General features: G+C 65.1%; 47 protein-coding genes and 1 pseudogene (2 of these 48 running past the window's edge). 27 read left to right on the top strand and 21 right to left on the bottom strand.

The window, feature by feature from the left end:
• The 6 genes in view from tssJ to AC57B5_RS06920 are tightly spaced (at most 42 nt apart) and all read right to left on the bottom strand, a layout consistent with a single transcriptional unit that may run on beyond the window.
• Positions 1-49 carry the start of a type VI secretion system lipoprotein TssJ gene (gene tssJ / locus AC57B5_RS06945; protein ID WP_012205668.1) on the bottom strand. It extends 551 nt beyond the left edge of the window, so only the first 49 of its 600 coding nucleotides appear in the window; its start codon is at positions 47-49; the stop codon falls past the left edge of the window.
• Positions 50-68: 19 nt separating this feature from the next.
• Positions 69-857, bottom strand: coding sequence for a PP2C family protein-serine/threonine phosphatase (locus tag AC57B5_RS06940; RefSeq protein WP_013802366.1), 789 nt, complete (start codon positions 855-857; stop codon positions 69-71).
• Complete coding sequence (tagH, locus tag AC57B5_RS06935; RefSeq protein WP_496399105.1) at positions 854-2,950, bottom strand: type VI secretion system-associated FHA domain protein TagH; 2,097 nt, start codon at positions 2,948-2,950, stop codon at positions 854-856. Before tagH ends, AC57B5_RS06940 begins: the two co-directional genes overlap by 4 nt.
• Positions 2,951-2,992: 42 nt before the next feature.
• The gene (locus AC57B5_RS06930; protein ID WP_224986306.1) at positions 2,993-3,481 is read right to left on the bottom strand and encodes a TssQ family T6SS-associated lipoprotein; all 489 of its coding nucleotides are present in this window, start codon (positions 3,479-3,481) and stop codon (positions 2,993-2,995) included.
• Positions 3,482-3,489: 8 nt separating this feature from the next.
• Positions 3,490-4,278, bottom strand: coding sequence for a PEGA domain-containing protein (locus tag AC57B5_RS06925; RefSeq protein ID WP_063326055.1), 789 nt, complete (start codon positions 4,276-4,278; stop codon positions 3,490-3,492).
• Between the two features lie 9 nt (positions 4,279-4,287).
• Positions 4,288-6,372, bottom strand: coding sequence for a serine/threonine protein kinase (locus tag AC57B5_RS06920; RefSeq protein ID WP_496399104.1), 2,085 nt, complete (start codon positions 6,370-6,372; stop codon positions 4,288-4,290).
• Between the two features lie 615 nt (positions 6,373-6,987).
• Between AC57B5_RS06920 and AC57B5_RS06915 the strand changes: the two genes are divergently transcribed.
• The 4 genes from AC57B5_RS06915 (at position 6,988) to AC57B5_RS06900 (ending at position 11,905) form a co-directional block, all read left to right on the top strand.
• Positions 6,988-7,470, top strand: coding sequence for an Hcp family type VI secretion system effector (locus tag AC57B5_RS06915; protein WP_013802370.1), 483 nt, complete (start codon positions 6,988-6,990; stop codon positions 7,468-7,470).
• An 814-nt stretch (positions 7,471-8,284) separates the two neighbouring features.
• On the top strand, positions 8,285-9,022 hold the full coding sequence (locus AC57B5_RS06910) for a GntR family transcriptional regulator (protein WP_013802371.1): 738 nt from the start codon (positions 8,285-8,287) through the stop codon (positions 9,020-9,022).
• A 223-nt stretch (positions 9,023-9,245) separates the two neighbouring features.
• A complete protein-coding gene (gene fliD / locus AC57B5_RS06905; protein WP_496399103.1) occupies positions 9,246-10,076 on the top strand; it encodes a flagellar filament capping protein FliD in 831 nt (276 codons plus the stop codon).
• Between the two features lie 41 nt (positions 10,077-10,117).
• Positions 10,118-11,905 (top strand): methyl-accepting chemotaxis protein, encoded by a 1,788-nt coding sequence (locus AC57B5_RS06900; protein ID WP_496399102.1) that lies wholly within the window; start codon positions 10,118-10,120, stop codon positions 11,903-11,905.
• 46 nt (positions 11,906-11,951) lie between these two features.
• Here the strand turns inward: AC57B5_RS06900 and AC57B5_RS06895 are convergent, their stop codons facing one another.
• A complete protein-coding gene (locus AC57B5_RS06895; protein ID WP_496399101.1) occupies positions 11,952-12,359 on the bottom strand; it encodes a hypothetical protein in 408 nt (135 codons plus the stop codon).
• Positions 12,360-12,465: 106 nt separating this feature from the next.
• Positions 12,466-12,855, bottom strand: a complete 390-nt coding sequence (locus AC57B5_RS06890) for a hypothetical protein (protein ID WP_013802375.1) — start codon at positions 12,853-12,855, stop codon at positions 12,466-12,468.
• Positions 12,856-13,072: 217 nt separating this feature from the next.
• Between AC57B5_RS06890 and AC57B5_RS06885 the strand changes: the two genes are divergently transcribed.
• The 4 genes from AC57B5_RS06885 to AC57B5_RS06870 are packed head-to-tail and all read left to right on the top strand — an operon-like array spanning position 13,073 to position 19,281.
• Positions 13,073-16,609: a response regulator gene (locus AC57B5_RS06885; RefSeq protein ID WP_496399100.1), complete on the top strand. Its 3,537-nt coding sequence runs from the start codon at positions 13,073-13,075 to the stop codon at positions 16,607-16,609.
• A 39-nt stretch (positions 16,610-16,648) separates the two neighbouring features.
• Positions 16,649-17,488, top strand: a complete 840-nt coding sequence (locus tag AC57B5_RS06880) for a CheR family methyltransferase (protein WP_012205655.1) — start codon at positions 16,649-16,651, stop codon at positions 17,486-17,488.
• Positions 17,488-18,102, top strand: a complete 615-nt coding sequence (locus AC57B5_RS06875) for a chemotaxis protein CheB (RefSeq protein ID WP_034393833.1) — start codon at positions 17,488-17,490, stop codon at positions 18,100-18,102. The genes AC57B5_RS06880 and AC57B5_RS06875 overlap by 1 nt, the downstream gene beginning before the upstream one ends.
• 48 nt (positions 18,103-18,150) lie before the next feature.
• The gene (locus tag AC57B5_RS06870) at positions 18,151-19,281 is read left to right on the top strand and encodes a hybrid sensor histidine kinase/response regulator (RefSeq protein WP_175403284.1); all 1,131 of its coding nucleotides are present in this window, start codon (positions 18,151-18,153) and stop codon (positions 19,279-19,281) included.
• A gap of 35 nt (positions 19,282-19,316) precedes the next feature.
• On the opposite strand, the gene AC57B5_RS06865 is transcribed toward AC57B5_RS06870, so the two are convergent.
• From AC57B5_RS06865 to AC57B5_RS06850, 4 genes are all read right to left on the bottom strand, one after another.
• A complete protein-coding gene (locus AC57B5_RS06865; protein ID WP_012205652.1) occupies positions 19,317-19,685 on the bottom strand; it encodes a response regulator in 369 nt (122 codons plus the stop codon).
• Positions 19,686-19,869: 184 nt separating this feature from the next.
• Positions 19,870-20,685, bottom strand: coding sequence for a metallophosphoesterase family protein (locus tag AC57B5_RS06860; protein WP_065346981.1), 816 nt, complete (start codon positions 20,683-20,685; stop codon positions 19,870-19,872).
• A gap of 22 nt (positions 20,686-20,707) precedes the next feature.
• Positions 20,708-21,715 carry a diacylglycerol/lipid kinase family protein gene (locus AC57B5_RS06855; protein ID WP_065346982.1) on the bottom strand — a complete coding sequence of 336 codons (1,008 nt, stop codon included), beginning with the start codon at positions 21,713-21,715 and terminating at the stop codon, positions 20,708-20,710.
• A 157-nt stretch (positions 21,716-21,872) separates the two neighbouring features.
• The gene (locus AC57B5_RS06850) at positions 21,873-24,506 is read right to left on the bottom strand and encodes a bifunctional diguanylate cyclase/phosphodiesterase (RefSeq protein WP_065346983.1); all 2,634 of its coding nucleotides are present in this window, start codon (positions 24,504-24,506) and stop codon (positions 21,873-21,875) included.
• A 441-nt stretch (positions 24,507-24,947) separates the two neighbouring features.
• On the opposite strand from AC57B5_RS06850, the gene AC57B5_RS06845 reads away from it, so the two are divergent.
• The 12 genes from AC57B5_RS06845 (at position 24,948) to AC57B5_RS06790 (ending at position 42,598) form a co-directional block, all read left to right on the top strand.
• The gene (locus AC57B5_RS06845; protein ID WP_254662087.1) at positions 24,948-25,430 is read left to right on the top strand and encodes a YjfI family protein; all 483 of its coding nucleotides are present in this window, start codon (positions 24,948-24,950) and stop codon (positions 25,428-25,430) included.
• 41 nt (positions 25,431-25,471) lie between these two features.
• Entirely contained in the window at positions 25,472-26,182 is a 711-nt protein-coding gene (locus AC57B5_RS06840; RefSeq protein ID WP_065346985.1) for a PspA/IM30 family protein, read from the top strand.
• Between the two features lie 74 nt (positions 26,183-26,256).
• Positions 26,257-26,925 (top strand): hypothetical protein, encoded by a 669-nt coding sequence (locus AC57B5_RS06835; RefSeq protein WP_013802385.1) that lies wholly within the window; start codon positions 26,257-26,259, stop codon positions 26,923-26,925.
• Between the two features lie 98 nt (positions 26,926-27,023).
• A complete protein-coding gene (locus AC57B5_RS06830; RefSeq protein ID WP_012205645.1) occupies positions 27,024-29,099 on the top strand; it encodes a hypothetical protein in 2,076 nt (691 codons plus the stop codon).
• Positions 29,100-29,299: 200 nt separating this feature from the next.
• Positions 29,300-34,825: a DNA repair ATPase gene (locus tag AC57B5_RS06825; protein WP_496399099.1), complete on the top strand. Its 5,526-nt coding sequence runs from the start codon at positions 29,300-29,302 to the stop codon at positions 34,823-34,825.
• Positions 34,826-35,070: 245 nt separating this feature from the next.
• Positions 35,071-35,715 (top strand): aldehyde dehydrogenase iron-sulfur subunit PaoA, encoded by a 645-nt coding sequence (gene paoA / locus AC57B5_RS06820; RefSeq protein WP_016453395.1) that lies wholly within the window; start codon positions 35,071-35,073, stop codon positions 35,713-35,715.
• Positions 35,712-36,662 (top strand): FAD binding domain-containing protein, encoded by a 951-nt coding sequence (locus AC57B5_RS06815; protein WP_486641902.1) that lies wholly within the window; start codon positions 35,712-35,714, stop codon positions 36,660-36,662. The genes paoA and AC57B5_RS06815 overlap by 4 nt, the downstream gene beginning before the upstream one ends.
• A gap of 4 nt (positions 36,663-36,666) precedes the next feature.
• Positions 36,667-38,919 carry an aldehyde oxidoreductase molybdenum-binding subunit PaoC gene (paoC, locus tag AC57B5_RS06810; protein WP_496399098.1) on the top strand — a complete coding sequence of 751 codons (2,253 nt, stop codon included), beginning with the start codon at positions 36,667-36,669 and terminating at the stop codon, positions 38,917-38,919.
• Between the two features lie 290 nt (positions 38,920-39,209).
• Entirely contained in the window at positions 39,210-40,550 is a 1,341-nt protein-coding gene (locus AC57B5_RS06805) for an MFS transporter (protein WP_496399097.1), read from the top strand.
• Between the two features lie 52 nt (positions 40,551-40,602).
• Entirely contained in the window at positions 40,603-41,010 is a 408-nt protein-coding gene (gene ligA / locus AC57B5_RS06800) for a protocatechuate 4,5-dioxygenase subunit alpha (protein ID WP_496399096.1), read from the top strand.
• Complete coding sequence (locus AC57B5_RS06795; protein ID WP_496399095.1) at positions 41,010-41,882, top strand: class III extradiol dioxygenase subunit beta; 873 nt, start codon at positions 41,010-41,012, stop codon at positions 41,880-41,882. Before ligA ends, AC57B5_RS06795 begins: the two co-directional genes overlap by 1 nt.
• The gene (locus AC57B5_RS06790; protein ID WP_496399094.1) at positions 41,879-42,598 is read left to right on the top strand and encodes an alpha/beta fold hydrolase; all 720 of its coding nucleotides are present in this window, start codon (positions 41,879-41,881) and stop codon (positions 42,596-42,598) included. The genes AC57B5_RS06795 and AC57B5_RS06790 overlap by 4 nt, the downstream gene beginning before the upstream one ends.
• 18 nt (positions 42,599-42,616) lie before the next feature.
• Here AC57B5_RS06790 and AC57B5_RS06785 read toward each other — a convergent pair whose 3' ends face one another.
• Complete coding sequence (locus AC57B5_RS06785) at positions 42,617-43,897, bottom strand: LysR family transcriptional regulator (protein WP_279213032.1); 1,281 nt, start codon at positions 43,895-43,897, stop codon at positions 42,617-42,619.
• 168 nt (positions 43,898-44,065) lie between these two features.
• Between AC57B5_RS06785 and AC57B5_RS06780 the strand changes: the two genes are divergently transcribed.
• A complete protein-coding gene (locus AC57B5_RS06780) occupies positions 44,066-44,518 on the top strand; it encodes a nuclear transport factor 2 family protein (protein ID WP_373833191.1) in 453 nt (150 codons plus the stop codon).
• A gap of 116 nt (positions 44,519-44,634) precedes the next feature.
• A complete protein-coding gene (locus AC57B5_RS06775; RefSeq protein WP_496399093.1) occupies positions 44,635-45,813 on the top strand; it encodes a porin in 1,179 nt (392 codons plus the stop codon).
• A 100-nt stretch (positions 45,814-45,913) separates the two neighbouring features.
• Here AC57B5_RS06775 and AC57B5_RS06770 read toward each other — a convergent pair whose 3' ends face one another.
• From AC57B5_RS06770 to AC57B5_RS06735, 8 genes and pseudogenes are all read right to left on the bottom strand, one after another.
• Positions 45,914-46,660: an anti-sigma factor gene (locus AC57B5_RS06770; RefSeq protein WP_496399092.1), complete on the bottom strand. Its 747-nt coding sequence runs from the start codon at positions 46,658-46,660 to the stop codon at positions 45,914-45,916.
• The gene (locus tag AC57B5_RS06765; protein WP_202758716.1) at positions 46,657-47,235 is read right to left on the bottom strand and encodes a sigma-70 family RNA polymerase sigma factor; all 579 of its coding nucleotides are present in this window, start codon (positions 47,233-47,235) and stop codon (positions 46,657-46,659) included. The genes AC57B5_RS06770 and AC57B5_RS06765 overlap by 4 nt, the downstream gene beginning before the upstream one ends.
• A 65-nt stretch (positions 47,236-47,300) precedes the next feature.
• A complete protein-coding gene (locus AC57B5_RS06760) occupies positions 47,301-47,873 on the bottom strand; it encodes a DUF3455 domain-containing protein (protein ID WP_034393786.1) in 573 nt (190 codons plus the stop codon).
• A gap of 215 nt (positions 47,874-48,088) precedes the next feature.
• Positions 48,089-48,388 (bottom strand): annotated as a pseudogene (locus AC57B5_RS06755) (Dyp-type peroxidase); the annotation flags it as partial.
• A gap of 62 nt (positions 48,389-48,450) precedes the next feature.
• A complete protein-coding gene (locus tag AC57B5_RS06750) occupies positions 48,451-49,500 on the bottom strand; it encodes a tripartite tricarboxylate transporter substrate binding protein (protein WP_496399091.1) in 1,050 nt (349 codons plus the stop codon).
• A 12-nt stretch (positions 49,501-49,512) separates the two neighbouring features.
• Positions 49,513-50,931 (bottom strand): sensor histidine kinase, encoded by a 1,419-nt coding sequence (locus tag AC57B5_RS06745; RefSeq protein WP_496399090.1) that lies wholly within the window; start codon positions 50,929-50,931, stop codon positions 49,513-49,515.
• Positions 50,909-51,592, bottom strand: a complete 684-nt coding sequence (locus AC57B5_RS06740; protein ID WP_496399089.1) for a response regulator — start codon at positions 51,590-51,592, stop codon at positions 50,909-50,911. Before AC57B5_RS06740 ends, AC57B5_RS06745 begins: the two co-directional genes overlap by 23 nt.
• 36 nt (positions 51,593-51,628) lie before the next feature.
• Entirely contained in the window at positions 51,629-52,636 is a 1,008-nt protein-coding gene (locus AC57B5_RS06735) for a Bug family tripartite tricarboxylate transporter substrate binding protein (RefSeq protein ID WP_071955944.1), read from the bottom strand.
• A gap of 298 nt (positions 52,637-52,934) precedes the next feature.
• Here AC57B5_RS06735 and AC57B5_RS06730 point away from each other — a divergent pair, with 298 nt between their 5' ends.
• From AC57B5_RS06730 to AC57B5_RS06710, 5 genes are all read left to right on the top strand, one after another.
• Positions 52,935-54,032 carry an MBL fold metallo-hydrolase gene (locus AC57B5_RS06730; protein ID WP_496399088.1) on the top strand — a complete coding sequence of 366 codons (1,098 nt, stop codon included), beginning with the start codon at positions 52,935-52,937 and terminating at the stop codon, positions 54,030-54,032.
• Between the two features lie 150 nt (positions 54,033-54,182).
• Complete coding sequence (locus AC57B5_RS06725) at positions 54,183-55,064, top strand: ParA family protein (RefSeq protein ID WP_496399087.1); 882 nt, start codon at positions 54,183-54,185, stop codon at positions 55,062-55,064.
• Between the two features lie 25 nt (positions 55,065-55,089).
• Positions 55,090-56,820 (top strand): hypothetical protein, encoded by a 1,731-nt coding sequence (locus tag AC57B5_RS06720; protein WP_496399086.1) that lies wholly within the window; start codon positions 55,090-55,092, stop codon positions 56,818-56,820.
• A 15-nt stretch (positions 56,821-56,835) separates the two neighbouring features.
• On the top strand, positions 56,836-57,456 hold the full coding sequence (locus AC57B5_RS06715) for an STY4526/YPO1902 family pathogenicity island replication protein (RefSeq protein WP_496399085.1): 621 nt from the start codon (positions 56,836-56,838) through the stop codon (positions 57,454-57,456).
• Positions 57,457-57,462: 6 nt separating this feature from the next.
• Positions 57,463-57,671, top strand: partial view of a hypothetical protein gene (locus tag AC57B5_RS06710; protein ID WP_496399084.1) — the start only. 220 nt of this gene lie beyond the right edge of the window; the window shows 209 of its 429 coding nt (coding positions 1-209); it begins with the start codon at positions 57,463-57,465; the stop codon falls past the right edge of the window.

The raw sequence follows: 57,671 nt of genomic DNA, 5'->3' as shown, positions 1-57,671 counted from the left end.
GCGCCTGCCGGCGCCCCTGCGATCCCTGCGGTTCCTGTGATCTCCACATGGCTTCTCCTGTCTCGATGTCAGTCATTGGTTTCACGCGGGCAGATCCACACCGTCAGCGCGCTGAGGTTGTCCTGGTGCGGATTGCCGCTGGATACGACGCGGCCGACCATGCGCTGTATCCATTCGTCGGGGCGTTGGCTGGCGGCCAGCAACTGCTCCATTTCCGACTCGTGCATGCCTTCCCACAGGCCGTCCGAGCACAGCAGGAAGACATCGCCGGCCTCCAGGGCCACGGCGTCGGCGCGGATGCTGGGCGGCACCTGGCCCTCGGCGCCAATGGCGCCGGCCAGCACGTTGCGGTTGGGCAGGCGGCGCGGGTCGTTCTCCTCGTACAGGCCGGCGTGCAGCAGCTGCTGCACCAGGCTGTGGTCTTCGGTGCGCAGGTGCATGCGGCCCGCGCGGAACCAGTACAGGCGCGAGTCGCCCCAGTGCGCCCACAGGGCCCGGCCCTGCTCGGGATCGATGCACAGCACCACCACGGTGGCGCTCATGTGCATGCGAGAGACCGAGGTGGACTGCTGGCCGCTGACGCGGTGCTCCGCCTGGGAAATCAGGGAGGCCAGGCTGGCGGGGGCGAACAGCGGGTTCTGCCGGAAGCCATCCACCACGGCCTGCACGGTGAGCTGGGCGGCGAGTTCGCCATGCCCATGCCCGCCTGCGCCATCGGCCAGCGTGCAGCACAGGCCGCCGGCGCCCAGGTCCATCAGGCCCATGGCGTCTTCGTTGCTGGAGCGCCTGCCGCTGTGGGATGCGCTGGCCACCTGGATGCTGTAGCGGTGGCCGTCTCCGTCGAGGTAGGCGATCACGGCTGGCCTTTCACGGACTGCTCGGCGTTTTCGTAGGCCTCGACGAAGGTGCGGCCCGAGAAGGCCATCAGGTCGTCCTCGGCATGGCGGCGCAGCACGTCGAAGTTGTGCTTGTAGTCGTCCCACAGCGCGGCCTTGCGGCCATTGGTCAACAGCTTGTCCAGCAGGCCGGGATTGGTTTCTGTGCGGCGCTCCAGCTCGGTCGGATCGAACCGGGTCAGGGCCTCGGCATAGGCGGCGCGGATGCCGGCCATCAGGGCCAGCTGGTGCACATGCAGGTCCTGGAAGGCGTCCTGCATGGCAGGCAGCGGCTTCATGAAGCCCGGGAAGGTCTGGTGGACCATCTGCATGAGCACGCCCTCGGAATTGGGCAGGAACTTGAGCGGGTTGTTGGCCCCCGTGGCAATGATGGTCACGCCGGCGCGGAACTCGCGCTTGATCTCGGAGCGCGCGGCCAGCAGGTCGATGGTTCCCTGCACGGCAATGCGCAGGGCTTCGCCGAAAGTGCGCATGAATTCCGGTGTGACCTCGAAATGGGTCTTGGCCGGGTTGAGGCCTGCGCCCTCCATGAAGGCTGCGGCCAGTGCCTGCAGATCGGCGCTGGCGGCCGGCTGGGGCTGCACGGGAATATCGACGGGCGCGGCGGTGGAGGGCAGGGCGCCGATGGGGATGGCGGCGTCGCCCTGGCCGAGGATGCTGGAGGCCGCGGGGATATTGACGTTGATGCCTGCGTCAAGGGGGGGAGCCGAGGCAGCGGCAACGGCAGCCCTGGCGACGGGCGCAACATGGGCAAGACCGGACTTGAAGAGGTCCAGATCCAGTCCATTGGTGGGCAGCAGACCGTCCAGCGCGGCCGGCTCGGCGGGGATCTGGGGCACGGGCGCCGGGGCAGGCGCGGCAACCGGGATGTCCTGTGCCTGAGTCTGTACCTTCGTCTGTACCTGTGCCCGTGCCTCCACCTGTATAGGCAGCTGCTCCTGCACTGCAGGAATCACGGTATCGATCACAGGCGGGAGTGCGGGCTGGGCCGGTGCTGCCGCCTCCTGCGGTAGCGCCGGCTCTGCGGGCTGTGCATGCGATTGCATGCGCGGCAGATTGAAGGCCTGGCCCAGTTCGGAGCCCCGGCCCGAGGCCTGCTGCAGCGGCTGCGCATCGGGGGGCATGCCGCCCTGGTCGAACAGCGCAAGCGGGTCGAGCTTTTGGGATTGCTCGAAGCACGAAGGCAGGCCTGTATGAGAGGCATCATGCAAGGCCTCGGTGCTCAGGCCCTTAAGCGGCAGGGTGTGGACCATGCCGTCATGGCGCTGCTGTATCAGCTCGCCCGTGCCTTGCGATGGCAGGCCGGCCCAGCCTTCCTCCTGCTGCCGAGCCTGCTGGGGCGGCGGAGCAAAGGGGTCGAAATCGTTGGGGATCAGCAGGGGGCGATGCTGCGGCTTGGCGGGCTGCGGCATGGCCAGTGCAGCCTGCTCGGGCGGGATGGCGCTCTCGATCGAAGGCACGGCAGGGGTCTGGATGGCATCCAGGCTCAGTGCCGTCAGGCCTTCCCAGGGATCGGCGATGCCGGGGGCGGCGGCAGGCAATACGTCTGCCAGCGGCGCTGCCTCTGCCAGCGGCGTTGCTTCCGGCAGCGGGGGCTGGGCGGCGACGGGAGGCGGGACGATCTGGGGCTGCGGGGCGGTTGTGGCGGGTGGGGCCGCTGCCTGTGTTGCTTGCGCGGCTTGTGTGGCTTGCGCGTTTTGCATTGCAGCCGAAGGCGGTGCCTCGAAAGGCGTGCCCGGCGCCACGGCGGCCAGGGTGTAGGCGCCGATACGGATGCGCGCGCCCAGGGGCAGGCCCACTTCCTGGCCCGAACGCACGGGCTGCTCTGCCACCCAGATGGGATCACGCTCGCTCAGGTTCGCAACAAAGGCTCCCTCGGAATCCAGCCTGACCATGGCGTGCACGCGCGCGACGGAAGCGTCCGGGTCCGAGATGATGAGCTTGTTCTGGCCACTGCGTCCGATCGTGCCGCCGGCCATGCCGAATACGGCATGCCAGTGGCGATCGACCGGAACGCCATCGTGGTCCACGACCCTGAGTTCGATTTTGTCCATGGAGTCTTAGGCTAGGCAGTTTTCAGGAAGCGTCGGGATGCCTCAGGAGGCTTTGCGCGCGGGCGCAGGGCGCTTGTTGCGCAGCGCGGCACGGGCGTTGTTGAACTCCCGGCCCCAGATGGGATGGCCCTTTTCGGCCTCGGTCAGCTGGAAGGTGGGGTCCAGGGCCAGGGCCATGTCGAAGTGCTGGCGGCAGGGCTTGCGGCGGCCTTCCACGCAGTGGCTGAAGGCGATGTACTTCAGCGCCTTGACCTGGCTGCTCATGGGCAGTTCCTGCGCGGTGGACAGGGGCGTCAGCGCCGTGATGGCGTCCTCATAGCGGCCGTCCACATAGAGCTGGATGGCTTCGACCAGCTCCTGCTCCTTGATCACCACGGGGTCCACGGGCTTGACGGGCTCCGGAGGCTGGACCACGGTCGGGGCCGGCTCGGGCTCCACGGGCTTGGGCGCGGTTTCACACGCGGCCAGGCCGAAGGCAACGGCCAGGGCAAGGGTCAGGCGCTGGATGGAGTGAGGAATATTCAGGGTCATGGACATGGTCAGCGGGCATCAAAGTCATGGGAAAGGGTCACCGACTGGCCGTCGGTGATGCGGATCACCTGCCGATAGCTCTCGAAGCCGGGATTGCGCAGCTCCACCGTGTGGGAGCCTGGCGCCAGCTTGAGCAGCACGACGGGAGGGGTGACGCCGGACGGCTTGCCGTTGATCAGCACGTTGGCCCAGGGGCTGACCCTCAGGCGCAGGTTGTGATCTGTCCGTGGCGTCTCAGACCGTGCGGCCAGCGCGGCGGAGCGCGCTGGAGCAAGGCCGGGTGTCAGGGCGGTGATCGAGGTGATCACGCGGCTGTTCAGTGCAAAGCCACCGGCGGTGGGTGCCGCAGGCGCCGTGCGCAGCCGCTGCGCGGAAGGGCAGCGCTGGATCCAGCGGTCCTGGGCGCGGCTGTAGGCGTCCCGCCACGGCGTACCCGTGGTTTCGTAGGCTTGCAGTGCAAAGCCCGGGTGTGCGGAGAACGCGGAGTCGAAGGCCGCCTCGCAGCGCGCCCATTCCTTGTGCGTGCAATAGGTGTAGGCCAGGTACTTGTGGGCGGAGGCCCGCTCCATGGGATCGGCCAGCCCGCCAAACAGCGCAGCTTGCAGCGCACGCTCGGCCTGGGCCAGGTCGCGCGCCTCGAACAGCGCAATGCCCTGCGCCAGCTGCGGGCGTCCTGCCGAGCCGGTTTGGGCCGGCGCTGCCTCTTCGCATGCCGCCTGGGAATGCGCCAGGCAGGGCAGGCCGAGCACTGCAGTGCACAGCATCCATCGCCAGCGGTGGTTCATCAGTCGAGCCATGGGCCGCGCTCATTCGAAAAGATGGTTCACGGTCACCGACTCGCCCTTGGTGACCGTGATGGTCTTGGTCACCGTGGAGGCCGCACCCGGGTTGCTGATGTCGATGCGGTACTCGCCCTCTGGAAGCTCCATCTGGGTCAGCGGCGGGCTGGTCCGTGCCGGGGCGCGGTTCACGGAGACATAGCCCCAGGGCACGACCCGGAACACCACCTTGCCCGTGGCCGCTGCGGGCTTGACGGGGCGGGCTTCGGTCTTGGGCGGCTCGGTGGGCAACGGCTCGGACCCGGTGGCCACCGTGACGGGGACGACGGGCGGGCTTTGCTCGGGCTGCGAGGGGGCAATCTCGGGCAACGCGGCCTGCTGCTCGGGCGCGGTCATCGGCTGCACCTGCTCCGTGGAGGCCAGCGAGGCCTCGTTGAGCAATTGCTTGAGCAGCGCCTGGGCCTCGGTGCGGTGCTGTCCTTCGGGGAAGCTGTCCAGGTAGTCCTGCAGGCGGGCCAGGCTGGACTGGCTTTGCGCCTGCTGCCAGGCCAGGCTGTCGCGTGCTGCCAGGGTCTTGGCGCGTGCCTGGTCCTGGGAATGGTCGTACCACAGCACGCCGCCGCCCGCGATGGCAGCCAGCACCAGGGCGCCGATGGCCAACGGTACGGCCATGCTGCTGCGCCTGGCCTTGGGCGCAGCCTGGGCCCCCGCAGCTGGAGGCCGGGCAGCCGCAGGCTTGGCCTGGACGGCCGGCGCTGCGGCGGGCTGCTCGGGAACGGGTGCCGGTGCTGAAGCCGGAGCCTGAACCGTAGCCTGAGGCGCCGGCATGCCTGGCAGTGCCTGGTCGATGTCGATGAACGGCCCGTTGCCCAGGCCCATCGGGTCGGCTGCAGAGGCCTGGGGCGCAGATGGGGATGCCATCTGAGGCGTGGCCATGGCGGCAGGTGTGCTGGGGGCCGGCGATGCCGGGGCCACGGGTGGAACCGTTGCAACAGGCGGCACGGGCAGCACAGGTGCCACAGGTGCCACCGGCATGACCGTCGCCACGGGCGCAACCTGCGGGGTGGGTGCGGGAACGTAGGTTTCCGTGATCGGCAGGAACCGGGGTGCCTGCGCGGATGCCGACTCACTGGCCATGGCGGCCTGAACGGCCGCAGGCGTCGTGATCGGGATGTAGATGGGGCTGGGGCTGGGCTCCACAGGCGCAGGCGCCGCCCGGTTTTCGGCAGACAGGCCCAGCAGGCTGCGCAGTTCGGCAATCGACTGGGGCCGGTCCTGCGGGCGCACGGCCAGGGCTTTTTGCATGCCCTGCAGGAAGGCGTCGGAGTAGCCGGGAACCTGCTCGGAAGTCAGCGGCTGCATGGGGTCCGTGACCATGCGCGCCACCGAGGTGGCAGGAGTGCGGCCGGTGGCGGCCTGGTGAATGAGGGCGCCGACCTGGTAGATGTCCGTCCACGCGCCCTGGGGCATGGCGCCGTCGTCCACGTACTGCTCGATGGGCGCAAAACCGGGCTTGAGCACCATGGTCAGCGCCTGGGTCATGTCGCCGATGATGCGGCGCGCGGCGCCGAAATCCAGCAGCACGGGGCTGCCATCGCGCTGCACGAAGATGTTGTCCGGCGCGATATCGCGGTGGAAGCAGTCCTGTGCATGCAGGACCTCGAGCACATCGAGCAACGGAGCCAGCAGGGTGCTGAGCTGGGCCTGGTCGATGCGGCCCGACGATGCCTGCAGCACGCGGCCCAGCGTCTGGCCCTCGTAGTGGCGCATCACCATGTAGGCCGTGCCGCCGGCTTCGAAGAATCGGTAGACATGCACCAGGGTGGGGTGCGAGAAGCGCGCCAGCAGGCGGGCCTCGTTGATGAAGCTGCGCAGCCCGGCGTCAAACGCGCCACGGTGCTGCGAGCGCACATGCACCTGATGGGAGCTTTGCCGCCCGGCCAGGGCCGAAGGCATGTACTCCTTGATCGCGACCTCGCGGTCCAGCGAGAGGTCACGGGCCTTGTAGACGATGCCGAAACCGCCTTCGCCGATGACATCGAGCACGCGGTATTCGCCAATCTGGACACCTGCCGGAAGGCAGTTGGTCGAACATGCTGCTTCGCTATCCATGCAATCCCACCCAAGATGTTGTTTCACACCCTGGCGGGCGATGTCTGTCGCGCAGCCAGGGTGCCGAACCTGTTCGAGGCCATTGGACAAGGAGAAAGCCGGCATCACACCGGCAATCTGTCTCTGTAAACCGTTGGTTTTCCTCAATCAGCCTATTGTCTGAAGCCAGGGGCCAAAGACGAGCGTCATGGATTCGTCATGAATACAAGATCGTATTTCAATCGGACTCCGAATGCGGCGTGAGTGTAGCTTGAGTTCCGCAAAAAGCCATGACACGAATCGAATGGATATGAGGTGGATACATTTTTTTTCAGATGTATCCGCCGTAACAATTCAGTCTGCTCAATTGTTTGTATTTTGCCGGCCTTATCCACTATCATCGCGGCTCCAACAAAGGAGGGCGGTTCACGACAGTGAGGATTGCAGGCGATTGTCAATACATTCCTTGACCATCCAGGGTATGCGCCGCACTGATCTGAATCACGTGTTAAGTGAATCGGTTTCGTGCGCTCTACCCGAGAGTGGTTTCCCCTTTGTTCGCGTGTGAACTATCCGATGCAATCAGGCTATTGGGTTGCATGCGAACGTTTAATCCATTAGTTCGAGAGGTGTGCAATGTCCGTTGATATGTTCATGAAGGTCGAGGGCGCCAGTGGCGAGTCCCAGGATTCCAACCACAAGGGCTGGACCGACATCGACTCCTTCACCTGGGGTGCTACCCAGCCCAACACCATGTCCAGCGGCGGCGGCGCCGGCGCCGGCAAGGTGAGCTTCCATGACCTGAACGTCATCGCCAAGGTGGACAAGTGCTACCCCGCCGTGCTCAAGCACTGCGCCACGGGCAAGCACCTGGGCCAGGTCGACATCTCGCTGTGCAAGGCCGGCGGCTCGCAGATCGAGTTCACCAAGATCACCCTGACCGACGTCATGGTGACGAACGTGACCGTCAGCGGCGCCAACTCCTCTGACACCGTGACCGTGAACTACTCGTTCCAGGCTGCCAAGGTCAAGACCCAGTACTGGGAACAGACCAACCAGGGCGGCAAGGGCGCCGAGAGCCAGATGGGCTTCAACATCAAGGAAAACCGCGAAGCCTGAGCTTCCTCCCGCAGCTGTGCTGCTGCGGCAACCCGCGTCGGACGCGTCTGGCGCGGGTGTTGCCGTGGACGTGCGGGAATATGGCCTCCATCTATCGATGGAGGCTTTTCAGTATGGAAAGCCGAAATCAGGCTGTTGGGGGAATATCGGAGAGACGTGCCTTGAGGTCGCGTGGGTAACCGCGTGCCTGGCTGGTTTTTGTGTCATTTTTTTGACCTGGGCCAGCTTTCCATTCCTGTCAAAAGCTGAATGTCGTTAGGCTTGTCAATCTTTGACAAACACAAAAACCCATGGCCACGGGCATGGAGAATCGACTTGCTCGCTGCACTATCAATGTGCAGAAAATTTCTGATAAAAATGGATTGCCGTGGATATGCGCAGGATTACCGCGCGTGGGTTCCTGTGTCTATTGCTCAGGCACATTGAATGCCTGGTGCCGGGGCCTGCGAACCGTTGTGGTGCGTTTGGCCCGTACTACGGCGAGTGGCGGAGCATACACGAACATCGGACGTTGTCGAGAATATTTTTGCCGGTCCAATTATTAAAACGCAATTCGTTTCTTTAATAAATTCCACTGCCAACTTGTGTACAAGAAAGAGTACTAAATGCGTGAATGGACCATTGCCCATTGCCGGCGTGCAAATCCGTCAGAGAGATTGCAGCAGCAATCGGCGTATACCCTGTCACCGGCCGCAAATCTGCACGGTGCCGAAGGCATGGCTTCGCACTTTTCCACCGCCTTGAGCCGGGTCCTGGCTGGCCTTGGCTGTCGCCAACGGCAGGGGCGGTGTTCTCCAACCGGCATGGCAGTCGCATGAGCATCGCGGTTGCCTCCCCGCCCGTGTGCGAGACGCGCCAGGGGCCTGCAAGCAGCGCGCACTCGCTGGCCGCGCAGATCTATGCTTGCCTGAAGAACGACATCTTCGACTTCCGCCTGCTGCCCGGCGACCGCTTCAGCGAGGGCGAAATCGCCACGCGCATGCAGGTCAGCCGCACGCCCGTGCGCCAGGCGCTGTTCTGGTTGCAGCGCGATGGCTATGTCGATGTGCATTTCAAGAGCGGGTGGCAGATCAAGGCCTTCGACTTCAAGTACTTCGAGGATCTCTATGAGGTGCGAACCCTGATGGAGACCAGCGCCGTGGCCAGCCTGGTGGGCGAATCGCTGAAGTCATTGCAGCCGTTGCGCGAAGTCTGGTGCGTGCCCGAGGAGCAGCGCGAGACCGACCCCGCCGTGGTGGCCTCGCTGGACGAGGCCTTCCATACCGGCCTGGTGGCCGCGACCGGCAACCAGGAGATGGCGCGCATCCACCTGGACATCACCGAGCGCATCCGCATCATCCGGCGCCTGGATGTCATCAAACTGCCGCGGGTCTCGGCTACCTATGACGACCATGCCGCCATCCTCGCGGCCATCGAGGCTGGCGATGCGGCGCGGGCCCAGTCCTGCCTGAGGGAGCACATCGCCGACAGCCGGGCCGAGGTCAAGCGCATCACGTTCTACATGCTGCAAACGGCGCGCGAGCGCTATGGCGCCCTGACGCAGATGGCCTGAGGGCCGCAATGTGTTGCTGGAGGGCCTCTTCGGAGGCCCTTTTTCATGGTCGGGCCGCTGCGGGAAGGCGGCGGACATCCGTTCCGGCGCAGCAAAGCCTGCAAGTCGTGGGCAAGGGGCCTGCTTTTCCCCGCATCGCTGCGGCGGCGTCCCGGTAGTCTTCCTGCCAAACCGTGGACGGGCCTCGCGCCCGCGCCATCTGCCAACTCACAGGGAAGAGAACATGAGCATCAGAACCGACAACCTGAACGTGCAAAGCCTGCTGGCCCGCGCCCAATCCAAGCTCAACAGCAGCACGACGCAGGCGGCTTCGGATTCGGCCGGCAAGAAGAGCGCTGAGGAGACCAGCGCCACCAAGACGGACAGCACCAAGACGGAGACCACCGAAGCGGAGAAGGTCCGCAAGCTGGCACCGTCGCTGACCAAGGCGCACGAGCGCATTGCGGCCCAGGCCCAGGCGGGATCGACCTCGCTGTCGGCGTTGGGGCAGTTCAAATCATCCCTGGTGGACCTGGCCTCGGCGGGCAAGGATGTGGCCGCGCTCTCGGCCACCAGCACCACCCAGTCGGTGCAAGGCGCGCTGGAAAAGCTGGTGGCGCGCTACAACTCCAGCGTCGCCAAGGGCAGCGTGAGCGCGGCGGCCGGTTCTTCCACCGATGTGGGTGCCACCCGTGCCCTGCGCGAGCTGCGCTCGGCCATCATGAGTGTCACGGGCAGCGCGACCGCGCCCAGCCTGGGCAAGCTCGGCATCGTCCAGCGCCAGGACGGCACGCTGGCGGTGGATGCCAAGGCCCTGGAAAAGTCCATGGCCGCCGATGCCGCCGGCGTGACCTCGGCCCTGGCCGGCATTGGCAAGGCGGTGGAGAGCAGCGCCAACTCTGCGCTGTCCACGGGCAGCCGCCTCAGCTCGTCCATGGCCAGTCTGGGTGACCGGGTCAAGACACTGCAGCAGCAGCAAAGTGCGGTGGTTGCCACGGCCGAGAAGCTGGGCGATTCCCTGGTCGGTTCGGCCAACTGGAACCGCATGGTGCTGGACGCCTACCTCAAGAACTGATTTCAGCACCATCCCCGCCCTGCATCCTGCTCCCGGAAAACATGAAAAACCTACGCATCGGCCTCCGTCTCGGAGGCGGCTTCACCATTCTTTTGCTGATCATGCTGTTGATCAGTGTCACCAGCATCGTCAGCATGGGGCACATGGCCCGCTCGACCACGGAAATCACCGAGGTGGCCCTGGCCAAGGAGCGGATGATCAGCGACTGGTTCCGCAACATCCACTCGGGCTCGCGCCGGACCACGGCCATTGCCAAGAGCAGCGATCCTTCGCTGGCCACCTTCTTTGCGGAAGACGCGGCCGAGTCCTCGCGCCAGTCGGGCAAGCTGCAGGACCGCATCGAGCCGCTGCTGCAGACGCAGGAAGAAAAGGACATCTGGGTCGAGATCAAGAAGGCGCGCGCCGGCTACCTGGCGGGTCGCGACGTGGTGACCAAGGCCAAGGCCGAAGGCCGTGCAGAAGATGCCGAGCGCCTGTTCACCCAGGAGTACCAGCCCGCCACGCAGCGCTATATAGAGATCGTGCAGCGCCTGCTGGACATGCAGCGCGCCGCCATAGACAGCTCCGCCGGTGAAGTGCAGGTGCGCTTTTCTGCCAGCCGCGCCACCATCATCGCCGTGGTGTCCCTGGCGGTGGTGCTGGGCGCGCTGGCCGCATGGTGGATCACGCGCGGCATCACCGTGCCGCTGGCCGAAGCCCTGCGCGTGGCGCGCACCGTGGCCAACAACGACCTGACCAGCCGCATCACCGTTGATTCGCGCGACGAAACCGGCCAGTTGCTGCAGGCGCTGCGCCAGATGAACGACAACCTGGCCCAGGTCGTGGGGCAGGTGCGCTCGGGTGCCGACAGCATCGCCACGGCTTCGGGCGAGATCGATGCGGGCAACCAGGACCTGTCCTCGCGCACCGAGCAGCAGGCCAGCTCGCTGGAGCAGACGGCTGCCGCCATGGAGGAGCTGACCAGCACGGTCAAGCAGAACGCCGAGAACGCTCGCCAGGCCAATCAGCTGGCCGCTTCGGCATCGCAGACTGCGGTGCAGGGCGGCAAGGTGGTGGCGGGCGTGGTGGACACCATGGGCGGCATCAGCGAGTCCAGCCGCAAGATCGCCGACATCATCGGCGTCATCGACTCCATTGCCTTCCAGACCAACATCCTGGCGCTGAACGCTGCCGTGGAAGCGGCACGTGCCGGCGAGCAGGGCCGTGGCTTTGCCGTGGTGGCGGGCGAGGTGCGTGCGCTGGCCCAGCGCAGCGCCTCGGCAGCCAAGGACATCAAGGACCTGATTGCAGACTCCGTGTCCAAGGTGGACGCGGGCACGCGCCAGGTGGCAGAGGCCGGTCGCACCATGGACGGCATCGTGCAAAGCGTGCAGCAGGTCAGCGACCTGGTGGCCGAGATCACGGCCGCCAGCCAGGAGCAAAGCAGCGGCATCAACCAGGTGCACCAGGCGATTTCGCAAATGGACACGGTGACCCAGCAGAATGCCGCGCTGGTCGAGGAAGCAGCAGCTGCGACCGGCTCGCTCAAATCCCAGGTGAATCAGCTGGCGGCCGCTGTGAGTGTGTTCCGTATCGACGGCGTGGCGCCTGCCCGTGCAGGCACAGGAGCAGCTTCGTCTTCAGTACCTGCCGCGCGCGCGCCTTCTGCGGCAGCGCCCATGCGTCCTGCGGCCCGATCGCTGGCCGCGTTCGCCGCCGCTGCTGGCACAGCACCCGCTACTGCCCCACGCAGCGCATCTGCCGCCCCAGCGCCCGCCGCAAAGCTGCCTGCCGCCAGGCAGACCGTGGCGGCCAAGGGCAATGACGACGGGGACTGGACTTCGTTCTGAGTCCGTCCGGCTACGGTTGAGTTCTGCCGGGTTTGGCCGAGTTCAGCTACTTGGGGGCGCCCAGTTGGTACTTGGAGCCCTCGCCCTGGCCATCGGAGATGGCGGCGGCCTGGCCAGCGGCAGGGTTCACGCCGCCGGCATCTTCCTTGTTCGTGGCTCCTGCGCCGCTTGCGGGCTCCGATGCCTTGGCGGGCAGGGGCGCGGCTGGCGGCAAGGGCTCGTGCGGATCCCCCTTGGCATGGGGCATGACCTGCTCGGCCATGATCACGGGCTGGCCCAGCAGGGGCTTGTCCGGCGGGGGCTGGTTGAAGCGCGGCACTTCGGCCATGGGAAATCCCGCGCGCGTTGACGAGGCCTCGCCCGAGCAGGCGGCCAGCGTCAGCAAAGAGGTTGCGGCGACGCCCAGGGCCAGCCGTCTGGCGAGTGTCGTGGCCTGCACAAATTCATGGGGCATGGTTGTTCTCCGATGTCGATCTTCCGGCCGACATGCTCCCATGTGTCCAGGACTGGTGGCGTAGGTCCATGCCGGATTCCCGGTGACAGGCCACCGCAATCCTTGCTCAGGGCTGGCTGCCGCTGGCCTTCCACGATCCATCTGACTGCTTGCAGAACCAGAAACGCCAGTTTTCCGAGGTCTTTTTCAGGCGCACGTCGGCCGACAGCAGGCGGCAGCTTCCGGCCGAGCCGGTCTGCACGGTCTGCTGCGGCTGCAAGGCCATCGTCACGCGCTGGTTGGTACGGTTCGGGCGGCTGGTCCATTCGGTCACGGAGCCGTCGGCGGCCTCGTTGAGCACCTTGGCCACGGCGGCCTTTGCGTCGGGCAGGTCCCTGGCGGGAATGCGTGCGGCGATGGTGTCGTTGAGGAAGATCAACGCTGCGGCATTGGCGCTGGTGGACACCAGCGAGGCGGCGGCGGCCAGCGATGCGACGGTGAGGGCAAAGGTTTTCATGCAATGGTTCCTGGAGTGTGGGCCGACGACCGCAGCGGGATGTCGGAAGGAAGGTATCGGGCCATGTTAACGGCTGCCGTGGTGGCGCCGTGCGTCGCGCACTGCTGAAACCAGCGCGGACTGCGGCCGAGTGTGGTCGAGTGCTGCCGAGGGCCGCGCAAAACCGTTACAGTCCCTGGCGGATTCCTTCGTCCATTTCCGCCAGAAATTCCACTGCATGCCACGATCTTCCAGCCACCAGACCACCCAGCGCTTTGCCATTCCATGGACGCTTGTTGCAGGCTTTGGTGCAGCGGCCCTGGCCACCCTGGTCATCGCCTTCGTCAATTTCCGGGCGTCCGAGGCGCGGGGCCAGGCCGTGAATGCCATGGACCGCACGACGCTGGCCATGCGCCAGCTCAGCCAGCTCAATGCCTCGCTCAAGGATGCCGAAACCGGGCAGCGGGGCTTTCTGCTGACGGGTGACCAGGCCTATCTGCAGCCCTACCAGCAGGCGCGCGATGTGCTGCAAAAGCAGCTGGAAGCGCTCAAGGCGCGCACGTCCAGCGACTCCGTCCAGCACCGGCTGCTGGACCAGATCGAGGACATCTCGACCCAGAAGCTGCGCGAGCTGCAGGAAACCATAGACTTGCGCAAGGCCGGCGACCTGGACGCCGCCATGGCCCTGGTGCGCCTGGACGTGGGCAAGAACGCCATGGACCGGCTGCGCGAGCTGATCGATGATCTCTACACCCGCCAGACCCGTGAGCTGGAGCAGCGCCGCCAGCTGTGGGTGGAGGCCTCCACCACCTCGACGTACTACTCCTGGGGCGGCTCCCTCATCTTGCTGGGCCTGATCCTGGCATCGGCCGCGCTGACGGTGCGCGAGTACCGCGTCAAGGCGCGCCAGTCGTGGGTGACGTCCGGTCTGTCCGGCCTGGGCCAGCAGTTGCAGGGCGACCGCCGGCTGGAAGACCTGGGCCAGAAGGCACTGGAATACCTGGCCACCTACCTGCGCGCCGAGGTGGGCGCCGGCTATGTGGTGGACTGCGCCGACGGCGGTCTGCGCCTGTTCGGCGGCTATGCCTTGCCGCGCGAGCGCCTGCAGCACAAGCTGCTGCCCGGCGAGGGCCTGGCGGGCCAGGCGGTCGCCTCGCGCAAGCTGCTGCATGTCAGGGACGTGCCCGCGCAGCATCTGCCGATTTCCTCGGGCACCGGCCAGTCCAGCCCGTTGCAGCTGATGGTGGCGCCCGCCATGGAGAACGGCGAAGTGTTCGCCGTCATCGAACTGGGCTTTCTGCGCGGGGTGAGCGAGGCAGAGCGCAGCCTGCTGGAGCGGGCGTCCGAAATGCTGGCCGTGGCCATCCGCTCGGGCCTGGACCGTTCGCGCCTTGAGACCTTGCTGGAAGAAACGCGCCGCCAGTCGGAAGAGCTGCAGGCCCAGCAGGAAGAGCTGCGCGTGAGCAACGAGGAGCTGGAGCAGCAAAGCCGCATCCTGCAGGAGTCGCAGACGCAGATGGAGCACCAGCAAAGCGAGCTGGAGCAGACCAATGCCCATCTGGAGGAGCAGACCCAGCAGCTGGAGTACCAGCGCGAGCAACTGCTGCGCGCCCAGGGTGCGCTGACCGACAAGGCGCACGAGCTGGAGCTGGCCAGCCAGTACAAGAGCGAGTTCCTGGCCAATATGAGCCACGAGCTGCGCACGCCGCTGAACTCCACGCTGATCCTCGCCAAGCTGCTGGCCGACAACAAGCCCGGCAACCTGCAGGCCGATCAGGTCAAGTACGCACAGACCATTCATGCGGCGGGCAGCGACCTGCTGGCGCTGATCAACGACATTCTGGACCTGTCCAAGATCGAGGCCGGCCAGGTCAGCGTCCTGGTGGAGCCCATGACCATCGCCACCGCCTTGCAGGCGCTGATGGAGCCGCTGCGCCCCATCGCCCGCGAAAAAGGCCTGGAGCTGGCATGGACGGTGGACCCCGGCGTGCCGGCCTCCATGCAGACCGACCCCATGCGGCTGGCCCAGGTGCTCAAGAACCTGCTGTCCAACGCGCTCAAGTTCACGGCCAAGGGCTCGGTCGACCTGCAGGTGTCCCGCGTGCCCGGGGGCATGCTGGCGTTTGCCGTGCGCGATACCGGCATCGGCATTGCCGAGCAGCAGCAGCAATTCATCTTCGATGCCTTCCGCCAGGCGGACGGCAGCACGCATCGCAAGTTCGGCGGAACGGGCCTGGGCCTGTCGATCTCACGTGATCTTGCCGGGCTGCTGGGCGGCACGCTGACCGTCTCCAGCACGCCGGGGCAGGGCAGCGTGTTCACGCTGACCGTGCCTGTGATCCTGGAGCTGGTGGAGCCTGGCCAGGCCTTGGCTGCCGCGCCGCTGCCCCGCCCGGCGCGGGAATCGCTGGCGAATGCGCAGACACAGACGCAGGTGCCGGTGTCATCGCCCGCGTCCGTGCCCGCCGTCGCCTCGGCCCATGTCGCGCCGGCTGCGCCCGCGTTCGCGCCGGCCATGTCGCCAGCCATGTCTGCGCCGATGTTGCCTACTTCGTCCGCCGCGAATGCCCTGCGAAAGAGCGGGCAGAGCGGGCGCCGCATCCTCGTCATCGAGGACGATCTGCGCTTTGCCGACATTCTTTCCGAGCTCGCGCGCGAGATGGATTTCGAATGCGATGTGGCCAACACCGCGTCCGACGGCCTGGCCATGGCGGCAAGCAACCAGCCCAACGCCATCGTGCTGGACATCAACCTGCCCGATTTCTCGGGCCTGGGCGTGCTGGACCAGCTCAAACGCAACCCCGTCACGCGCCACATTCCCGTGCACGTGGTCTCGGTGGCCGACTATTCGCAGGAGGCCATGGGACGCGGCGCCGTGGGCTACGCGCTCAAGCCCGTCAAGCGCGAGGAACTGGTCCATGCCCTGAAGCGGCTGGAGGCCAAGTTCACCCAGGACCTGCGCCGCGTGCTGGTGGTGGAGGACGACGAGCGCCAGCGCGAGAGCGTGCGCCACCTGCTCAGCCGCAGCGACGTGGACATCGTCTGCGCGGGCACGGCGGCGGCGGCACTGGAGCATCTGCGCGGCGCCACCTTCGACTGCATGGTGATGGACCTGAACCTGCCCGACATCAGCGGCTACGAGCTGCTGCAGCGCATGACGGACCAGGACGATGTTTCCTTCCCGCCTGTCATCGTCTACACGGGCCGCGCGCTCTCGCGCGATGAAGAGCAGCAGCTGCGGCGCTTTTCCAAGTCCATCATCATCAAGGACGCGCGCTCGCCCGAGCGCCTGCTCGACGAGGTCACGCTGTTCCTGCACCAGGTGGAGTCCGAGCTGTCGGCCGAGCACCGCCAGATGTTGCAGGTGGCGCGCAGCCGCGAGTCGGCGCTGGAAGGGCGCACGGTGCTGGTGGTGGAGGACGATGTGCGCAATGTGTTCGCGCTGTCCAGCATCCTGGAGCCCACGGGCATCCGCGTGGAGATCGCGCGCAACGGGCGCGAGGCGCTGGAAACCCTGGAAGCGCGGGGCACGGCGCAGGCCGGCATCGACCTGGTCCTGATGGACATCATGATGCCCGAGATGGACGGCTACACCGCCATGCGCGAGATCCGCAACCGCCCGCAATGGCGCCGCCTGCCCATCATCGCCCTGACCGCCAAGGCCATGAAGGACGACCAGGAGAAATGCCTGGCCGCCGGTGCCAACGACTACATCGCCAAGCCGCTGGACGTGGAGAAGCTGCTGTCGCTGGTGCGGGTGTGGATGCCCAAGTAGCAAGGAGGACGCGATGCCGCAGCTGAATAGGAGGACGCGATGCCTCAGCTGAAAAAAGCCCGCACCGCCGACATCGAGCAGCGCCTGCTGATCGATGCCATCTACCACCGCTACCACTACGACTTCCGGGGCTACGCCCAGGCCTCGCTCAAGCGGCGCCTGCAGTCGGCCCTGGTGCAGTTCGACTGCAAGACGCTGTCGCAGCTGCAGGACCGTGTGCTGCACGATACAAGCGTGTTCCCGGCCCTGCTCGAGTACCTCACGGTCCAGGTCAGCGACATGTTCCGCGACCCGACCTACTTCCGCTCGCTGCGCACCGAGGTCGTGCCGCTGCTGCGCACCTATCCCTCGCTCAAGGTCTGGGTGGCCGGCTGCAGCGCGGGCGAAGAGGTGTATTCGCTGGCCATCCTGCTGCATGAAGAGGGCCTGCTGGACCGCACCCTGATCTACGCCACCGACATCAATCCCCATGCGCTGAAGGCGGCAGAGCAGGGCGTGTTCGACATGGCGCGCGTGGCGGCCTTCACCGACAACCATGCGCGCTCGGGCGGGCACAGCTCGCTGTCGCACTACTACACGGCGCGCTATGGCCGTGTGGTCTTCGACAAGGGGCTGCGCGAGCACATGGTGTTCTCCGACCACAGCCTGGCCACCGACAGCGTGTTCGCCGAGATGCACCTGGTGTCCTGCCGCAACGTGCTGATCTATTTCGAGCGCGAGCTGCAGGACCGGGCGCTGGGCCTGTTCCGCGATGCGCTGTGCCATCGCGGGTTCCTGGGCCTGGGCTCCAAGGAGTCGCTGCGGTTTTCAGGGCATTCGGAGGCCTTCGAGGACTTCGTGCTCGAAGACCGCATCTACCGCAAGAGGGCCGGGCTGTGATGCCCGCGACCACGAACACACCCGCCTCGGACGCCGCCACAGCCTACGAGGCCATCGTGATCGGCGGCTCGGCCGGCGCGCTTGATGCGCTGTCCGTGGTGCTGCCCACGCTGCCCGCCAGCCTGCGCGCTTCGGTGCTGGTGGTACTGCACCTGCCGCGCGACCGGCGCAGCCTGCTGGGCCAGCTTTTCGGGCCGCGCTGCGCCCTGCCGGTGCGCGAGGTGCAGGACCAGCAGTGGCTGGAGCCGGGCTGCCTGTACTTTGCGCCGGCCGACTACCACCTGCTGGTGGACAGCGGGCCCAGGCTGGCGCTGTCGCTGGATGCGCCCTGGCATTTTTCGCGGCCCTCGATCGATGTGCTGTTCGAGTCGGCTGCCGACTGCTATGGCGAGCGCCTGCTGGCCGTGCTGCTGTCCGGCGCCAACGAGGATGGCGCCCAGGGCATGGCCAGCGTGCACGCGGCCGGCGGCCTGGCGGTGGTGCAGTCGCCAGACAGTGCCGCAATGCAGACCATGCCGCGGGCGGCCCTGGCCCGCGTGCCACAGGCCCAGGTGCTGGCGCCGCAGGGCATTGCCGCGCTCATCGCATCGCTGCACGGCCAGGGGAGGCTTTGAATGTCCATTCAGCGCGCTCCCACCAGACAAAATACCGAGAGAGAATCCATGTCCCAAACAGATCGCGTCAAATGCCTGATCGTCGATGACATTGCCGAGAATCTGATCGCCATCGAAGCGCTGCTGCAGCGCGACGGCATCGAGTTCCTCAAGGCGCATTCCGGCCCCGAGGCGCTGGAGCTTTTGCTCGACCATGGCGATGTGGCGCTGGCCCTGCTGGACGTGCAGATGCCCGAGATGAACGGCTTCGAGCTGGCCGAACTGATACGCGGCAGCGAGCGCACGCGCCACATCCCGCTCATCTTCATGACGGCCGGCTCGCGCGAGCACAACTGGCAATTCCGCGGCTATGAAAGCGGCGCCGTGGACTTTCTGTACAAGCCCATCGACCCGCACATGCTGACCACCAAGGCCAACGTGTTCTTCGAGCTGCACCAGCGCAAGCAGGCGCTGGCCCAGCAGCTGCAGGAGCGCACCGAGGCGCTGCGCATTAACGAGATGTTCATGGCCGTGCTCAGCCACGACCTGCGCACGCCGCTGCAGTCCATCAAGGCGGCGGCCACCGTGCTCACGCGCCAGCCCGATCCCGGCAAGGTGGCCAACATGGCCGAGCGCATGCTCAGCAGCAGCCAGCGCATGTCGCGCATGATCGAGGATCTGCTGGACGTGACCCGCATCCGCCAGGCAGAAGGCCTGCCGCTGTCGCCTCAGCCGGCCAGCCTGCAGACGTTGCTGCAGCGCACGCTGCAGGAGGTGGAGACGGGCTTCCCGGAGCGGCGCCTGGAAAGCGAGATGCTGGGCAATCTGGAAGGCATCTGGGATGGCGAACGCCTGTGCCAGGTGCTGACCAACCTGCTGGGCAATGCCATGCACCACGGAGATCCCGCGCAGCCGGTGCAGGTGACGGCCGATGGCCGCCAGGACGATCGCGTGTCCATCACGGTGCGCAACGGCGGCACCATTCCCGCGGAACTGCTGCCCACGCTGTTCAACCCGTTTCGCGGTGGTGAACGCCGGCCCGGCCAGCACCAGGGACTGGGCCTGGGGCTGTTCATTGCGCACCAGATCGTGCGTTCGCATGGCGGGCGCATCGATGTGCGCTCCGCCGACGGAGTGACCAGCTTCAGGGTGGAATTGCCGCGCGAGGCGGTGGCGGGAGGCTCCAAGGCCGCGCTGTGACGGCGGGAGCCGGGGGGCGCGAAAGCGCGAACGCTTCAGTGGGCAGGGTTGCCGAGCGCTTCCTGGATGGAGTCCAGCAGCGTCTCCAGGTCCTCGATTTCGAAGGGCTTGAGCAGGGTCCGCACATGGGGGCCCCAGGCCGTGGGGTAGGGGCCCAGGTCGTAGCCGGAGCACAGGATGATCCAGCGCTGCGCATCGGCCTCCAGCAGCTGCCGCGCCAGGTCGGTGCCTGACAGGCCAGGCAGGCTGACATCGGAAACCACCACGTCGAAAGGCTGGGCCGCATCCAGTTCCAAGGCCTGCTCGGCGGTGGCGCAACTGGTCACGAAGCGTGATTCGCTCTCCATCAGCAGGCCAATGGTTTCGCGCAGGTCGGCATTGTCTTCAACGTACAGGATTCGCATATCTCTTTGTTGCAGTGCATCATGCTGCTATCAAAAAAGCAGCATTGACGAGGGCTGATCATCCACACCCTCGGGCGGCCATCGCGTAGGACAGCATGCAAACTTTTCTGCCGCCGCCTGCGTGGAGCCGAGGTTGTGGATTGTGCAATACAACGAAGAACGCCAGAGCAAGGCTTGCGCGCGTTCAGCGGGTGGAGGCCTGCGGCGGGTCCAGAACATGCTTTTGAACGGGCAGGAATTCATCCGCCTGCCGTGAATAGTCCCAGCGCGTGAGCTCGCGGCGCCAGGCCGGGCCCTGTCCAGCCGAGTCCTCCTGCTGCTCCAGCGTGAACAGGCTGTTGGGAGCATGCGCGCGCAGCCGCAGCGATACCGCAGTGCCCGCCTGCGCCGCCCACAGCCCCGGCAGCGGCTGGACCAGGCCGGGGTCATGTCCATGGCCTGACAGCACCAACTGCGCTCCGGCGTCGCGCCAGGCCGCCAGGGCCGTTGCCGCGCGGTGCGGGCGGTGGCTGCGGTCCTGGGCATGGGCGGCTGCCAGCGGGTGGTGGCTGACCACAATGCGCCAGTCGCCGGGGCTGGCCTGCGCCAGCCTTTGGGCCACCTGCCGGATCTGGCTGGCCGACAGGCTGCCGCGCTGGTGGCGCCACCAGCGCGTGGTGTCCACGCCAATCACGCAAAAGCCCTGCTCTGCGCACCAGGGCTGCAGGTCGGCACTGATCCAGCGGGCGTAGCGATCATGGGCATGGCCGCCCAGCCGCTCCCACCAGGCAAGCAACGGCAGATCGTGGTTGCCCGGCACGACCAGGCGGCGCGGTACGGGAAGGGCATCGAGAAACTCGCGCGCCTGGGCAAACTGTGCGGCCGTGGCACGCTGGGTCAGGTCGCCGGAGACCACCAGCAGCGCCACGGGCAGACGTGCGGCCAGTCTTGCCGCGGCGGCGCACACGGCCGGATCGTGGGCGCCGAAATGCAGGTCCGACATATGCATGAGCAAAGCCATGGGCGTTCCTTGTCCCTTGAGATCAGGAGGAGGGCCCGGCCTCGCCCGGCACGACCAGCCACAGCGGCTTCTCGCCCAGGCGAAAACGAATGGGCGGCGCCATCCATTCGCGCTCGCCATCAAAGGCCACCTTCAGGCGCCGCGGGCGCCGGCCTGCGGGCTCCGCCACCAGCTCGGTGCAGGCCAGGCTGGCCACCGCATCGTCCTGCGCCAGCCGTCCCAACACGGCATTCCAGACCACGCGCGCCGGGGCCTCGCTGGCCTGCGGCAGCAGCAGCACGGCGGCCAGGTGCTGGCCGTCGGCCACGGCGCGGGCTTCGGCAATGCCCACGCGCTCCAGCTGCATCGGGTTGTTGCCCACGAACAGTGTGCTGGCCAGGTGCTCCTGCTGCTGCAGCGGCGCCTGGCGGTCGGAGCGCAGGGCGATGCGCCAGCGGCGTGCGCTGCCACCGCGAAGAATGCTCCAGATGGAGGCCGCAATGGCCACCAGCCGCGTGCGGCCAAAGCGTGTGGACGCGCGCTCGCGTTCGTCCAGCAGGCGCGGGTACAGGCCCAGGCTGGCGTTCACCAGGAACAGCCGTTCGTTGACCAGGCCCACGTTCACGGGCCGCATCTGGCCGGCCTGCAATGCCTGAAGAATGTCCTGCACGGCCTGGGCGGGGTCCAGCGACAGCGCCTGCTCGCGGGCGAAGTAGTTGAAGGTGCCCAGCGGAACCACGCCCATGGGCACGCCCTGCGCCCAGGCTGCGGCGGCCACCGCATTGATGGTGCCGTCACCGCCGGCGGCCACGACCAGGCCGCCATCCTGGCTGGCCCTGTCCACGGCGCGGGCGGCCAGGTGCACGATGTCGGCGCGTGCGCCAGGCACATGCCACTGCACGCTGCGCTGCTGCAGCGCGGGCACGCTGGTGAGGCGGGCGCGCAGCTGTTCCAGGTCGGCGCCTGGGCGCAGGGGCACGATCAGGTGGATGGGGCCGGCGGGGTCCAGACGGGGCGGGGGCGGCTGGCTCTCGGAATAGGTGGGCGTCATGGAAGGCGGGAGGCTGGAACAGGCGCCGATTGTTTCGTGGATTGCAGCTGCATGTGCACCGGATCATGCAAGCGGCACACGTCAGCCAAAGCCGACAGGCAGGGCACCACAAGGCAGCAGCGGCTCACCAGCGGATCGTCAGCGTCTCACTGCTGGCTCACTCGGGCCAGGGAGAGCGGTACTCCAGCATCTGCGCCAGCGGCACGGGCCGCTCGAACAGATAGCCCTGTGCATGCTCGCAGCCCAGCGCGTGCAGCAGCCTGGCCTGGGCCTGCTCCTCCACGCCTTCGGCCACGACCTTGACGCCAAAGCCCTGGGCGATGCGCAGCACGGCGGTCACGATGGACTTGTCGGATTCGGACTCCGGCAACTGGCCGACGAAGCTCTGGTCGATCTTGATGCAGTCAAAGCGCAGGCGGCTGAGATAGGCCAGGGAGGAGTAGCCGGTGCCGAAGTCGTCAATGGCGATCTTCACGCCCAGCGCGCGGATGGCGGCAATGCGCTGCAGCGTGGCGTCGCTGTCGTCCAGCAGCATGGATTCCGTCAGCTCCAGGGTCAGCAGCCGGGCGGGCAGGCCGCTGGTGGCCAGTGCCTGCTCCAGCGTGGAGGCGAAGTCGGACTGGATGAGCTCGCGTGCCGACATGTTGACGTGCAGCTCGAAGTCGGCGGGCAGCCGGGGCAGGTGGGAGGCGATGTCGTGCGCCGCCGTGCGCAGCACCCATTCGCCCACGCTCAGGATGAGGTCCGACTCCTCGGCCACCGGAATGAAGACGCCGGGCGGCACCATGCCGCGCGTCGGGCTGTTCCAGCGTACCAGGGCCTCGGCGCCGACCATGCTGCCTGTGGCCAGGTCCACCACGGGCTGGTAGAACACGCGCAGCTCGTTGCGCTCCACCGCCTGGCGCAGCTCCATGGCCAGCTGCGTGCGGCCCAGCATTTTCTGCGCCAGGCTGGGCTCGAACAGCAGGAAGGGGTGCGAGCCGCGCTGCGCCTCACCCAGCGCAATGCTGGCGTTGCGCAGCCACTCGGGCAGCGCGCCCGGCAGCAGCTCGCCGCTGACGGCGCCCGCGCAGGCGCGCAGCACGATGTCGTCCTTGCCCACGGAAAATGGCTGGTCGAAGATTTCCAGCAGATGGCGGCATTTGTCCTGCATCTGCTGCGGCGTGCAGTCATGCAGCCACAGCATGGCGAACTCGTTGCTGGCCGTGCGCGCCAGCAGGGCAGGAAACTGCAGATGGTGGTTGCGCAGCCGCTCGGCCACGGCCCGCAGCAACTGCTCGCCCGTGCCGTGGCCCACATCGTCGCGGACGCTGCGGAAATTCTGCAGCTCCAGCAGGCACAGCGCTGCAGGGCAGGGCGTGTTGGCGGCTGCCGCCGCATCGGCCTGCTCGATCAGGCCGGCGCGCGTGAGCAGCTGCGTCAGGCTGTCGTACTGCAGCAGGGTGCGCATGTGCTCGAACGATTCCTGCAGCCGCTGCGCCATGTTGTGGAAGGCCGAAACCAGGGACGATGTCTCGACCAGGGACGTATCCGGCAGCGCCCCTACCGCGCTCCAGTCGCCCTTGGCCAGGCGGTTGGCCGCATCGGCCGTCACCGCCAGGGGGCGCAGCGCCCGGCGCAGGCACCACACGCCCAGCCCCAGTCCCAGCAAGGCCAGGCCGAAAGCGAGGACCAGCGCATGGCGGCTGTCCGCCCGCATGCTGCTGACCAGATCGGATTCGGGCTGCAGCACCAGGATCCGCCAGTCGATGCCGCGTGCATCGTGGAATGCGGTGACCTGGCCGTGGTAGATCTGCCCCTGTTCCTTGAAGCTCAGGTTGATGGTGTTCTGGGGGGCCGCTGGCGCCGATGAATCCGCGCTCAGATGGGGAGGCAGCAGGGCGGCCAGGCTGCGCAGCGCAAGATCGGGGCTTTCGGACAGCCGTAGGCGCACGGGTGGGTCATAGGGGCCTTCGCGCCGTTTCAGCACCGACAGCTCGGACGAGTGCGCCACCATGTAGCCCTGTGCGTCGACCACGGCGATATGGCCGTTGCCACGCAAGGGCTCGTCGCGCAGAAAGCGGTTCATGCTGCTCAGCCGCACATCGGCGGCCACCACGCCGGCCAGCTGGCCGGACACCCGCACGGACGTGGATGCGGAAATCGTGGTATCGCCGCGGTCGCCAGTCACCGTGTAGATGGGCGACCAGTGCGGGCCGTCTTTGTGGATGGCAGGCTGGTACCAGGGGCGCACGCGGGGGTCGTAGCCGGCAAGGCTGGACATGGGCGGGCCCGGCTCCAGCCCCTCGAAGATCTGCAGGGCGCCCTGGGTGCTGCGGTCCTGGAGAATCAGGCGGTAGCGGCCATCGGGCTCCAGCCGCACGCCCGTGTATTCACCTTGTACGCCGCCAAAGCTCAACAGGCTGATCTGGTGGTGCTGGGCATACAGCTCGGTGAATGAGCGTGTCAGATAGCCATAGATGGGGCGCAGGTCGCCGGGTGTGTAGAGCGCCTGCCGGGCCACGGTTTCGGCCAGGGCCTGCTGCACGCGCAGCGGGGTCTCCAGGTAATCGGCCAATTGGTGGCGCGTGGTGGTGGACAGGGAGTCGAGCAGCCGCAGGCTTTCGCGGTTGATGAGTTGGTCCACCTGGCGCTGCTGCCATGCCGCCAACAGCCCGGCCGTGACCACGAACACCGCTATGAAGGGGGCTGTGACTGCCGTGCGAAGTGAGAGCCTGAAGGCGGGCATGCAGAGGTTTCCGTAGCGTGCGCCGGGCAGCCAAGGGCCGGATCTGCCTGCGACAGCGGCCATTGTGCAGTGCCTTCGCAGCCCTGCGCCGCCGCCGCCGCAGTCCGCGCCTGGGCGCTCCTGTGGTTGATAGGAAAATTTGTTGATAAATGGTTTTCGGTAGAAAAAATGAATTCTTGATGGCGATTTACCAGAACGCAAAGGCCGGGCCGTGGCCTGCGCAAAGCCGGCCATTGCGCCACTCGGTTTACATATCCGTTTACAAATTGATCACCATTACATGTAGACATCACATGTAATGGTCGCTATGGTATCCGCATGGAACAAAAGACATCAGCCCATTACCAGCGCCTGCACCGGCAACGGCTGCGCGAACAGGGGCTGGTGAAAAAGGAGGTCTGGATTCTTCCAGAGTACGGCGCGGCATTGCAGCAATTGGAAAAGCAAATGCGCGTGCCGGGATTGCAACCGGAATCAATGGTTCTCATCCACAAGGAGGGCGGCATGGACAACAGCAGACAGGCATATCGGGATATTCACGCCTTGGCGGGCGATCTGCAGCAATCGGCACTGGTGCAAGGCGGCCGGCTCCATATCGAGGTGCTGGAAGGCGCAGACGCAAGTTTGCTGGTCAGCCTGCCCGAATTCGGCGATCTGCCGGTGCATGTGGCGCTCTCGGGCGACCAATTGGTGGTGGAGGCCTTCCTGTGGCCCGCCGACCAGGTGCACGACCGCGCCGGTCTCAACGAGCAAATGCTGCGTCTGCAAAAACTGTTTCCCTTCACCACGATGGCGCTGGAACCCCAGGCCCACGGCGGCGAGGGCTATGTGATGTTCGCCGCCCTGCACGCCAGCAGCAGCGAGGGCGACATCATTGCCGAGATCCTGACCCTGGCCGACAGCGTCATCCAGGCCACCGAGGCGCTGGCCCACTACCTGACGCCTGTGCCCGCACCCGCGTCCGCACCCGCATCCGCGCAGGCCTGACGCCCCGCCCGTTGAAGACACTGAGCCCCTAGGAGATCATCATGACCATCTGGAACAAGCTGGTGACAGCGTTGCGCGGCGCCGCCCACGAGGCCGGCGAGGCGGTGACCGACAGCCAGGCCCTGCGCATCCTGGACCAGGAAATCCGCGATGCCGACAGCGACCTGAACAAGTCCAAGGAAGCGCTGGCCGACATCATGGCCAAGCAGAAGCTGGCGGCCGGCAAGCTCAAGCAGACCCAGGAACGCATTGCCGAGTACGAGGGCTATGCCGTCAAGGCGCTGGACACCAGCGACGAGGCGCTGGCGCTGGAAGTGGCCGGCAAGGTCTCCGTGCTGGAGACCCAGCGCGACGAGGAGCAATCCCAGCTGCACGCCTACACGCAAAGCGTGGAGCAGTTGCGCGTGGCCATACAGACGGCGCAAACGCATATCAAGCGCCTCAAGCAGCAGGCCGACACGGTCAAGGCCACGGAAAGCGTGCAGCGCGCCCAGGCCACGGTGGCCGGCCGCTACGCAGGCTCGCAGACGCGCGTGCAAAGCGCGCTGGATTCTCTGGAGCGCATCAAGCAAAAGCAGGCCGAGCGCGGTGCGCGCATGGAAAGCGCGGCCGAGCTGGCGCGCGACAGCAGCGAAGATGCGCTGGATGCCAAGCTGCGCGCTGCCGGCATCACGCCCCAGGCGGGCAATGCGCAATCGGTGCTGGAACGCCTGAAGGCGCAGCGCGCCGCAACTGGCGGAAAAAGCGCTTGATGCGCGGCCGTTGTCCAGGCAGGCACTGCCAGGCCTGCCGCCTCGGCTGCCGGATTTGAGGGGAGGGGAGAAACATGTCTGCGTTCCTGCAATACGCGTTTGGCTTTCCGACTTTCATCTTTGGCGCCTTGCTGCTGTTCATGCTGCTGTACTGGCTGATCGCCATGCTGGGCCTGCTGGAGGTGGACTCGCTGGACCACTGGGTGCTGTTCGACGGCAGCGACCATGCGCACGGCGTGGAGCATTCGGTCAGCGCGCTGGCCGGGCTGCTGCTCAAGGTGGGCCTGGGCGGCATTCCGCTCACGGTCATCCTCACCGCGCTGTTCCTGATGTCCTGGCTGGCCTCGTATGTGCTGTGCCATTTCGTGCCCATGCCCCAGGGCTGGACCCTGGTGAACCTGCTGACCGGCTCCCTGGTGGCTGCGGCAGCCATGGTGCTGGGCTTTGCCGCCACCGTGCTGCTGCTGCGCCCGCTGCGGGGCATCGTCAACAAGGTGGCGCCTGCAGAGGAGCCCAAGGTGCTGCTGGGCCGAACCGGCCTGGTGCGCAGCGCCGTGGTGGACGGCACGCAGGGCTACGGCAGTGTCGAGGACGGCGGCGCGGGCCTGAACGTGCAGATGCGCTCGCCCGAGCGCGCACTGGGCCGGGGCACCGAGATCGTGCTCATCGAGCACCTGCCCGAGCACAACGCCTGGCGCGTGGTCAGCAAGGCCGAGTTCGACGGCACCGAGCTGCCGCGCTAGTTCCGGGATTCCCACAAGGCCCGAGCGTCCGTTCGGCGGGCGCGGCCTTTCCGTTTTTTCAGCGTTTTCACAGATAGCAATTCACAGGGGAGATTCGCATGAACATGAGCAACATGGAGTGGTATATCGTCGCCGGGGTGGTGATCGGTTCCGTCTTCGTCGTCATCCTCGGGCTGTTCGCCCTGGTCAAGGCCTTCTACATCAAGGTTCCGCAGGGCACGGCGCTGATCATCAACGACACCACGTCGCAGCCCAAGGTCAAGTTCACGGGCGGCCTGGTGCTGCCGGTGATCCACAAGAAGGAGTTCATGCAGATCTCGCTGCTGACGCTGGAGATCGACCGGCGCGGCAAGGAAGGCCTGATCTGCCGCGACAACATGCGCGCCGACATCACCGTGGCCTTCTACCTGCGCGTCAATGAAACGGCAGAGGACGTGCTCAAGGTGGCCAAGGCCATCGGCGTGGACCGGGCCTCGGACAAGACGGCCGTCAACGAGCTGTTCAACGCCAAGTTCTCCGAGGCGCTCAAGACCGTGGGCAAGCAGATCGAGTTCGTCAAGCTGTTCGAGAACCGCCAGGATTTCCGCGACCAGATCATCCATGTCATCGGCAACGACCTCAACGGCTATGTGCTGGAGGACGTGGCCATCGACTACCTGGAGCAGACGCCCAAGTCCTCGCTGGACCCCAACAACATTCTGGATGCCGAGGGCATCCGCAAGATCACCGAGCTGACGGCCAACCAGAACATCGTCACCAACGAGCTCGAGCGCAACTCCGACCTGGCCATCACCAAGAAGAACGTGGAGACCAAGGAAGCCATGCTGGCGCTGGAGCGCCAGCAGGCCGATGCCGAGGCGCGCCAAAAGCGCGAGATCGCCACCATCCAGGCGCGCGAGCAGGCCGAAACCCAGAAGGTGCAGGAAGAAGAGCGCCTGAAGGCCGAGCAGGCGCGCATCCAGACCCAGGAGCAGCTCGACATCCGCGAGGAAAACCGCCAGCGCGAAGTGGCCGTGGCCCAGCAAAACCGTGAGCGTGCCGTGGTGATCGAGGTCGAGAAGGTCACGCGCGCCAAGGAGCTGGAGATCGTGGCCCGCCAGCGTGAGGTGGAGCTGCAGCGCATCGAGAAGGAAAAGGCCATCGAGGTCGAGAAGGCCAACATCGCCAACGTGGTGCGCGAGCGCGTGGTGGTGGAAAAGTCCGTGGCCCAGGAAGAGGAACGCATCAAGGAAGTGCGCGTGGTCTCCGAGGCCGAGCGCATGAAGCAGGTCACCGTGCTGACCGCCCAGGCCCAGGCCGAGGAAGACATGGTGCGCCAGGTCAAGAAGGCCGAGGCCGAAGAGGCTTCCTCGCGCCACAAGGCCGTGGAAGTCACGACCATGGCCCAGGCCGAGCTGGAAGCGGCCAGCAAGACCGCCGAAGCCAAGAAGAAGCTGGCCGAGGCCATCGAGGTCGAGCGCGCCGCGCCCGGCCTGGCCGATGCCAAGGTGCGCGAAGTCACCGCCGCCGCCCTGGAAAAGGAAGGCCTGGCCCAGGCCCGCGTGATTGCCGAGAAGCTGATGGCCGAAGCCAAGGGCCATCAGGAAAAGGGCCTGGCCGAGGCGCGCGTCATCGAGGCCACGGCCGATGCCAACGAAAAACAGGGCCTGGCCGATGCCAAGGTGCTGGAAGAGCGCCTGCTGGCCCAGGCGCGCGGCGAGGCCCAGGTGGGCGCCACCAAGGCCACGGTCACGCGCGACGTGGGCATGTCCGAGGCCGATGTGCTGCGCGACAAGCTCTTCGCCGAGGCCAAGGGCCTGACCGAGAAGTTCACCGCGCTGGCCTCGCTGTCCGACCAGGCGCGCTCGCATGAGGAGTTCCGCATGCAGCTGGAGAAGAACTTCGAGCAGGCGCTGGCCGCCATCGAAGCCAACAAGAGCGTGGCCAAGGACCAGTCCGAGGTGCTGTCGGCCGCGCTCAGCAAGGCCAACATCGACATCGTGGGCGGCGAGGGCGCCTTCTTCGACAACTTCGCCAAGGCGCTGTCCGTGGGCAAGGCCGTGGAAGGCGTGGCGGGCAAGAGCCCCATCGTGCAGGACCTGATCAGCAAGTTCCTCAGCGGCAAGGGCGGCGCATCGCTGCTGAATGCGCTGGGTGACGGCAAGGGCCTGCCGCCCACGCAGAGGGTCGACTGAACGGGGCGGCCGCCCGGCCGCTCCCTCCACCGGCTGCCCAGCCTCCCGCATCCGCCTTCCTCCGCCCCCCTGCCTGCCAACCAGTCAGCTGGCCGGGGAGGGCGTGAATGGTCCCTGACACGCGAAAGCCCGTGACGCCCATGTCCCAACCGTCCCCATCGTCTTCACAGTCCCCGTCCCCCGACACCGCAGCCTCTGCCGTGGACCAGGCAGTCGCCAGCGGCGGCTCCTACGAAGTGCTGGCCAAGCGCCTTGACGGCCAGGGGCAGGCGCTGGAGACGCTGGCACGCCAGCTCAACGAGGAGCGGCTGGAGGAATTCGGCCGCAGCCAGATGGAAGTCATCGGGCGCATGCGCGTGCGCACCGAAAACAACTGCCTGGGCCGCGACATCGCCCAGGTCGGCGGCTATCTGCTGTTTGGCTACAACGTCTTCATGGGCCTGAAGCAGTCCACGCGCGTGGAAGACGTGTTCGTGCTGTACCGCCTGCACGAGGGAGAGCAGGGCTACGAGGTCACGCCGGTCGATCTCAAGGACAGCTTTCTGGGCATACAGAGCTTCGTGCAGGACTTCCAGGAGCTGTACGCCTACTACAAGAACACCCGGCTGATGCAGCTGGCCGTGCGCGACGGCAAGCTGCTGGCGAGCTTCCAGATCGGCGAGCGCCTGTCCGATGTGCGCGTATTCCGCTGGTCCGTGCCCGTCGATGGCCAGCCCATCCGCTACATAGACAACCGGGGCGAGCGCGACATCGAGCTGCCCGCACCGCATGACTTCGAGTGGCAGCGCGCCGGGCGCGAGCAGCTGGTGCAGGGACGCCATCCGCACATCAACATCCTGGACAAGGTCTTCGTCGAGACGCTGGGCGGCGACCTGACCATCAAGGTCGAGAACAACACCAACGACGGCCTGGGCATCTACCGCGAGCCCGTGCAGGAGAAGAACCAGTCGCTGGACGACGCCGTGTTCGAGTACGCCGCCGTCGGCAGCCTGATCCTGCTGAAGATCCTGCCCTACCGCGAAGAGCAGTGGCGCTACCTGATCTTCAACACCCTGTCGCGCCAGGTTCTGCGCATGGACGCCATCGGCGCGGCCTGCATCCAGCTGCCGCAGGACCACGGCATCATCTTCCCCGGCGGCTACTACCTGCAAAGCGGCGAGAACCGCTCGTTCGAGCAGAACATGCAGGGCATGCGCTACCGGCGCAGCATCCGCTCGCCCAACGGCGAGGATGTGCTCTACGTGTTCTACGAGCCCGAGAGCGGGCGCATGGCGCTGTTCAAGTACAACCTGATCGAGCGCGCGCTGCAGCCACCCATCATCGGCCACGGCTATGCGCGCATGGACGACGGGCGCGTCGTCATCTTCGCGGCCGAGAGCAACGAGGCCTCGCGCGTGCACCCCATGCAGGTCTGGCGCACGCCCTTCGCCTCGGACGACTATGCGGCACGCCAGCCGCAGCGCGACAGCTTCCTGGGCCGCATCGGCAATGCCGAACTGGTCAGCGGCATCTCCGACCTGTACAGCGTGCGCAAGGAAATCGCGGCCACCGAGGTCTCGCTGCCGCGCTACGAGCGCCTGATCGACGCCGCGCGCCGCCTGTTCGAGCGCTACCACTGGCTGGGCGCGCCGCAGCTCAAGGGCGTGCACGAGACCCTGCTGGGCATTGTCGCCACGGGTGATGCGGTCATCGACGAGTACGAAAAGGTCGAGAGCATCCGCAACGCCTCGGCCAAGGCCATGGGCGAGGTTTCCAGCCGCCACGGCCAGTTGCTCAAGACACTGCGGCTGGCCGACTGGAAAAGCATTGGCGAGTACGTGGACGCGCTCACCCAGCTGGGCCAGTTGCGCGGCCAGCTCATGGCCACGCGCGACCTGCGCTATGTGGACCAGGCCGCCATCGACACCATGGTGCAGGGCGTCAACGAGGCCCAGGCCGAAGTCTCCCAGCGCACGGCCGCCTTCATTGCCACCGACGAGGCCATGCAGCCCTATGCCGACCAGCTGCAGGCACTGGACCAGGCCGCGCAGGCGGCAGCCACGGTGGCGCAGATCAACGAGCCGCTGGCGCGCATGGCCGACATGGCGGCCGCGCTGGACATGCTGTCCGAGCTCATGGGCAGCCTGTCCATCGACGACGCCACGCAGCGCACCCAGGTGGTGGATCGCATCTCGGCCGTCTACGCGCGCCTGAACCAGGTGCGTGCACGCGCCGAGCAGCGCCGGTCGGGCCTGGGCGGCGCCGAGAACGTGGCCCAGTTCGCCGCCCAGCTGGCGCTGTTCTCGCAAAGCATCGTCAGCGCCCTGGGCCTGGCGCAGACGCCCGAGAAATGCGACGAGCAGCTGGCGCGCCTGCTGGTGCAGCTGGAGGAAATCGAAAGCCGCTTCGGCGAGCACGAGCAGTTCCTCGGCGACATCATGGCCAAGCGCGAGGAGGTGCTGGAGAGCTTCGAGGCGCGCCGCCAGTCGCTGCAGGACGAGCGCCAGCGCAAGGCGCAAGGCGTGCTGGACGCGGCCCTGCGCATCGTGCAAAGCCTGCCCAAGCGCACCGAAAAACTCGCCAGCGCCGATGCCCTGCATGCCTTTTTTGCGGGCGATCCGCTGATCGGCAAGCTCAAGGAGCTGGCCCAGCGCCTGCGCGAGCAACTGCATGACCCGGTCAAGGCCGACGACATCGACGGCCGCGTCAAGAACCTGCGCGACCAGGCGTTTCGCGCGCTGCAGGACCGCACCGAGCTGTACGAAGGCGACGGCGCCATCATCCGCCTGGGCCGCCACCGCTTCAGCGTGGGCAACCAGGAGCTGGACCTGACCCTGCTGCCGCGCAACGGCGAACTGTTCCTGCACCTGGTCGGCACCGAGTATTTCGAGCCCATGGACAACCCGGAGCTGGCCGCCCTGCAGGCCTACTGGGATGCCTCCACGCCGGCCGAATCGCCGCAGTTCTACCGGGGCGAATACCTGGCCCTGGAAGTGGTGCTGGCCGCGCGCCAGCGCCGTGACGGTTGGAGCGAGGCCCGGCTGGCCCAGTTGCTGCCCGACGAGGCGGCGCTGACCCAGGCCATCCGCGAGTTCTCCGCGCCGCGCTACCGCGAAGGCTATGAGCGCGGCATCCACGACCATGATGCGGCCCGCATCCTGCAGGTGCTGCTGCCCCTGCGCGATGCCGCCGGCGTGCTGCGCTTTGCGCCCGACGCCCGTGCGCTGGCCCTGCTGTTCTGGAGCGCACAGGCCCAGGTGCAGCAGCCGCAGCTGGCTGCCGCCATGGCGCAGTGGCCGCTGCGCGCCCAGCAGGCCCAGGCCATGCAGCAGATATTCGGCAGCGAGGCCGAACAGCTGAGCCTGCGCACCGACATCTCCGAGCGCCTGCGCGCCTATGCCGAAGAGCGGGGCCTGCTGCGCGACCTGCTGCCAGGACAGGCGGCGCCCGCAGACAGCGATATCGACAGCCTGATCCACGGCGCCGCCGACTACCTGCAGGCCGAGCTGGCGCAAAAGGCCGTGCGCTTTTCCTTCTCCAGCTACAGCCAGTCGGCCATTGCCGCGCTGCAGGCTGCCGTGCAGCAGCAGGCCCAGCCGCTGCAGCGCTGGGAAGAAATGCAGGCCTACTGGCAGGGCGAGGACCGGCGCGACAAGGCCGTGGCGCCGCTGGACCAGCGCTGGCGCAGCGCGCTGCACTGGCTGCAGACCGCCTGCCGCGCGCTGGACGACGGGCAAGGGCAGGCCTGGCTGGCCTATTGTGGCGAGGCCGCCGCCTGGCTGTGCTGTGCCGGCCAGTTGCCCTGCAAGGTCAGCAGCGTGGACCTGCGCCACGAAGTGCCGGGCCTGCTGGGCCAGCATCCGCGCATTGCGGACGGCCGCATGTGGCTGCAGATCGACGACCTGGGCCAGCGCGCCGCGCGCCATTTCCGAACCTTTGTTCCCGAATTCGGCCGCTACCAGGCGCTGCGCCAGCAGCTGCTGCAGGACTGGCGCTCGCGCGTGCGGGTGGAGGAATTCAAGGCCCGGCCGCTGTCGTCGTTCGTGCGCAACCGGCTGATCAACGAGATCTACCTGCCCGTGATCGGCGACAACCTGGCCAAGCAGATCGGCGTGGCCGGCGAGAACAAGCGCACCGACCAGATGGGTCTGCTGATGATGATCTCGCCACCCGGCTACGGCAAGACCACGCTGATGGAGTACGTGGCCAACCGGCTGGGCCTGATCTTCATGAAGATCAACGGCCCGGCGCTGGGCCACTCCGTGCGCTCGCTGGACCCGGCCCAGGCACCGGACGCCACGGCGGCCAAGGAGCTGGAAAAGCTCAACCTGGCGCTGGAGATGGCCAACAACGTGATGCTGTACATCGACGACATACAGCACACGCACCCGGAGTTCCTGCAGAAATTCATCTCGCTGTCGGACGGCACGCGCCGCATCGAGGGCGTGTGGAAGGGCCAGACCCGCACCCACGACATGCGCGGCAAGCGCTTTTGCGTGGTCATGTCGGGCAACCCGTACACCGAGTCGGGCGAGGTCTTCAAGATCCCCGACATGCTGGCCAACCGCGCAGACATCTACAACCTGGGCGATGTGCTGGGCGGAATGCAGGAGGTGTTCAAGCTCAGCTACATCGAAAACAGCATGACCTCGAACGCCGTGCTGGCGCCGATGGCCACGCGCAGCCTGCAGGACCTGTACCTGCTGCTGGACAAGGCGCAGGGCCGGGAGGTCTCGGGCAATGCGCTGTCGCACGACTATTCATCGGCCGAGCTGCGCGAGATCGAGGCCGTGCTGGCCCGCATGGTGCAGGTGCGCGAGCTGGTGTTCAAGGTCAACCAGCAGTACATCCAGAGCGCCGCGCAGGACGACGGCTACCGCACCGAGCCGGCCTTCCGGCTGCAGGGCAGCTACCGCAACATGAACAAGCTGGCCGAGAAGATCACGCCCGTGATGAACGACCAGGAAATGCAGCAGATGCTGGCCGACCACTACCAGGGCGAAGCGCAGATGCTGACCACGGGCGCCGAGGAGAACCTGCTCAAGCTCGCCGAGCTGCGCGGGCAGATGAGCGACGAGGACAGCGCCCGCTGGCAGCAGATACGCCAGCAGTTCCTGCGCCGCCAGGCCGCAGGCGGTGCCAATGCCGACGCCGCCACGCGCGTGACGGCACAGCTGGTCGATCTGGTCGCCGCCACGCGCGAGGTGGCCCAGTCGGTGTCCCAGTCCCAGCAGCAGGCGGTGCAGGAAGACGCCGCCGGCCAGGCCCACGCATCGGCAGCGGCCGCGCAGGCCGCCGCCAGGGACGCTGAATCCCAGACGCTACAGGCGCTTCAGGCTCTGCTGGCGCGGCTGCTGCAAACCCAAAGCGCGGCAGGCGATTCGCTGCACGGCATACGCGAGCTGATGGCACAAAGGGCGGCCAGCGAGCCCGTCAACACCCAGGCCAGCACCCCGTCGGAGGTACAGGCCGCCCAGGACCGTCAGGCCCTGGTCCACATGATGGGCCAACTGCTGACCCGCTCGCTGGCCCAGTCCCTTGAGCCCGTGGTCACGCACCTGGACCAGGCCCGCCGCCAGCAGCTGGGCCTGCACCGCGTGCTGATGCAGGTGGCCACGCGCATGCAGGAGCAGATTGACGCCCAGCGCGCGGGCCGCCCCGTGCCGGCTGCGGGCGCCATACGCTCCGAGGAAATCGACAAGGCATTCGAGCGCATGCAGCGCGGCGACGTGCCGCCTGCGGCCTAGGCCCATCGCTGGGGCAAAGCCGGGGCAGGGCACATCGGCAAAGGCTGGGGCGCCTTGCTGGCGCTGCCTTTGCATGGGCGGGGGGCCTCGCACGTCTGCATGCGCTGATCCGTCATCGGACAACCCGATGTCCCGGACGTTGGACCATCACCTACAACCCGGGGCGCGTCCCGAACCGATGCTTGGAGTGGCGTGTTCGCAGCAGTGTGCACGCCCCACGAACGAGCCAACACGATGGACGCCCCATGGAACACAACACCCAGCTTTCCGTTTCGCGCAGGGACCTGCTGATTGCAGGTGCCTCCACGGCTGCGGCAACGGCCGTGCCTCGATCGGCCGGCGCGCAAGTGCAGCCCCCCTCCATCCCTGAAGGGGTCCAACTGCCCGTCACCCTGCAGGTGAACGGCCAGGAACACCGCCTGGACCTGGACACCCGCACCACGCTGCTCGACGCCCTGCGCGAGCATCTGCACCTGACCGGCACCAAGAAAGGCTGCGACCATGGCCAGTGCGGGGCCTGCACGGTGCTGGTGAATGGCCGGCGGGTGGTGTCCTGCCTGAGCCTGGCCGTGATGAACCAGGGCGCCGCCGTGACCACCATCGAAGGCCTGGGCACGCCGCAATCCCCGCACGCCATGCAGGCCGCCTTCGTGCGGCACGACGGTTTCCAGTGCGGCTACTGCACGCCGGGGCAGATCTGCTCTGCCGTGGGCGTGCTCGATGAAATCAAACGCGGTATGCCCAGCCATGCCAGCGAAGACATCGTGGCCCAGCCCCTGGTGTCGGCCCATGAACTGCGTGAACGCATGAGCGGCAACCTGTGCCGCTGCGGGGCGTATTCCAACATCGTCGATGCCATCACCGAAGTGGCGGGGGAGGGCAGGACATGATTGCCTTCACCTACGAACGCGCCCAGTCCCCCGCGCAGGCTGCCGCCGCCGTGGCGGCCCGGCCGGGCGCCCGCTTCATCGCCGGGGGCACGAATCTGCTGGACCTGATGAAGCTGCAGATAGAAACCCCCGTGCATCTGGTCGATGTGAACGGCACCGGCATGGACACCGTGGAGCCCACGGCGCAAGGCGGGCTGCGGATTGGCGCATTGGTGCGCAACAGCGACCTGGCCGCCCATGCGCGCGTGCGCCGCGACTACGGCGTGCTGACGCGCGCCCTGGTGGCCGGCGCCTCGGGCCAGTTGCGCAATATGGCGACCACAGGCGGCAATCTGCTGCAGCGCACCCGCTGCCCGTATTTCTACGACACCAATATGCCGTGCAACAAGCGCGTGCCGGGCAGCGGCTGTTCGGCCATTGCCGGCGTGAGCCGCCAGCATGCGGTGATCGGCGGCAGCGAGGCCTGCATTGCCACCCACCCCAGCGACATGGCCGTGGCGCTGCGCGCGCTGGACGCCACGGTGGAAACCATCCAGGCCGACGGCAAGGCCCGCGTCATCCCCATTGCCGACTTCCACCGGCTGCCCGGCAACACGCCGCACGTAGAGACGGCGTTGCAGGCCGGCGAACTGATCACCTCCGTCACCCTGCCGCCGCCGCCGGGCGGCACGCACATCTATCACAAGGTGCGTGACCGCGCTTCCTATGCGTTTGCGCTGGTGTCGGTGGCCGCCATCGTGCAGCGCGACGGCAGCGGGCGCGTGGCCCTGGGCGGCGTGGCGCACAAGCCCTGGCGGCTGGAGGCTGCCGAAGCACAGATGCCACAGGGAGCCAAGGCCGTCACCGACCGCCTGCTGGCAGGCGCCCGGCCCACGCAAGACAACGCCTTCAAACTCCCGCTGGCGGAGCGCACGCTTGCCGCCGTGCTGCATCAGGCAAGGAGCTGACGCCATGAAATTCGACACTCCCGCAACGGTCAACCCCATTGACCAGCTAAAGACTATCGGCCAGCCGATGAACCGCATCGACGGCCTGCTCAAGACCACCGGCACGGCGCCGTATGCCTATGAACGGCATGACGTGGTCCAGCACCCGGCCTATGGCTATGTGGTGGGCTCGGCCATCGCCAAGGGCCGCATCCGCAGCATCGGGCTGGCGCAGGCAAGCCGCGCGCCCGGCGTGCTCGCCATCGTCACCGCACAGACCGCTGGCAAGCTGGGCCAGGGCAAGATGAATACCGCGCCGCTGCTGGCAGGGCCCCAGGTGGCCCACTACCACCAGGCCGTGGCCCTGGTGGTGGCGGAGACCTTCGAGCAGGCGCGCGCTGCCGCGCAATTGGTCCGTGTGGACTACGAGCCCGTGGCTGGCGCCTATGACTTGGCCAAGGCCAAGGACTCCGCCGTGCCGCCCGACAGCATCAATGGCGATGCGCCGGATACGGCCATTGGTGACTTCGACGGTGCCTTCGCCTCTGCCCCCGTGAAGGTGGACGCCACATACACCACGCCAGACCAGTCGCACGCCATGATGGAGCCGCATGCCACGCTGGCCGCATGGAAGGGCGACCAGCTCACGGTATGGACCTCGAACCAGATGATTGCCTGGGGGCAGGGCGAGCTGGCAAAGACGCTGGGCATTCCCAAGGACAAGGTGCGCCTGGTCTCGCCATTCATTGGCGGCGGTTTTGGCGGCAAGCTGTTCCTGCGGGCCGATGCACTGCTGGCCGCATTGGGCGCCCGCGCGGCAGGCCGGCCCGTTAAGGTCGCACTGCAGCGCCCGCTGATGGCCAACAACACCACGCACCGCCCGGCCACCATCCAGCGTGTGCGCATCGCGGCAGGGCAGGACGGCAGGATCACCGCCATCGGCCATGAAAGCTGGTCGGGCGACCAGCCCGGAGGAACGGCGGACGGTGCCGTGGACCAGACCCGCCGCATGTATGCCGGCACCCATCGCATGACCGCCACCCGCCTGGCCGTGCTGGACCTGCCCGAGGCCAATGCCATGCGCGCTCCCGGCGAAGCCACGGGACACATGGCCCTGGAAGTTGCCATGGACGAGCTGGCGGAAAAGCTCGGCATCGATCCCGTGGAGCTGCGCATCCGCAACGACACCCAGGTGGTCCCGGACAGCGGCAAGAAGCCGCAACCCCAGGCGAAGGAGGGCACTCCTGCCCAGGAGCACAAGCCGTTTTCCCGCCGTGAATTCGTGCAGTGCCTGCGCACGGGCGCCGAGCGCTTCGGATGGAGCCAGCGCAATCCCCAGCCGGCCCAACGACGCGATGGCCGCTGGCTGATCGGCCTGGGTATGGCGGGCGCCTACCGTGGCGCGCCTGTCATGAAGTCCGCCGCCCGCGTGCGCTTGGACAGGCAGGGCATGCTCACCGTGGAAACCGACATGACCGACATCGGCACGGGCAGCTACACCATCATTGCCCAGACGGCGGCCGAGATGCTGGGCCTGCCGCTGCAGCAGGTGCGCGTGCGGCTGGGCGATTCCGGCTTTCCCGTCTCGGCCGGCTCGGGCGGGCAATGGGGTGCGGCCAGTGCCACCTCCGGCGTCTATGCCGCCTGCCTGAAGCTGCGCGAGGCCGTGGCGCGCAAGCTGGGCATGGACCCGGCGACGGCCGAATTCTCGGATGGGCATGTGCAGGCGGGCGGCAAGCGCCGGGCCCTGGCCAGCGCTGCCGGCGACGCCGACCTGACGGCCGAGGACGCCATCGAATTCGGCGTGCTCGACAAGAAGATGCAGCAGTCCACCTTTGGCGCGCACTTCGTGGAGGTCGCCGTGGACGCCTTCACCGCCGAGGTCCGCGTGCGCCGCATGCTGGCCGTTTGCGCGGCCGGCCGCATCCTCAATCCCAAGACGGCCCGCAGCCAGGTCATCGGCGCCATGACCATGGGCGTGGGAGCGGCCCTGATGGAAGAGCTGGCCGTGGACACGCGACTGGGCTATTTCGTCAACCATGACCTGGCAGGCTACGAGGTGCCCGTTCATGCCGACATCCCGCACCAGGAAGTGATCTTTCTGGACGAGGTCGATCCCATGGCCTCGCCCATGAAGGCCAAGGGCGTGGGCGAGCTGGGCATCTGCGGCGTGAGCGCAGCCATTGCCAACGCCATCCACAACGCCACCGGCGTGCGGGTGCGCGACTACCCGATCACGCTGGACAAGCTGCTGGCAGGACTGGGGAGGCTGGCATGACAGGGGACTGCACCTGAGGCAGCCCGCTCGGTCCCTGGATTCTTGATGAACGAAGGCCGGTCACCTCTGGGTGGCCGGCCTTTTGCCTGTGGCCATCAATAGAACGCATAGCTTGCGCGTCCGTCGGCATTGGCCTGGAAAGGCTGGCGTGGAGATACTTTTTGCACTGGGGAATGTCGGCGCTGTGCGCTCCGAATGCAGGCCGCCCCCAGTTTTCCCACAAAAGAACCTGGCCTGGGCGCAAAGCGCCTGCCAGGGCAAAGAGACAACCTGCTCCGACAAGGACTTGTATGAAAGATATCCGCAAGACGATGGACGAGGGCGCCATGGCGCCGTTCCAGTGGCTGGCCGTGGCCATTTGCATCCTGCTCATCATGCTGGACGGCTTCGATGTGCTGGTGATGGCCTTCACCGCCTCGGCCGTCGCTGCCGAATGGAAGCTCAACGGGGCGCAGCTGGGCGTGCTGTTCAGCGCCGGTCTGATCGGCATGGCCCTGGGCTCGCTGTTCCTGGCGCCCGTGGCCGACCGCCGCGGCCGGCAACCCATCATCGTGCTGTGCCTGGTGCTGGTGTCCGTGGGCATGCTGCTGTCTGCGGCAGCGCGCAGCCATGTCGAGCTGGCAGCCCTGCGCGCCATGACGGGCGTGGGCATTGGCGGCATGCTGGCCAGCGTGGGGGTGATCACCTCTGAGTATTCATCGAACAAATGGCGCAGCACGGCGATTGCGCTGCAGGCCACGGGCTATCCGATTGGCGCCACGCTGGGCGGACTCATGGCCGCCTGGCTGCTGACACACCATGGTTGGCGCTCGGTCTTTGTGTTCGGCGGCCTGGCCACGGCGCTGATGGTGCCCATCGTGCTGTGGCGCCTGCCGGAGTCGGTGGATTTCCTGGTGGGCCGTCACCCGGCGCGTGCGCTGGAAAAGCTCAACCGCCTGATGGCACTCATGGGGCACCCCGCCATGCTGCAGTTGCCCGCGCAAGCCGGCAGTGACGTCCAGCAGGGCAATACCGTGGCCGCCTTGTTCAGGAACGGCCTGGCACGCCCCACGCTCATGCTCTGGGCCGGCTTCTTCCTGCTGATGTTCAGCGTCTACTTTTCCCTGAGCTGGACGCCCAAGCTGCTGGTGCAGGCCGGCCTGTCGGCACAGCAGGGCGTGACGGGCGGCGTGCTGCTCAACCTGGGCGGCATTGCCGGCGGCAGCCTGTTCGGCCTGCTGGCGGTGAAGGCCAAGCTGCGGCATCTGGCCATGGGCAGCCTGCTGCTGAATGCCTTGTTCACCGCGCTGTTCGGCCTGGCCTCGGCCAGCCTGGGCTGGGCGTTCGCCGCAGCGGTGGGCGTGGGCGTGTTCCTGTTCGCCTCCATGGCCGGGCTGTACGGGTTGGTGCCGGCCACCTATCCGGCCCAGGTGCGCGCCACCGGCATGGGCTGGGCCATAGGCATTGGGCGCATAGGCGCCATCGTGGCGCCCACCATGGCTGGCCTGCTGCTGGACGGTGGCTGGCAGCCTGCCTCGCTGTACTACGTCTTTGCCTTGCCGCTGATTGCCGCTGCGCTGGCCGTGTGGGCCACGGGCGCCGGCCGCGCCCTGGCGCCGGGGGGTGGCGCGCTGCGAGCGCCTGGTGCTTGATCCTTGAACCCCTATCCGTGAGCACGCGCCCAAGCGCAGGAGAAACACTTCCATGGCATTGGACAAACCCTATCTCGACGTACCGGGAACCACGGTCTTCGACGCCGAGCAATCCCGCCAGGGCTACTGGCTCAACCAGTTTTGCATGTCGCTGATGAAGGCCGAGAACCGCGAGCGCTTTCGGGCTGACGAGCGCGCCTATCTGGGCGAATGGGCCATGACGGCCGAGCAAAGACAGGCCGTGCTGGACCGCGACCTGAACCGCTGCATTGCGCTGGGCGGAAACATCTACTTCCTCGTGAAGATCGGCGCCACCGACGGCGTCAGCGTGCAGAACATGGTCTCGACCATGAGTGGCATGAACAAGGAGGACTACCGCCAGATGATGCTGGGCGGCGGACGCAGCATCAATGGAAACCGCTACCTGCATGAGCAGGCGCAGCAAGCAAAAGGCATCTGATGGCACGCATCACCGCATCCGTCTACACCTCGCATGTGCCCGCCATCGGCGCGGCCATGGACCTGGGCAAGGCGGGCGAGCCCTATTGGCAGCCTTTGTTCAAGGGCTTCGAGCATTCGCGCCAATGGCTCAAGGACAACAAGCCCGACGTGATCTTCCTGGTCTACAACGACCACGCGACCGCGTTCAGCCTGGACTTCATCCCGACGTTTGCCATCGGCACGGCCGCCGAATACCAGCCGGCCGACGAAGGCTGGGGCCCGCGCCCCGTGCCCAAGGTCATCGGCCATCCGGAGCTTGCCAGCCACATCGCGCAGTCGGTGATCCAGCAGGACTTCGACCTGACCATCGTCAACAAGATGGACGTGGACCACGGCCTGACCGTGCCGCTGTCGCTGATGTGCGGCCAGCAGGACGCGCGCACGGGCGCCTGGCCCTGCCCGGTGATTCCGTTTGCCGTCAACGTGGTGCAGTACCCCGTGCCGTCGGGTCAGCGCTGCTTCAACCTGGGCCGTGCCATCCGCCGCGCCGTGGAAAGCTTCGACGAAGACCTGAACGTGCAGATCTGGGGCACGGGCGGCATGAGCCACCAGTTGCAGGGCGCGCGTGCGGGCCTGATCAACAAGGAGTGGGACAACCGCTTCCTGGACCTGCTGATCGAGAACCCTGCCGGTTTGGCCAAGATGCCGCATATCGACTACGTGCGCGAGGCTGGCTCCGAAGGCATCGAGCTGGTGATGTGGCTGATCGCGCGCGGTGCCATGGCCGATGTGGATGGCCCGGCGCCGCTGCCCAAGGTCAACCACTGCTTCTACCATGTGCCGGCATCGAACACGGCCGTCGGCCACCTCATTTTGGAGAACGCAGCATGAGCCGGCCTTGCGTGGTACTTCTGCCGGGCCTGCTGTGCGACGAGACGGTCTGGCACGAGCAGCAGGCGGCCCTGTCCTTTGCCGGTGCTGCCGAGTGCATTGTTCCGTCCTATGGCGCGGCGGCCACCATCGAAGACATGGCGCGCCTTGTGCTGGACTGCGTGGCGGCCGAGCGGTTTTCGCTGGCGGGCCATTCCATGGGCGGGCGCGTGGCCCTGGCCATTGCCGGCATGGCGCCCCAGCGCGTGGAACGGATGGCCTTGCTGGACACCGGCATGGACCCCATCGCCCCGGGCGAGGCCGGCGAGAGCGAACGCGCCAAGCGCATGGCGCTCCTGCAGATCGCCCGGCACAGCGGCATGCGCGAGATGGGCCTGCAATGGGCGCGCGGCATGGTGCATCCCGACCGGCTTGACACGCCACTGTTTGGCGAGGTGCTCGACATGGTGGCGCGCTTCACGCCCGAGGTGTTTGCTGCGCAGATCAATGCCTTGCTGAACCGCCCCGATGCGGGCCATGTGCTCCGGCAACTGCGCTGCCCGACCCTGCTGGCCTGCGGTCGCCAGGATGCCTGGAGCCCGCTGTCACGCCATGAGCGCATGCAGGCCCTGTGCCCGGGCGCCGAGCTGGTGGTGATCGAGGACAGCGGCCACATGAGCACCATGGAGCAGCCGCAGCAGGTGTCGAGGGCACTGCTCGACTGGATGGGCCGCTGAGCGAGCGCTGCACTCAGGCTAGGCCGGCAGATCGCCCACGGCCCGCCGGCAGGCCTGCATGAACAGCTCCAGGTCCTGCGATGCCGTGCTCAGCGCACGCGTGGCCAGCCCGATGCGCCTGCGTGTGGAAGGCAGGTCCACGGGCACGATGGACAACTGGCCGCCGTGGTCATCCTGCAGGGCCTGTCCGCGCGAGGCCAGGGCCAGCCGGCCCGTCTGCAGCACAAAGGCCAGCGTCATGGTCGGGCTGCTGGCGCGCAGGCTGGCGCGCGGCGGCTCCAGGCCCTGGCTGCGGAACAGCTGGACCATGGCGCGATCGGCCGGCGTGCCGGGCAGGGGCGACACCCAGGGCCATTGCAGCAAGTCCTCCAGAACCAGCTGGCCGCGGTCCAGGCAGGCATGGCCGGCCGGTGCCACCACGACCAAGTCATCGTCGAACAAGTGCAGCTGGCGTACCTCATCGGAGGGCATGTCGGCGCGCAGGGCGCCGGCGATGGCGTCGATGTCGGCGCTCAGCAGGTGCTGCACCAGGCTCTCGTAGGTGCCGTCCACGATGCTGACCTCGATGTCCGGGTGGCTGGCGGCCAGGCTGTCGACCGCGCGCGGCAGGAAGATTCCCACCGACAGCGGCAGCACGCCGACCACCACGCGCCCCCGGATCTCGCCGCGCCAGGCGGAAATATCGCTGTCCATGCCGCGCACCTCGGCCAGGGCCAGCTTGACACGGCGCAGCAGCGCTTCGCCGGACGGCGTCAGCCGCGTGCCGAAGGCCAGCTTGTAGAACAGCTGCATGCCCAGACTGGTTTCCAGCCCCTGCAGCGCCGCATGCACGGCGGGCTGCGTCAGGCCCAGCCACTGCGCGGCCAGGGATTCGCTGCCGCAGTCGGCAATGGCCATGAGGGCGCGCAGCTGGCCCGCAGGCACGGTCTCGGCAAAACGCTCGGGCAGGGGAGGGCGCCTGGCCGCCAGCGTGGCGGCGGCCTGGGCGTCGGCCGCGCCGCTGCCCAGGTGCTGGAGCATGGCTTCGATGCGGCCGGCCAGCTGGCTGCCCAGCGGGGTCGGCATCATGCCGCGCGCCCCCCGCATGAACAGCGGCAGGCCACAGGCCTCTTCCAGTTGCAGCACCGAGCGCGCCACGGCTGGCTGAGAAAGATGCATAGCCTGGGCGGCCCGCGTGGTGCTGCCGTGGCGCACCACGCCCAGCATGGCGCGCATGGCCCGCAAATGGCCTGCCAACTCGGGAAAACGCGAGGGATTGCTGGTGGCCGGGCCGGTCCAGGGGGCAAGGTAAAGGTTCATGGAAAGGCGCTGAACGGCACGTTGGAAAACCGTTTTTTGATTGTCCCATAAGAAAAACGCATTGATGGCCGGGGCTCCGGCATTGGCCGGATCGATGCCGGCGTGGAATGCTTGGGGCCTGATCAAGACAGCCCATCGCAGGCTGCGAATTCCGGGGAGACAAGAAACATGAACCATGAAATCGACCGGCTGCTGGCCCGCCAGGCCTGCCTGGACCTGGTGCTGCGCGCTGCTGCCTTTGCGGATGCCGGAGATGCCCGAGCCCTGGCGCAGCTGTTTGCCGAAGACGGCCAGCTGCAACGGCCCGGCGGCGAGGTGCTGGGCGGGCGCGCAGCCATCGCCGCCGCGTACTCCCGGCGTCCCGCGGGCCGCATGACCCGGCATCTGGTCACCAACACGCTGGTGGAACTGCAAGGCCCGGACCGCGCCAGCGCGCGCAGCCAGGTGCTGCTGTGGTCCTGCGACGAGGCCGATGCCATCACGCCGCACGGCCGCCCGGCCCAACCGCGCCAGCTCGTTGGCGAGTTCGATGACATCTTTGGCCGCAGTCCTGAAGGCCATTGGCTGATCACGCGCCGCGTGGCGCGCTTCGTCATGTACCGGGACCTCCCGGGCACCTGAAGCGCAGGGCGCCCAGCCGCTTTCTCCCATTTCCTCGCGCCCGCCACTCTCGCCTTTCCCAAGGCGCAGCGTTGCGGCATGCCGATTCCGCAACGACAACAACAGGAGACAAAAGCATGAAACGCATTCTCAAGAGCATTCCCCACCCCCCAGCCAAGCGCCCACTGCGGGCTTGTCTGGCCCGCCTCGCCCCGCTCGCCATGCTGGCAGCAGCAGGCGGCGCCCAGGCCCAGACCGGCTCATCGGTGACGCTGTACGGCCATCTGGACACCGGGATCGAGCACCTGACGAATGTGCAAGGCGGCGGATCGCTGACGCGCATGCCCGGCCTCACGGGAACGGCACCGTCGCGCTGGGGGCTGCGTGGGAGCGAGGATCTGGGCGGCGGCCTGAGCGCCGTCTTTGCGCTGGAGTCAGGCTTTGGCCCGGATGCCGGCACCTTCAATCAGGGCGGGCGGGGTTTCGGGCGCCAGGCCTGGGTGGGACTGTCCGGCGGCTGGGGCAGCGTCTCGCTGGGGCGCAACTACACCATGCTGTACTGGGCGCTGTTCGACGCCGACCTGCTGGGTCCCAACGCCTTCGGTCTGAGCAGCCTGGACAGCTACATCCCCAACACGCGCACCGACAACTCCCTGGCCTACCGGGGGCGCTTCGGCGCCTGGAGCCTGGGTGCGGCCTACAGCCTGGGACGCGATGCCGTCAACGCCGGCCCCAGCCCGGCCGGCACCAACTGCGCCGGCGAATCGGCCACGGACAGGCAGGCCTGCCGCCAGTGGTCCGCCATGCTGAAGTACGACACCGCGCCCTGGGGCTTTGCGCTGGCCGTGGACGAGATGCGCGGCGGCGCCGGCGCATTTGCAGGGCTGACGCGCTCGGACCTGAAGGACCGCCGCATCATGCTCAACGGCTATGCCGCGCTGTCACCCACCATCAAGCTGGGCGCCGGCCTCATGCGCCGCGACAACGACGCGGCCCAGGCGGCCTCGGCCAGCAACGGCGCCACGCCGCGCAGCACCCTGGCCTGGGGCGGCCTGTCCTGGTCCCCCAGCGCCGCCGTCGTGGTCGATGGCCAGCTGCAGCAACTGCGCTATGCCCAGGGCGGCGACCGCTCCACCCTGCTGGCCCTGCGCGCCACCTACAGGTTCTCCAAGCGCACGGCGGTCTATGCCCAGGCCGCGCGCATTGACAACGGACAGCGCCTGGCCATCTCGGTCAGCTCGGCCGCAGCCGGCGGCAGCCCGCTGGCGGGCGCATCGCAGACCGGCCTGATGCTGGGCCTGCGCCACTCGTTCTGAAACCGAAGGCCAGGCCGGCCGCGTCCAATGCGACGCCTGGAACGTGTGATCACCAGCGCGAAGAGCCAACGCGCGGGCACTTGAAAGTGCAAGCCACGCTCTAGATCTGTACAGCGCGGCCGATGAACTGAATGGGCCCTGTCGGGCGTCCGCTCGGGGAGCCGCCTTCTGGCTCCAGGGTGAGCTCGAAAAGCTGATTCGGCTGCAGAGGCGGCAACTGGTCTACCGGCACTTCGATGGCTTCGCCCGGTTTGACCAGACCCAGGGACACCGGCGCTTTCCAGCCGTCGGCCTTGGTCCAGAACTGCAGGGATTTTTCTGCCGGAATGGCATCCTTGCCCAGTGGCACAAGGCGCAGACGGCCTTCAGACTGGGCCTGGACCACCCACCCGGGGGCCTGATTCTGCGGCGCGGCCAGCACGACGAAATAGCGCGGTGCAGCCGGCGGTGATGCCTCTCGCACCACCAGCACAGCCGCGAGCAGTGCTGCAGCTGCAAAGCCGCCACCCGCCAAGCCGCGCCAAAGGGCGAGGCTATCCCAGTGCCACCAGGCACCACGCCGTGCGCGGACCGCTGGCCTGGCCGGCTTGACGCTGGCCGCGATGCGCTGCCACAGCGTTGCGGAGGGCTCGATGGGGGGAGCCAGCTGAACCAGCGGCAGGAGCCGTTGCTCCCATGCCTGCACGGCCGTGCGCAACGCAGGCTCGTAGGGCAGACGGGATTCGATGGAGCGGCGCTGGGCTGCATTGAGGGTGCCCAATACGTACTCGCCGGCCTGCATCTGGAGATCGTCCGGGGAGCCGCCATCCGTCGACTCTGAGGGATTGGGGTGGGTGTCGCCGCTCATTGCATGCACTCTCTCAGGGCACGCAGTCCGCGTTGAACCCAGGCCTTGACCGTACCAAGCGGCGCCTGCACACGCGCCGCAATTTCGCTGTGGCTGCAGCCGTCCACGTAGGCGTGCAACAGGCAGGCGCGGCGCTCGGGGTCCAGCCGGTCGAGGCAATCGCCAAGACGACCCAGCGTCGCCTGCCGCTCCCATTCACTGCCGCCTTCCTTCCAGGCCGAAAGTGCGGCCTGGGCGTCATGCGCTTCATGGGCGGTTTCATCCAGCACGGTTTCGCGTGCGCCATCCCGTACACGGTTGAGGGCGGCGTGCCGCACCACGCTGTAGATCCACCCTCGACCACTTCCGCGATTGCCGTCGAAGGTGGATGAGCGGTTCCAGATGGAGACAAACGCATCGTGCAGCACGTCTTCCGCAGCGGCGCGCTCGCGGACGATGCGCAGTGCCACGCCGAGGAGAAAGCGCGCCTCGGCCTCATAAATCCGCTGCAAAGCATCGCGTTCGCCGCGTGCACATGCATGCAATGCTGCGTCATGGTCGAAAGCTTCGTTGTTCTGGGAGGCAGCGGGCGGCACGAAATGGAGCGAAGGGGACGTTGCAGGAAATCCTTCGTCCAGTGTATCCGCGCCGCTGCCGGCTCTTACATGGGCTTCCAGAAGATGTAGTCGGCCTGGTACTTCACGGTGGTCTTCTGGCCCTTGTTGGCGGCCATGCAGGGCTTGTCAGCCGGCGCCACTCCGCCCTGGAGCGCCACGCGCTGGATGTAGCTCACACCCTCCAGCGCGCCGCTGCCCATGGCCGGGTTTGCCTTCACCAGCTGGTAAGGCAGATTGCCTGCGCCGGACGGCGCCACAGCCAGCTGGGTGGCGGTGAGTTTGGAGCCGTCGTTGGCCTCCCAGGTTGCAGGGGGGCCGTAGTAGCGGCCCACTTGTTTGCCCATGCGGTCCTTCAGCACTGCATCGGGTCCCACAAAGACCCATTCCGTCTGGCCAGGCGCGTTGGCCTTGTCGCGGCACTCGTAGGTGATGTCACCGCTGCCGACGGTTTCCCACGCGACCTTGTTCCCTGCAGGAACCTGGATGGGGGCGGGCAGCGATGCCTGGGAGAAAGTGCTGGCCGGCTTGTGCATCGAGCCACAGGCAGCGAGCAGGGCCGCTGTGGCTACAGCGAAAGAAACGGCGGCGGTGCGGGATGCGGAACGAGAGGTCAACATTGCGATTCTCCAAACAGTTTTGTGAAGGGGACTGAAGCAGCGCATTTTTTGGGCTGCTGCTGGTACTACCCGCCATCGCGTCGTTTGGATGCACCCCATGCAAAAATATTTTCGACAAATGCCAGCGCCAGACTCCATCAGACTGCGGTTGGTGACATTCTTGACCTGCAGCACCCGGGCCACCTCTCCCGAGGCGCGCTGCTCCCAGTACGATCTCAAAGATGGGCGAGCATGTCCTTTGACGGAACGAAGAAGGCAATGCCTGTCACCGCCGCCGAAAAGTCAAGGATGCGGTCGTGGAGCGGGGGCGGGCTTCCGATGAACATCCGTTCGAGCATCTGCTCGATCACCCACAGGTGCCTGGAATAACCGATGAAATAGGTTCCGTACTCCTTGAGTGCAGGCCTCGCGAAGGGCATGTTGTCTCGCAGGATGTCGTGCTCGACGCCGTCCTGCGTGATGGTGCACAGCGTCTTGTGTGACTTCTGCTCCGCCTCCGAGGCATCGGGAAGCTCGTTGTAGGTGAACCGGCGCAGCCGGCACAGGGAGCGTGTTCCATCTGGCGCTACAGACAACATCACGGACGGTTTCGCCAGATCCTCACTCCCATTTTTTCGGCATCCTCCCGGTACTCCTGGATTTTCTGCCTCAGGTACTCCTGCAGCGGCCTGCCGACCAGGGAGTAGGGGTACAGGTCGAAATTCTCCAGAAGTGCCATATAGCCAGGAAGGCCCATCGCCTTTTGCAAGGTGTCGGACCAATAGCGTATTGCCGATGGAGGCGTGCCTGCCGCCATATAGAGACCCCTGACCGTCATCCAGGTCACATCGACGCCTTGCTCCATTGCGGTCGGGATATGCGCGAGTTTTCCGGGTACGCGGTCCGATGCCAGGATGGCAAGTATCCTGATTCTTTCCCCGGCGGAAATGGCATGCTGGGCTTCGGCCGCATCGCCAGGAAATGCGACCACATGTCCTCCGGCCAGGGCGCGCAGCGCCTCTCCGCCTCCCTCGAATGCCACGAATCTCATCTCGCGTGGATCACGTCCGGCCGCACGGACCAGGCGCGCCGCCTTGATCCAGTCCTGGCTGCCTACCGTGCCTCCCGCGCCGAAAGGAATGGCTGCCGGATTGGCCCGGATCGCTCGCAACAGGTCGTCAAGCGAGCGATAGGGCGAATCGGCCCTTACCGCAACCACTCCATAGTCTGCGGCCAGGACCCCCAGCCAGTTCACCGAGGCAATGCTGTGAGGCCCGAATCTTCCTTGGGCAATATTGAGCAGCGATCCGCTGGAAAAAGCGATCAGCGTGCGTTCATCACCGAGCTGTTGCGTCGCGGCCTTGTCATAGGCCAGCGCACCAATTCCTCCCGGCAGATACTGAATCAGTGTTTTCGCATCGCCGCTGCGCGCGCCATCGAGCGCCTTGGCTGCCAATCGGCATGTCAGATCGAAACCGCCGCCCAGCTTTGCCGGGGCGATGCACACGGCATTTTTGTTGACTCCCGGGTCCAGAACTTGCGTAAACGCGCTTGGCGATGTGGCCAGAACAGGAATGGCCGTCAACAGGGCTCGGCGTGTTTTGCACGCGGCATCCTGACGGGACGCAGCCAACCAGGGATTTTGCATTTGTCTCCATCCTTATTTTTTGGCAAGTGGCGCACTGTCCGTGTCTTCCCACTCAAGACTCACCAGCAAGCCCCTTGCGCCGGAACCGTGCGCCAGGGTGAGCTTTCCTTTGTGTCTCTCTGCAATGATTCTTGCAATCGCAAGGCCCAGGCCGGAGCCCGAACCATCCATCGGTGATTGGCGGCCTCGTGTATAGCGGCGGCCCAGCAGAGCCAATTCGTCCTCCGGCAGCCCCGGTCCATTGTCTTCGACGGCCAGAATCCATCCCGTATCCGAACGCCGGCCTGTGATGGTTACCACGCTGCCACAAGGACAGTATTCAAGTGCATTCGATGCCAGATTCAGCACGGCCTCCTGAAGCAGCAATTCATCGCCCGTTGCAAATACTTTCTCCTCCACATTGACGCCCAGGTCGATGGAGCGCTGCCGTGCCTGGGGCAGCAAAGAGACGGCAATGCGCCGGACCAGCTCGCCCAGGTCGAAGGTCCGGAGATTCACCTCGGCCGACTCGCTTCTGCCCAGGGCCAGCAATTGCTGGGTCGTACGGGTCACGCCTGTCAGCTCTGCGTCCAGAGCGCCCAATGCATCATGGATCTGCGCGACATCATTTATCCGCTGCGCATAATCCATCTGTATGCGCAGCGTGGTCAGATGTGTGCGCAGTTGATGAGATGCGTAATCCAGAAATTCATGCTTGGAGGAAACAACAGCCTTCGTCACTTCAATCTGACGATTGACCGCCATGACCAATGGCCGCAAGTCCGATGGAAGCTCCTGCGTGCTTATCGGCGCAATATCATCGGCCCCACGTTCCCGTACCTCTTTGGCCAGGCGGGTCACCGGCCTGAGCGCCGCAGCAACTGCAAGTGCCGTGGCGATCATCATGGAAAGGAACACGAAACCATCACGAACAAGGGTCCGCTGAAAGAACTTGTCAATGAATTGCTGGCGCGATTGCTTGCTTTCAGCCACTTGCACCGTGACCGTGTCGGCGGAGCTGCCGGCAGGCTTTGCCGGCAGATCTCTCATCAGCGCGGCCACCCTGACGGGTTCGCCAAAATAGAAGCCGTCGTAGAAAATGGGATTCTTTGACAACGATGTCGGAGGCGGCGGCATGTCGGCGCTTCCCAATTCCACCAGATTGTCCGAAGTGGCAACCCGAAAATACACCTGGCCGCTCGCCGTGAGCTCAAAAAGATCGAATATGGAATAGGGGAGTTCAACCGAAAGTCCCCCTGAAGCGGTCGATATGTTTGAATCTATCGAGCGAAGTGCACCCAACAGCGATCTGTCATAGGCAGCGTTGGCCGAATCGATGGCATCCTGCCGCGTCAGATAAAGCTCCACGGATGTCACTGCGCCAAGAATCGGCACAAGAACCAAGCCCAGTCTCTGCCATAAGGTCAGCTTAGAAAGAAGGCTTGGGAGCATCTATTTCCAAGGCGTAGCCAAGTCCTCTCAACGTGACGATGCTGACGCCACTGCCTTCCAGCTTTTTGCGCAGTCTGTGAATGAAGACCTCGGCCGCCTCCAGATGGACATCAGACTCTTCGGGGAAGACGCGCTCGATGATCTGCTTTTTTGTGAACGGCTCACCAGAGCGCTGGATAAGCACACGAAGTACCGAATACTCGCGTTTCGAGAGTGGGACAGGCGCGCCATGCAGCATGAATTGCTTGGTGACACCGTCCAGGACCAGCGGGCCGCAAGCGAGCCTTGGGTGATCGCTCCCCCTGGCGCGGCGCACCAGCGCATGCAATCTTGCCTCAAGCTCGGCCAGGGCAAAGGGTTTGGCCAGGAAGTCGTCCGCGCCCGCGTTGAGCGCACGGACACGCTCATCAACAGAGTGGCGCGCCGTAAGAATCAGCGCGGGCAGACGCTGGTCTCGCGTCCGCAGCCTCTCCAGGACGACATCACCGCTGAGGTCAGGCAGGCCCAGATCGAGAACGGCAGCGTCGTAGTCCTCGGTGGCCAGCCGCCGATCGGCAAGCTTGCCGTTGTCCACCCATTCCACCTGAATTCCCACTTGGGTCAACGCCTTGGACAGCCATGTGCCAAGGGCGTGCTCATCTTCGGCAAGCAGGATTCGCATCGGGAAAAACAGGGTTGCTGACGGCCGCCGGGCACATCAGTCGGCTTTGATCTGCGCCTTGGCAATGACTTGCTTCCAGCGCGCCTGCTCGCGGGCGATGAATTCGGCAAACTGTGCCGGGGTATCGCCAATGACTTCGGCGGCGTCTGCATGCAGACGTTCGACCGAGGACGGAGCCCGTACTGCCTTGCTGGTTTCGGCAGCCAGCAGGTCTATCTCACTGGAGGAAAAATTGGCCGGCGCGAGCATGCCATACCACTGCGTCATCTCGAACCCGGGGAAACCCTGTTCTGCGACGGTCGGCACGTCGGGCAGTTGGGGAATGCGCTTGCTTGAACCCGTGGCGATGCAACGCAGCTTGCCGGACTTGATGAACGGGATCACGGCCGCGGCCCCGATCGCCGAAGCGCCCACGCGGCCGGACAGCAGGTCCGTCATCATCGGGCCGGTACCCCGATACGGGACGTGCAGCATGGAGAACCCGGAAGTCAGCTTCAGGTATTCAAACGCCAGATGACCCGCACTTCCATTGCCGGCAGAGCCGTAGCTGAGGCTTTCCGGATTGGCCTTGGCATATTCGATCAGTTCCTTGATGTTTTTCACCGGAACCTTGGGATTAACGACATAAAGACTCGGTACTTTGGCCAGCAAACTGATTGGCTTGAAGTCCTTTTCCACGTTGTAGGGAAGTTTTGCGAAAATATAAGGGTTCACGGCCAGGGTGCCGATATGGCCGAGAATGACGGTATGGTGATCCTCGGCACGGGCGACTTCAGACATCGCAATATTGCCCGCTGCGCCAGGCTTGTTGTCCACGTAGACACTCTGGCCGATCGTCTTCGTCATCTCGGCTGCCGTGGAGCGCGCAACTATTTCAGAACTGCCGCCAGGGGCAAACGGCACAACAAATCGTATTGATTTATTCGGCCATTTCTGGGCGAGGGCAGGGGTGGCAATATGGGACAGACCGACCGCACCGGCCAGTCCAAGCAGCTTGCGGCGATCAATAGGGTTGAACAGGCAGGAGGGCAGGTTTTCTTGCATTGCAGTCTTCCAAATGATTAAGTCGAATGGAAGATGCTACACAAGCCAAACTTTCAGATGGCTGTCAATTTCCTGTGCCGCTCTTCATAAATCATGGGTAAAAACCCTAGGAAAGTTTATCTTTTATCATATTTCAGCTTTCAAAGTGCTTTCAATTTTCAAAATACCTTGCGCTCAGTGCTTACACCTAATTCACGTGAATGACAGCCACTTGAAAGTTCCACGGAAATAAATTTGCAATGCACAACGCTGTGGGCGTGAAGTGTCTTATCAACGATTGATCATCAGGAGACAAACAATGAGAAAAACCGCAATGACTGGACTGATTGCCATGGGAATTTCGGCTGTGGCTGTAACCGCATGCGGAGGCGCAGGGGAGGGCGCATCCCAACCCACGGAAATACGCACGACATGGTTCGGCATCAGCAACTTCCATTATCAAATCGGCTCCACCGGCATCATTCTGGATGGTGAGGTGGTGAACACCGGCAGCGCGCCGTCGCCATCAGCAGTCACCAAGGTGCTTGGTGCGCTTCGCAAGCGTGGCTCGGTGGACTATTTTCTGGTGGGCCATGAGCATGGTGACCATGCCTTGCAGATTCCAGAGTATGCAAAGCAAACCGGCAAGCCCATATATGCCCCGGCAGCCGTCTGCCAAAAGGTCGTTGCCTATGGCAATCCGGCGGCACAGTGCACGACATTGAAGGGCGGCGAAGTGATATCGCTCAACGAAAATACGACGGTGCGCGTGGTGCGCTGGCTGCACAGCATCGACTGCGGCGAAGTCGGCGCGGGAACGGCGGGAGTGGAAACGTTTGGATTTCTGATCAGCACGAAGACACCGGACAAGGTTCTTTCCGTCTATGCATCGGACAGCGGTGCGGGTGGACAGGAATTGTTCTATCCACGCATCGTCAACAAGGGCCTTCCCAATCAGGTGGTCTACGGATCGCCATTCGACAATCTGTCTGCCGCCGTGAAAGATGCCGGAATATCTAACATCGACCTGTGGCAAGGCGGCCCCGAGTCGAATGTCGTGGCACAGGCCCGCGTCATCATTCCGGCCTTCAAGGTGAAGTATTTCCAGCCGCATCATCTCGGAACCCGGGCAACGAAGGTGGATGGAAATTCCGTAGGCTTCAGCCTCGAATACGGACTGCATTTTCCCTACCTCGAAACCGAAGTGCCGCGTCTGACGGACTATCTTAAGTCTGCGAACGCGTTTGCCTACAACCCCGTGAACTATTTCGATGCATGGTCTCTTTCCAAGGACGGCTTCAAATCACAGGACAACGCCGACGTGAAGGCCGTGTATGGACTACCTGCCACCGGTCCCGGCCCTGGCAAGCAAGGTCCGAACCCCCGGGCTGGCCAGTTGGAGTGCACCGGTGCGTAAGAATTCTTGCCCTCTGCTATGTTTGATACGATGTATATACTCTAGCCAGTCAAAGTGAATTTACGCGTCATTTTGAGTGTAGTTAGAGTCTTTTGAGGGCAAAAGCGTTCTCCACCTTGTTGTTTGGTTCAACCATTCAACGAGGTATCTATGCTCACAATCACCGTGGTCTCCACCAAGGGCGGAGTCGGTAAAACCACTCTTGCTGCCAACCTTGGCGGCCTCCTTCACGACCTGGGCCTCAGTGTTCTGCTCATTGACGCAGACATCCAGCCGTCGCTTTCACGCTACTACGAGCTCAGCCACCAGGCTGAAAAAGGCCTCACCGAATTCGTGAGGTCGGGCGTACTCACGACCGACTGCATCTCTCACTGCAAGCTGAGCCCGTCTGGCTACCTCGGCAAGCCGGTCGTCTGCCCCGCCCCCAACGCCAAGTTGCACCTTGTGCAGTCCGACACCCGGGATGGCGTACTCCAGGACTGGATGGCCACCCGCAACCCCATGGACATGCTCATGAGGTTCAACAGGCCTTTGCAGCATGCTGACGTGACGCATGCATATGACGTGGTGATCATCGACACCCAGGGCGCTGTAGGGCACTTGCAGGACGCTGCCGTGATGGCTGCAGATCTGCTGCTGGTGCCCGTGTCTCCAGACGTGGTTTCCGCCCGTGAGTTCCTTCATGGAACCGCTGCGCTGATTGAGCGTCACGAATGCGTTGCCGACTTCGGCATGAAGATGCCACCCATGAAAGCAGTGCTCAGTCGTTCGGAGAAAACGAATGATTGCCGGATGATGACGGACATCATTCGCGAGAATTTCATCACGATGCGTGGCCGCGTCAATATGCTAAATACGGCTGTGCCATCAACGGTGGCATACAGAAAAGCTGCTACCGCTCAAGTTCCTGTGCACTGGATCGACAGCATTAAAGCATCCGAAACGATGCATGAACTGCTGTGGGAGCTCATTCCCAGCGTCGCGGAAATGTACGCGCCAAATCACAAGAGCTTCGTAAATTACGCTGCTTAATCCTCCTTATTAACCAGGAGGTTATATGCGTACACCCGTAACGCTGAATGCAGCGCAGCGCGCTGCGGATTTGCAGCGAAACAATTCGTCAGAAACAGGCATCAGCGGCAAAGCCGATTTGCCGACTGCACAGCCAGAAGTGAATTCAAAGAGCATGAACGATTCCGCCACAAAACCGAATAAGCAAGCCCTGCAACTCGAAGCTGCACGCAAGGCTCTGGCTGCACCCACTGCCACCCCTCGCAACGCGACGGCAGGTGTTGATCCACTTGCAGAAGTAGACGGTGCGGTATCTACCCTTGATCCCGACGAGATCGAGATCTACAAGCACAACCCGCGAACTCGCCCCAACCCGAAAAGAGAAGAAATCAAGGCGAGCATGATTGCCGAAGGTCGTATCACAAATACGATCATGGTTACGCGCCGCTCCCCTGCTGAAAAATATTTCCCGTATGGTGGTGGCAATACGCGCGTGTCCATTGCTCAAGAACTCAAGCGTGAAGGCGATACACGCTTTGATAAGCTTACCGTCATCACACGTAAATGGCCAGGTGAAGCCGCTGTTATTTCCGCACATCTCAGCGAGAACGACAATCGCGGCGATATTTCCTTCTGGGAGCGCGCCAAAGGCGTTGCTTCATACAAGGCAAAATACGAGGAGGAGAATGGTTGTGCACTTTCCTCGACAGAGCTTAATAAGGCCCTGAAGAAACAGGGGCTTAACTACGGCATTCGCATGATTCAAAATTTTGCATTTGCCGTTGAGCACATGCATTTCATAGGTAATTGGCTTCGCACGGATGAAGTCAATAATGTATTGAAACCGCTTATCAGCGGAATATACGAAATTGCTGAAAAATTCGATAAATCGAAGGAAGCGCGAGTTGCACTGGAGGAGATTTTCCTCATGCATGGCCAAGACCTCGAAAGCTTGGAAGCCTCGAATGTGTCCAAGGACCCGGCTGAACGCAGGGATGTAGTTGTCGATTTGCAAAGTCTGGTTCTTGATCTGCAAACCGTTGGTGCGAAAGCCATTGGCATAGAAATTGATAATCTTCCAGCGGCTGTTTCTGCATTGGTGGCTAATCCCAAGATCACAGCAGAGGAGCTCGCCAGCGTGAAAGCTGCTGCACCCGAAGCGAAACCTAGTGGGCAACAGGCACCATTGGGCGGAATGCTGGGTGCTGTAGGGAGCGGGGCGACCAATCAACAGCCTGCGGCTTCACGCAAAACCAGCCAGGGCAAGACAGCGGATTCGGACGCAGATGCATTGGCCAACTTCGCCAAGCGACTCTCTGACGATATTCTCGCACTGAATTCCGTAGTGCCTATTTCTGATTTCATCGTCGTAGAGAGCCTGATGCCTTTGGGATTCATTGTGGATTTCCCCAGTGATGTTCAGATGGTGGGCGGGCAAGCACTTGATGAGGAAAAGCAAGACCTGCGAACTGCTCTTTGGTCTGTCCTGGCAGTGTTCACGGGTCAATTCAATCAAGAGCTTTCTAACCTGTGTACCAAAGATACTCGCTGGAGCCAAGCATTGAAAACGAACGAAGCCGAAATGCGAGAAGTATGCGCTGCCGCTGGTCTCGCGTTTAAATCGGGTGTTTTATATACGCATTCCCTGCATTTTGCTCGACTGCTGGGTTCTCCCGTTATCGGTACTCCGTTTGTAAAGTTTCTCGGAACGGTTTCTGATTTTTTTGCTGCATATCCAGCAAAAGCACAGATTCCTTATAAACCTTTGTTTTCCTGATTTTTGGTGTGTGCAATGACAAGTCGAAGTGTTCCTGTTGATATTCGTGATAACGAGAAGTTCAATTTTATTGTTCTGACGGAAGTTATTCGCGTGATTGAAACAGAGGCCGGACTCGATCAGTTGTTGCTGCTAGGACTGACTCCGGAGCTAATTGATACGCTCCGGACTCGTCAAACGCGCGATCTGATTGATCTGGCATCACGTATGCGAAGTATTCGTATAACTTTAGCTGTGAATGAGATTGCTGGACATTTGGATGGAATTGATCGTCAGCGCCGTGATGACGAGATGTGCGAGTATTTTGTTCGCAATGGTGCAACTAGATCGCTGGTCACAAGATTATTTAAGCGCTCCTCCGAAGAGGTGCGGAGGTTGCGCGATTTGCTGGGTGGTGCCAGTGTTGGGAGAACAAAGCTCCCAAAAGAACACGATGTTGTTGACCATATTCATATTGTTTGGCACGAAATAAGGCGAAATGCCGGCCCTACTGAAAATTTGAGAGATTGGCTTTACGCGCTTCATCAGCAATTCCCAGACTACTCTATAGATTCACTTCATACGTGCGTGAAGGAATATGAAAGCTTCTATGGTGATGATTCCAATTCAAGCGCCAAAGCACTAGGTAACCACTGATTCGGTATGACGGACGAAAACTATCTCCAATCCGCAATGCTTCTTGACCTGGTCGGTCAGGCGCCTATTACAATTAACCGTGCATTTGTTGATCTGACCGGGAATGTCCTAGCTGCTCTCTGGCTCTCCTATGCAGTTGAGAAGGGGTTGGATAGGGACAATGGACCCTCCTTTGTCCTGGAGCTTTCCGCAAGTGATGTGGAAAAAGATACGGG

Source organism: Delftia sp. BGA-UO-ETr-SB1 (genome assembly GCF_059567865.1).
The sequence above is the reverse complement of the archived record's forward strand: the minus strand, read 5'-3'. Positions and strand labels throughout refer to the sequence as shown.

Bases quoted from the DNA above. Each gene is read 5' to 3' on its own strand.
- AC57B5_RS06760 (WP_034393786.1), bottom strand. From the start codon at position 47,873: ATGTTGACCTCTCGTTCCGCATCCCGCACCGCCGCCGTTTCTTTCGCT.
- AC57B5_RS06725 (WP_496399087.1), top strand. From the start codon at position 54,183: ATGCTCACAATCACCGTGGTCTCCACCAAGGGCGGAGTCGGTAAAACC.
- AC57B5_RS06775 (WP_496399093.1), top strand. From the start codon at position 44,635: ATGAAACGCATTCTCAAGAGCATTCCCCACCCCCCAGCCAAGCGCCCA.
- AC57B5_RS06795 (WP_496399095.1), top strand. From the start codon at position 41,010: ATGGCACGCATCACCGCATCCGTCTACACCTCGCATGTGCCCGCCATC.
- AC57B5_RS06785 (WP_279213032.1), bottom strand. From the start codon at position 43,897: ATGAACCTTTACCTTGCCCCCTGGACCGGCCCGGCCACCAGCAATCCC.
- AC57B5_RS06840 (WP_065346985.1), top strand. From the start codon at position 25,472: ATGACCATCTGGAACAAGCTGGTGACAGCGTTGCGCGGCGCCGCCCAC.
- AC57B5_RS06720 (WP_496399086.1), top strand. From the start codon at position 55,090: ATGCGTACACCCGTAACGCTGAATGCAGCGCAGCGCGCTGCGGATTTG.
- paoA (WP_016453395.1), top strand. From the start codon at position 35,071: ATGGAACACAACACCCAGCTTTCCGTTTCGCGCAGGGACCTGCTGATT.
- AC57B5_RS06730 (WP_496399088.1), top strand. From the start codon at position 52,935: ATGAGAAAAACCGCAATGACTGGACTGATTGCCATGGGAATTTCGGCT.
- AC57B5_RS06745 (WP_496399090.1), bottom strand. From the start codon at position 50,931: ATGCTCCCAAGCCTTCTTTCTAAGCTGACCTTATGGCAGAGACTGGGC.
- AC57B5_RS06910 (WP_013802371.1), top strand. From the start codon at position 8,285: ATGAGCATCGCGGTTGCCTCCCCGCCCGTGTGCGAGACGCGCCAGGGG.
- AC57B5_RS06900 (WP_496399102.1), top strand. From the start codon at position 10,118: ATGAAAAACCTACGCATCGGCCTCCGTCTCGGAGGCGGCTTCACCATT.
- AC57B5_RS06715 (WP_496399085.1), top strand. From the start codon at position 56,836: ATGACAAGTCGAAGTGTTCCTGTTGATATTCGTGATAACGAGAAGTTC.
- AC57B5_RS06835 (WP_013802385.1), top strand. From the start codon at position 26,257: ATGTCTGCGTTCCTGCAATACGCGTTTGGCTTTCCGACTTTCATCTTT.
- AC57B5_RS06885 (WP_496399100.1), top strand. From the start codon at position 13,073: ATGCCACGATCTTCCAGCCACCAGACCACCCAGCGCTTTGCCATTCCA.
- AC57B5_RS06770 (WP_496399092.1), bottom strand. From the start codon at position 46,660: ATGAGCGGCGACACCCACCCCAATCCCTCAGAGTCGACGGATGGCGGC.
- fliD (WP_496399103.1), top strand. From the start codon at position 9,246: ATGAGCATCAGAACCGACAACCTGAACGTGCAAAGCCTGCTGGCCCGC.
- AC57B5_RS06875 (WP_034393833.1), top strand. From the start codon at position 17,488: ATGCCCGCGACCACGAACACACCCGCCTCGGACGCCGCCACAGCCTAC.
- AC57B5_RS06845 (WP_254662087.1), top strand. From the start codon at position 24,948: ATGGACAACAGCAGACAGGCATATCGGGATATTCACGCCTTGGCGGGC.
- ligA (WP_496399096.1), top strand. From the start codon at position 40,603: ATGGCATTGGACAAACCCTATCTCGACGTACCGGGAACCACGGTCTTC.
- AC57B5_RS06815 (WP_486641902.1), top strand. From the start codon at position 35,712: ATGATTGCCTTCACCTACGAACGCGCCCAGTCCCCCGCGCAGGCTGCC.
- AC57B5_RS06790 (WP_496399094.1), top strand. From the start codon at position 41,879: ATGAGCCGGCCTTGCGTGGTACTTCTGCCGGGCCTGCTGTGCGACGAG.
- AC57B5_RS06740 (WP_496399089.1), bottom strand. From the start codon at position 51,592: ATGCGAATCCTGCTTGCCGAAGATGAGCACGCCCTTGGCACATGGCTG.
- AC57B5_RS06895 (WP_496399101.1), bottom strand. From the start codon at position 12,359: ATGCCCCATGAATTTGTGCAGGCCACGACACTCGCCAGACGGCTGGCC.
- AC57B5_RS06860 (WP_065346981.1), bottom strand. From the start codon at position 20,685: ATGGCTTTGCTCATGCATATGTCGGACCTGCATTTCGGCGCCCACGAT.
- AC57B5_RS06805 (WP_496399097.1), top strand. From the start codon at position 39,210: ATGAAAGATATCCGCAAGACGATGGACGAGGGCGCCATGGCGCCGTTC.
- AC57B5_RS06750 (WP_496399091.1), bottom strand. From the start codon at position 49,500: ATGCAAAATCCCTGGTTGGCTGCGTCCCGTCAGGATGCCGCGTGCAAA.
- AC57B5_RS06870 (WP_175403284.1), top strand. From the start codon at position 18,151: ATGTCCCAAACAGATCGCGTCAAATGCCTGATCGTCGATGACATTGCC.
- AC57B5_RS06735 (WP_071955944.1), bottom strand. From the start codon at position 52,636: ATGCAAGAAAACCTGCCCTCCTGCCTGTTCAACCCTATTGATCGCCGC.
- AC57B5_RS06925 (WP_063326055.1), bottom strand. From the start codon at position 4,278: ATGGCTCGACTGATGAACCACCGCTGGCGATGGATGCTGTGCACTGCA.
- AC57B5_RS06830 (WP_012205645.1), top strand. From the start codon at position 27,024: ATGAACATGAGCAACATGGAGTGGTATATCGTCGCCGGGGTGGTGATC.
- AC57B5_RS06855 (WP_065346982.1), bottom strand. From the start codon at position 21,715: ATGACGCCCACCTATTCCGAGAGCCAGCCGCCCCCGCCCCGTCTGGAC.
- AC57B5_RS06930 (WP_224986306.1), bottom strand. From the start codon at position 3,481: ATGACCCTGAATATTCCTCACTCCATCCAGCGCCTGACCCTTGCCCTG.
- AC57B5_RS06920 (WP_496399104.1), bottom strand. From the start codon at position 6,372: ATGGATAGCGAAGCAGCATGTTCGACCAACTGCCTTCCGGCAGGTGTC.
- AC57B5_RS06890 (WP_013802375.1), bottom strand. From the start codon at position 12,855: ATGAAAACCTTTGCCCTCACCGTCGCATCGCTGGCCGCCGCCGCCTCG.
- AC57B5_RS06850 (WP_065346983.1), bottom strand. From the start codon at position 24,506: ATGGCCGCTGTCGCAGGCAGATCCGGCCCTTGGCTGCCCGGCGCACGC.
- AC57B5_RS06780 (WP_373833191.1), top strand. From the start codon at position 44,066: ATGAACCATGAAATCGACCGGCTGCTGGCCCGCCAGGCCTGCCTGGAC.
- tagH (WP_496399105.1), bottom strand. From the start codon at position 2,950: ATGGACAAAATCGAACTCAGGGTCGTGGACCACGATGGCGTTCCGGTC.
- AC57B5_RS06865 (WP_012205652.1), bottom strand. From the start codon at position 19,685: ATGCGAATCCTGTACGTTGAAGACAATGCCGACCTGCGCGAAACCATT.
- paoC (WP_496399098.1), top strand. From the start codon at position 36,667: ATGAAATTCGACACTCCCGCAACGGTCAACCCCATTGACCAGCTAAAG.
- AC57B5_RS06880 (WP_012205655.1), top strand. From the start codon at position 16,649: ATGCCTCAGCTGAAAAAAGCCCGCACCGCCGACATCGAGCAGCGCCTG.
- AC57B5_RS06915 (WP_013802370.1), top strand. From the start codon at position 6,988: ATGTCCGTTGATATGTTCATGAAGGTCGAGGGCGCCAGTGGCGAGTCC.